The organism is Vibrio sp. OPT41, from assembly GCF_015163595.1.
Lineage (GTDB): Bacteria > Pseudomonadota > Gammaproteobacteria > Enterobacterales > Vibrionaceae > Vibrio > Vibrio alginolyticus.
Genome location: NZ_JADDYH010000074.1, coordinates 98,256 through 155,926, shown reverse-complemented (window position 1 = coordinate 155,926; position 57,671 = coordinate 98,256). Strand labels below are relative to the sequence as shown.

Genomic DNA, 57,671 nt, shown 5'->3' with positions numbered 1-57,671 from the left:
CTACAAAAAGCGCTAGGCACTTCTCGTGCGGAATCAATGTCAGCGGCAGCTAACATTTTCGTAGGTCAAACTGAGGCACCTCTAGTTGTTCGCCCATTCGTTCCAAAAATGACTCAATCAGAGCTATTCGCGGTAATGTGTGGTGGTCTAGCTTCTGTTGCTGGTGGTGTACTAGCTGGTTACGCATCTATGGGTGTTCCACTAGAGTACCTAGTTGCGGCATCATTCATGGCAGCACCAGGTGGTCTACTGTTCGCTAAAATCCTTCACCCAGAGACTGACCAGCCTCACGAAAGTATCGAAGAAGCGATGGACGGCGGTGACGACAAACCAGTTAACGTAATCGACGCAGCTGCGGGCGGTGCGGCTTCTGGTCTACAACTTGCGCTTAACGTAGGTGCAATGCTAATCGCATTCGTTGGTCTAATCGCGCTAATCAACGGTATGCTAGGTGGCATCGGTGGTTGGTTCGGCATGCCAGAACTAACACTAGAGCTAATCCTAGGTTACGCGTTCTCTCCACTAGCATTCCTAATCGGTGTTCCATGGGCAGAAGCTGTAACAGCTGGTTCATTCATCGGTCAGAAAATCGTAGTGAACGAATTCGTTGCTTACTTGAACTTCACACCATATCTAGGTGAAAACGCTCAAGTAATCGCGGCAACTGGTGAAGTAATGTCTGAGAAGACAACAGCTATCATCTCATTCGCACTATGTGGTTTCGCGAACCTTTCTTCTATCGCGATTCTACTTGGTGGTCTAGGTAGCCTTGCACCAAACCGTCGTAGTGACATCGCTCGCATGGGTGTTAAAGCAGTTCTTGCAGGTACGTTGTCTAACCTTATGGCAGCGACAATTGCAGGCTTCTGCTTAAGCCTTGCAGCACTATAATTAGAATCGGTTCTTAATATATAGACGCCGTTTTACATCATGCCCTGTAGCAAGAGATTGCTGCGGGGCATTTTTCGTTTTTCGGGCTCCAAAATTTCATCGGGTGTTTGCCTTAGTCGAGGTATTACGCAGTCAATGGAATAGGGGCTAGGAAATTTTGAGATACAAACCGTTTGCGCTCTATTTGGTGCTACAGTTTTGCGGTGAAACTCTATAATGTATTAATCACAGGATAGTGGTTAAGCTTGATTCTTAATCACGTAATGAATATTACATAATCGATGGGCAAATGAATTGCCCTGCAATATCAGATCTAATAGGCGTTTTGCTTTGTGATGTGATATTAAAGACACCGCAATCATAGATTGTTGTGCCATAGGCCAAACTGGTACTGTGCGGTGACAAGGATAGCAATTGGCATATGATAAATTTTCGCTGTATATGCCGAGTCTTCAGGGAACCAAGTCCGTTCATTAATAGACTGTTTAGCCATTTACTCACATTGTCTCGACTTGTTGATTATAGTTAAAGACGTGATGTAAGGCTGAGTAGTGAATTTTTTGAATATTGATCGGAGATAGAAATGAGCGATTTAAAAGCAGCAGCGCTACGTGCACTTAAACTTATGGACCTAACTACGTTGAATGACGATGACACTGATGCAAAAGTGATCTCACTATGTCATGACGCGAAAACAGCAGTAGGCAACACAGCTGCAATTTGTATTTACCCTCGCTTTATTCCTATTGCTAAGAAGACACTTCGTGAGCAAGGTACGCCAGAGGTTCGTATTGCAACAGTAACGAACTTCCCACATGGTAACGACGACATTGAAATCGCAGTTGCTGAAACAAAAGCGGCGGTTGCTTACGGTGCAGACGAAGTTGACGTAGTTTTTCCTTACCGCGCGCTAATGGCGGGTGATGAGAAAGTAGGCTTCGAACTAGTTAAGCAATGTAAAGAAGCTTGTGGTGACATTCTTCTTAAAGTGATCATCGAAACAGGTGAACTAAAAGAAGAAGCACTAATCAAGAAAGCATCTCAAATCTGTATTGAAGCAGGTGCTGACTTCATTAAAACTTCAACTGGTAAAGTGCCAGTAAACGCAACACCAGAATACGCTCGCATGATGCTTGAAGTTATTCGCGACATGGGTGTTGCAGAAACTGTTGGTTTCAAACCAGCAGGTGGTGTGCGCACTGCTGAAGACGCAGCAGCATACCTAGCAATGGCTGACGAAATCCTAGGTGACAACTGGGTTGATGCTCGTCACTACCGTTTTGGTGCGTCTAGCCTGCTAACCAACCTACTAAATACATTAGAAGTATCGGACGACGTCGCTGATCCAACAGCGTACTAATTCCAATAATACGTCTGAACGGTAGCACCTAAACGGGTGCTACCAAACCTCTTCTATCCTACTACAACCATGGCTCAAAAGAGCTTGGGAGGCACTAATGTATTTACCACAAGAAATCATTCGTAAAAAACGTGACGGCGAAGTCCTAACCGCCGATGAAATCAACTTCTTTATTCAAGGCGTAGCGAACAACACGGTATCTGAAGGTCAGATTGCGGCGTTTGCTATGACGATTTTCTTTAATGAAATGACCATGGATGAGCGCATCGCCTTAACGTGTGCAATGCGTGATTCGGGCATGGTTATCGACTGGAGCCACATGAATTTCGGTGGTCCAATTGTCGACAAACACTCAACCGGTGGTGTGGGTGACGTAACTTCTTTAATGCTTGGCCCAATGGTGGCAGCGTGTGGCGGTTTCGTACCTATGATCTCTGGCCGCGGTCTTGGTCATACAGGCGGTACGCTGGATAAACTTGAATCTATTCCTGGTTACAACATTACGCCGAGCAACGATGTTTTTGGTCAAGTAACCAAAGACGCTGGTGTGGCGATCATCGGTCAAACTGGTGACCTTGCTCCTGCGGATAAGCGTGTTTACGCGACTCGTGATATTACCGCAACGGTAGACAATATCTCCCTGATTACGGCGTCGATCCTTTCTAAGAAACTGGCGGCGGGTCTGGAATCGCTAGTGATGGACGTAAAAGTGGGTTCAGGTGCATTTATGCCAACTTACGAAGCGTCTGAAGAGCTAGCAAAATCAATCGTTGCGGTAGCAAACGGTGCTGGCACTAAGACTACGGCAATTCTTACGGACATGAATCAAGTATTGGCGTCTTCAGCGGGTAACGCGGTAGAAGTTCGTGAAGCGGTTCGTTTCTTAACAGGTGAATACCGTAACCCTCGTCTACTTGAAGTGACCATGTCTTCATGTGCTGAAATGTTAGTACTTGGCAAGCTTGCTGAGAACACAGAAGACGCACGCGCAAAACTGATGGAAGTGCTGGATAACGGCAAAGCAGCTGAGTGCTTCGGCAAGATGGTTGCTGGCTTAGGCGGCCCTGCGGACTTCGTAGAAAACTACGACAACTACTTAGAAAAAGCAGAAATCATCAAGCCAGTTTACGCAACAGAAACGGGCATTGTCTCTGCAATGGATACACGTGCTATCGGCATGGCTGTGGTTGCTATGGGTGGTGGTCGTCGAGTCGCTACTGATGAAATCGACTACGCAGTTGGTTTCGACGAGTTCATCCGCCTAGGTGAGGTCGCAGACAGTGATAAACCTCTTGCGGTCATCCACGCTCGCACTGAAGAGCAATGGGAAGAAGCGGCAAAAGCACTGCGCAGTGCAATCAAAGTAGGTGGTGAATACACACCAACTCCAGAGGTTTACCGCCAAATTCGTGCAGAAGATATCTAATAGAACAAGTAATTACACAAGGCCTACTCAACCATAATAAAAAGCCGAGTGGGCCTAAGGAACGAGCAATGAAAAGAGCATTTATTTTAGTACTAGACTCATTCGGTATCGGTGCAACTGCCGACGCTAAAGAATTTGGTGATGTAGGTTCAGACACACTAGGTCACATCGCTGACCAATGTGAAAAAGGCTTAGCAGATAACGACAATCGCCAAGGTGCACTTCGCCTTCCAAATCTATCGAAACTTGGTTTGGCAATGGCGCATAAAGAATCGACAGGTCGCTTCGCACCTGGACTAGACACAGACGCTGAAATCATTGGTGCATACGGTCATGCAGCAGAGCTTTCTTCAGGTAAAGACACGCCGTCTGGTCACTGGGAAATCGCAGGTGTTCCTGTTCTGTTTGACTGGGGTTACTTCACTGACAAAGCAAACAGCTTCCCGAAAGAATTGACTGACCGCATTCTTGAGCGTGCGGGGCTTGACGGTTTCCTAGGTAACTGTCACGCGTCTGGTACTCAAGTTCTTGACGATCTTGGTGAAGAGCACATGAAGACTGGCAAACCAATCTTCTACACGTCTGCTGACTCTGTATTCCAAATCGCATGTCACGAAGAGACTTTCGGTCTAGACCGTCTACTAGAGCTTTGCCAAATCGCACGTGAAGAGCTAGAAGATTACAACATTGGTCGTGTTATCGCGCGCCCATTCGTTGGTGCTGGTAAAGGTCAATTTGAGCGTACAGGTAATCGTCGTGATCTTTCTGTAGAGCCACCATCAGCAACGGTTCTTCAGAAGCTCGTTGATGAGAAGCAAGGCAACGTGGTTTCTATTGGTAAGATTGCTGATATCTACGCAAACTGCGGCATCACTAAGAAAGTGAAAGCGACAGGTATCCCTGCATTGTTCGAAGCAACGCTAGAGCAAATCAAAGAAGCGGGCGACAACACGATCGTATTCACTAACTTTGTAGACTTCGACTCAGCTTACGGTCACCGTCGTGACGTAGCGGGTTACGCAGCGGCACTTGAGTACTTCGATGGTCGTATCAACGAAGTGCTAGAGATTATGGAAGAAGACGATGTGCTTATCCTAACGGCAGACCACGGCTGTGACCCAACATGGCCAGGCACTGACCATACTCGTGAGCACATCCCAGTATTGGTTTATGGTCAAAAAGTACCAGCTGGTTCTCTTGGCCGCCGCGAAACATTCGCAGATATCGGTCAAACATTGGCAAGTTACTTCGGTACTTCTCCAATGGATTACGGTAAGAACTTCCTATAATTAGTTAGGTTTTTGAAAACTAGGAGCTTGATTGCTCCTAGTTTTATGTTTGCAGTATGTAAATGCTGCTTGTCGGAAATGAGAATACTCTGGCTTATATCGCCTTAAGCGCGGAGCGCTAGAGAAAGGTTAAGGAAAAGAAAATGGCAACTCCACATATCAATGCTGAAATGGGTGCATTTGCAGACGTCGTACTGATGCCTGGTGATCCACTACGTGCAAAATACATCGCAGAGACTTTCCTTGAAGATGTCGTTCAAGTGTGTGACGTTCGTAATATGTTTGGTTACACAGGTACATACAAAGGCCGTAAGATCTCGGTAATGGGCCACGGTATGGGTATCCCATCATGCTCGATTTACGCGACTGAACTAATCAAAGACTTCGGCGTGAAGAAAATCATCCGTGTTGGCAGCTGTGGCGCAGTGAATGAAGACATCAAAGTGCGTGATGTTGTGATCGGCATGGGTGCATGTACTGACTCTAAAGTGAACCGTATCCGCTTTAAAGGTCATGACTTCGCGGCAATCGCAGACTACAACATGGTTCGTGCGGCAGAAGACGCTGCAAAAGCTCGCGGTATTGACGTTAAAGTTGGTAACCTATTCTCAGCAGAGCTTTTCTACACGCCAGATCCAGAAATGTTCGATGTAATGGACAAGTACGGCATTGTTGGTGTTGAAATGGAAGCGGCTGGTATTTACGGTGTTGCGGCAGAATACGGTGCAAAAGCTCTGACAATCTGTACGGTTTCTGATCATATCAAGACTGGCGAACAGACTACATCTGACGAGCGTCAAACGACATTCAACGACATGATGCTAATCGCACTAGATTCAGTATTGCTTGGTGACGAAGAGTAAGCGACGAAGAGTCATTCTATTTTTCGCTCTCAAGAGCTAAAAAAACAGCCCGCACATTACGGGCTGTTTTTATATGAGTTGTTAGCGCTACCTAGTTACTTGGTTAGCAGCAGGTTTGGCGCTTTTTTACGACGTATCGGTTGTCGACGTAAAATCAAGATGAACAACATACCACAGACAAAGCTCATTAAGACCATCATGTACATATAACGATCGCTCTTGCGATAGTGGTGGTCAGAAATAGCCGTCACCCGGCCCGTCTCAAAGGTCACGCGAACAAAACCGATAAGCGCACCATCTGCAAAAACTGGTTCAACCAACTGCTGGCGACCAATGGAAGCTGTTGCCAAAGGCGTATCCAGGCCAAGAACTTCGCGTACCGATAATGCCTCTTCACTAGACGCTAAACGTACACCCTGTGCATCGTAGATTGTTGCATCAAACACTAAACGGTCTTGTGCTAGCTGGTTTGTTAGCTGAAGTAATCGTTCTTGATCTTTAGTTAAAATCATCTCACTGGCAGAAAGAGACGCCTGTGAAATCAAAACTTTGGTGAGTGTTTCAAGCTGTTGTGCTTGAATTTTCTCATTACCCTTACTGATCACAACACTGTTTTTTATTGTGATAAACAACATCACACACAGTAGGATTAGTGCCAGAATTCTTAGGGCATTCCTTACTGAGAACAAAGATTCACTCATGCTCTTTACTCATCCATTTAAAATAAAACAAAGACTTGCCTTTTTAGTTTGTTGAGGTAACGTTTTAGCAAAGTCATAAGGGATTATATACATGGACGCGTCAAAAAGCTTGCCTATCAGAAAACATACGACACTTTTAAAACGATTACCCGAGACTCGATTTGCCTCCCAATTAGATAAAGCAAAAGCAAACTGGATCGTATTTGCTGAGTACCTTTCGCCAAGTCACTTCGAAGACATTGATTTCTTCACCGGCTTTTACAACCCGATACTAGAAACGTGGAAAGTTGGCCAATATGAAGTAGCCCTGATGGCCGGAGAGTTGACTCCTCAACATGAAACGATCTTACAAAGTCTCAACCTAGATTACGCCTCGCTTAATGAAGTGCCCGATCTATCAACCCAAGGGTTGATTGTATTTGATATGGATTCAACGGCGATCCAGATAGAGTGTATTGATGAAATCGCGAAACTGGCAGGAGTAGGGGATGAGGTCGCTGAAGTCACTGAACGTGCCATGCAAGGTGAGCTGGATTTTGAGCAAAGTTTACGTCAGCGAGTTGGTAAGCTCAAAGGTGCCGATGAATCAATTCTTGAACAAGTTCGTTCCCAGTTACCATTCATGCCGGACTTTGAAGCGCTAATTGCGACGTTGAAAGCCTTGGGCTGGAAAACAGCGATTGCTTCCGGTGGTTTTACTTACTTCTCTGATTACATCAAAGATAAAGTCGACTTAGATTTTGCTCGCTCCAATCAATTAGAAATTATTGACGGCAAACTCACGGGTAACGTACTTGGTGATGTGGTAACGGCGCAGATGAAGTCTGACATTCTAGTGGAACTGGCGGATGAATATGAAATTGAGCAGCACAACACGGTTGCTGTCGGTGATGGCGCTAATGATCTTGTGATGATGTCGGTGGCAGGATTAGGGATTGCGTATCACGCAAAACCAAAAGTGGAAGCTCAAGCGCAATCTGCGATTCGCTTTGCTGGGTTGGGCGGTGTGCTCTGTATTTTATCTGGCGCATTGGTGAAGCAGCAAAAGGTTAGCTGGAAAGCTAAACCTTAACCATCCATTCAAAAACACCGCCAGAAAGGCGGTGTTTTTTTTCAATTTGGTATGACTTTGAATTTACTCGGTTAACTCCAATCTAATTACAACCTCTTCAGTAATGTCTTCAAATTCACTGTAACCAACGAGCGCCGTCAACTCTTTTTCTAACTTGCTCGCTTGATGTACACCAAATTGGGTTAAGTCACTTAAATCTTGTTGCAGTAATGATGTCATCGGATCGAAAATTGGTGCAGTAGAAAGGCGAAGCACGTAAAAGTCACCCATCATTCGCGCTTTCTTTATAAATTGAATCCGCTCTTTTACGCTGTTGAACTCTTGATGAAGCTTTGACTCAATGCCTGTAATTTTATTGCCTACTTTTGCGGCGCTTATGTAGATATCCTGATGTCTGGCTTGAGCACCTTCTACACGTTTTATTGGCTCTGCGATTAATGTGCTTGTCCGGCCTTTAAAGATAGGTTCAAGTGACAACAGTTGGTCATGCCCAAGACGGGCAAAAAGCTCAATGTGTTTAGGTAGCGGCAAGTTCACCCCGATAACGGGGGTTTTGATTGAAGATGACGTACTCTTACTGATAAAAATGGGCGTGCTCAGCGTACGCGAGAGCAACATGCAGTGTAGCCTTTCAAGTAGAGCATTACTTGGTAGCGTCTCTTTTTGCGGGATTAGCTTGTCTTGATTGTGCTCGATAATGCTGTTGAAAAAAGCGATTACCTTCATGGTTTGGCTGCTTTCATCAATAACTAGCTGCACGCTACAACCGTCTGGGCTTACACGAATTACTCGGTATGGCACCGACATTAACGGCAATTTTTTATCGTAGAGTTGTAATTCTCGAAAGTTGATTCTTACCTCTTGCCCAGAACGTAACATCGTGGGCTCACTTAGCCTAATTCCGAGTCCTCGTTTGGAAAGGTCAACAGTACTGCCGCCTGTTTTAGTTTGTCCTGAGTACAACTCTAAAGGTGTTTTAAAACGATAACGAGGCTCTTTTCGACGAGACTTTGCATCAAAATAAATGCCCTTTGGATTGCCGATAACTCTTCTCGGATGGCGAAACGCGTTTAATGTATTAGCGGGTAAGCGCGGCTTTTCAGTTAGCAGGTAATCCTGCCCTGACTTTTCGTCAGCAATTTCTTGCAAAATACCAATATGAGTCAGTGATTGAGACGTTTCTGCCAACTCTGGAGAGAATGCTGCTAGGTCTTCCTGTTCTTGCTCTGATAGTTCAAAGATTGAAATTCTAAAGGCGCGCCAACTCTCTCGTTTGCCACCTAAATGCCAAAATAGCTGGCGCTGTTCGCGAGTTGCTTCTGGGCGAAACATCGAATAGAAATAGGTTCGATTCTCGTGCTCGTGAGTAAATGAATAAAGGACATTGGTTGTTCCTTTAACACCAGGCTTAATGAGTGACGCGATGCGTTGCTCGTTGAATAAGGAACCAAACATTTGCTGGTTTCTCTCATCGTGCCAGTATTGCCAAAGCTTTTGATTGTTTGGCGTTAACATTGCTAATTTTAGGTCACTACCATCAAAGAATAGAGGCAAGCTGCTAGTGTGCTTTAGTGCGATGTGCTCATAACCGCGAGTTCGAGCTCGAATAATCTTGTCTTGATTGTCGTGACGAGCCCTTTTAGCAGCACTGTTGAGCGCTTCATCTATCACTCTGGTGACGACATTGGTGTCAGTTAAGCGTATGGTTCTGAGGTATCGAACTGAGTCATTTTCGTAACAGTCATCAACCGCGAGTATGCGGTATGCAAGCGGTTTCTCTATACCTGCAACGTTAGATTTGCTGGCAAATTCAGTAAACGTGACCTGAATAATTTCCCCAAGGTTATATTTAAATGCGCTCGGGACTTTGAACTTTGCGCCAGAGCTAGATAAATCAATGCTTAATCCATGAAGAAGCTGTCCTTTAGAACGGCAAATTTCAACTTGAGATTGGACTTTCAAGCGTTTTTCTTGGCGCTTTAAATCGTAGCCTAGGTGAACGGGTTCTGCTAAGAACGGGCTTTTAGGATCCGTTAACGATTGCGTTTTTTGCTGAGTAAGGCGCTTGCTCATTACGCGAAAGTTATTTCGCGTGTTGACCAATGCTTCCCACATTCCTTCCGTGTAGCAGCCAAACTTTTTGATGTTTTTATGGTAAGCGTTGAAAGCAACATCATCCAACCAATGTGGAATACCATCCAAAATATACTCGCGACATTCGCCTTGAACGCGACCTCGCAAATCAATGCTTTTTTTGCATGGAGCCATTAAGCGGTTAAGTTCCATTTTAACCAAAATTTTGGCCGAAGGCGGCTCTTCCTCGGTCAGTTGGCCAAGGACAAAGTCAAAGTCATTCGTACCGTAAACGGGAATGAGTCGTTCTGCGAGCGAGAGAATTTCAGATTGCTGCATTATTTCTGTTAGAGTATGTAGTTACTTTAAATTGTATCGGCTAAGCGAAGTAATACTTAAGTATATCAATAGTTCATTTCAGTTCAGGTCTGACTTGGCTGTGCTTAGTCACATTTGTAGAAAAAATTGAGGCATCATGGCGAAAGCAAAACGAGCGTATGTTTGTAATGATTGTGGCGCGGACTTTCCCCGTTGGCAGGGGCAGTGTAACGCATGTGGTGCATGGAATACGATAACAGAAGTACGTATCGCAGCATCGCCAACCGTTGCTCGCAATGAACGCTTAAGCGGCTACGCTGGTTCCGCAACAGAAGCTACGGTTCAAACGCTATCCGAAATTGATCTGCAAGAAGTACCTCGCTTCACCAGTGGGTTTAAAGAGCTTGACCGCGTGTTGGGTGGTGGTGTTGTGCCAGGTGCCGCAATTTTGATTGGTGGTAACCCTGGTGCAGGTAAATCAACCCTTCTGTTGCAAACCATGTGTAGTTTATCTGCGCAAATGCCAACGCTTTACGTAACCGGTGAAGAGTCATTACAGCAGGTGGCAATGCGTGCTTCCCGATTGGGCTTGCCGAAAGATCATTTAAAAATGCTATCGGAAACGAACGTCGACAAAATTTGCCAAATCGCCGAAAAAGAGCAGCCTCGTATAATGGTAATAGACTCGATTCAGGTGATGCACGTTTCTGATGTTCAATCGTCGCCTGGCAGTGTTGCTCAGGTACGTGAATCTGCGACGGCTCTGACACGATACGCAAAACAGAATAATGTTGCGGTATTTATTGTTGGTCACGTAACAAAAGATGGTACCCTTGCGGGCCCCAAAGTTCTTGAACACATTATCGACTGTTCGGTACTACTCGATGGTGGAACGGATAGCCGATTCCGCACTTTGCGTAGTCATAAAAACCGTTTTGGCGCTGTGAATGAGCTTGGTGTCTTTGCAATGACAGGCCAAGGATTGAAAGAAGTGAGTAACCCATCAGCGATCTTCCTTTCTCGTGGTGAAGAAGAAACATCAGGCTCTTCCGTCATGGTGGTTTGGGAAGGCACGCGCCCTCTGCTAGTAGAGATTCAAGCGCTGGTGGATTACTCGCAGTTAGCCAACCCTCGTCGTGTTGCGGTCGGCTTGGAGCAGAACCGCCTATCACTTTTGCTCGCTGTGTTGCATAAGCATGGTGGCTTACAAATGGCAGACCAAGATGTCTTTGTTAATGTGGTTGGCGGTGTTAAGGTGACGGAGACGAGCGCTGATCTTGCTTTAGTTATGGCGCTTTTATCGAGTTTTCGTGACCGTCCACTCCCTAAAGATGTAGTGATTTTTGGTGAGGTAGGGCTTGCGGGCGAAATCCGTCCAGTGCCAAGTGGGCAAGAGCGTTTGAATGAAGCGTTCAAACATGGTTTCAAGAAAGCCATCGTGCCAGCAGCCAACATGCCGAAAGGTGGCATCCCTGGCATGCAAATTCACGGCGTTAAGAAATTGTCGGAAGCTATAGAGGCTTTTGACGAGCTGTAATGCTCATAAGAATGGTATTTGTGCAATCACAAACTGTTCTATTCGTCCTCAATAAAATGCGAATAAAGTACATAAATTGCTGTGTTTGACTATGCTTTGGGGACGGAAATTTCACGTTAAAATTTTTTTTCTTCCATCCGCACGCAAGGGTATCAGTATTGACAGAATGTGATATACTCTGCGCGCACTTTATACCTTATTAACAGAGTAAGACAATGACTGATTTATCAAAATACAGAAACATTGGTATTTTTGCTCACGTAGACGCGGGTAAAACTACCTCTACAGAGCGTATCCTAAAGCTAACTGGTAAGATCCATAAGATCGGTGACACTCACGACGGTTCAACTACTACTGACTTCATGGAGCAGGAAGCTGAGCGTGGTATCACAATCCAGTCTGCAGCAACAACTTGTTTCTGGAACGATCACCGTCTAAACATCATCGATACTCCTGGACACGTTGACTTCACTATCGAAGTTTACCGTTCTCTAAAAGTACTTGACGGTGGTATCGGTGTATTCTGTGGTTCTGGTGGTGTTGAGCCTCAGTCAGAAACTAACTGGCGTTACGCTGACGAATCACACGTATCACGTCTGATCTTCGTTAACAAACTAGACCGTATGGGCGCAGATTTCTACAAAGTTGTAGATCAAGTACAGAACGTACTAGGTGCTACACCTCTAGTTATGACTCTACCTATCGGTATCGAAGAAGATTTCGTAGGTGTTGTAGACGTACTAAGCCAACAAGCTTACGTATGGGATGAGTCTGGCCAACCAGAGAACTACGAAGTTCAAGATATTCCAGCAGACATGGTAGAAAAAGCTGCTGAATACCGTGAAATGCTAATCGAAACTGCTCTAGAGCAAGACGAAGATCTAATGATGGCTTACCTAGAAGAAGGCGAAGAGCCATCTCTAGAAGACATCAAACGTTGTATCCGTAAAGGTACTCGTGATCTAGCATTCTTCCCAACTTACTGTGGTTCAGCGTACAAGAACAAAGGTATCCAACTTATTCTTGACGCGGTAATTGATTACCTACCATCTCCAACAGAAGTTGATCCACAGCCTCTAACTGATTCAGAGACTGGTGAGCCAACTGGTGAAGTTGCGACTGTATCTGCAGACGAGCCACTACGTGCTCTTGCATTTAAGATTATGGATGACCGCTTCGGTGCTCTAACCTTTATCCGCATCTACTCTGGTAAGATGAAGAAAGGTGACACAATCCTTAACTCTGCAACTGGTAAAACAGAGCGTATCGGCCGTATGGTTGAGATGCACGCGGACGAGCGTAACGAGATCGATTCAGCACAAGCTGGTGACATCATCGCTGTAGTTGGTATGAAGAACGTTCAAACTGGTCACACTCTATGTGATCCTAAGCACGAATGTACTCTTGAGCCAATGATCTTCCCAGATCCAGTAATCTCTATCGCAGTTAAGCCTAAAGATAAAGGCGGTTCTGAGAAGATGGGTATCGCGATCGGTAAAATGGTTGCAGAAGATCCATCATTCCAAGTTGAGACTGATGAAGATTCAGGCGAAACTATCCTGAAAGGTATGGGTGAACTTCACCTAGACATCAAGGTAGATATCCTTAAGCGTACTTACGGCGTTGAGCTAGAAGTTGGTGCTCCACAGGTTGCTTACCGTGAAACTATCACTCAAGCAATCGAAGATAGCTACACGCACAAGAAACAGTCTGGTGGTTCTGGTCAGTTCGGTAAGATCGATTACCGCATCAAACCAGGTGAGCCAAACTCTGGCTTCACGTTCAAATCAACAGTTGTTGGTGGTAACGTACCTAAAGAATTCTGGCCTGCAGTTGAGAAAGGCTTTGCGTCAATGATGGAGCACGGTGTTCTAGCTGGCTTCCCTACTCTAGACGTTGAAGTTGAACTATTCGACGGTGGTTTCCACGCAGTTGACTCTTCAGCTATCGCTTACGAAATCGCAGCGAAAGGTGCATTCCGTCAGTCTATGCCTAAAGCTGGCGCGCAACTTCTTGAGCCAATCATGAAAGTTGACGTGTTCACTCCAGAAGATCACGTTGGTGACGTAATCGGTGACCTTAACCGTCGTCGTGGTATGATCAAAGACCAACAAGCAGCGTCTACTGGCGTACGTATCAAGGGTGATGTACCTCTATCAGAAATGTTTGGTTACATCGGTACTCTACGTACTATGACTTCTGGTCGTGGTCAGTTCTCTATGGAGTTCTCACACTACGCACCATGTCCAACAAACGTTGCAGAGCAAGTAATTGCTGACGTTAAAGAGCGTAACGCTAAGAAGTAATTCTTAAGTTAACTCTATAACTTGAAAGCCCCGCTTAGTGCGGGGCTTTTTGTATTTAGCAGTCTTATACGCAGAGCGTGTTTGTTTTATTCCTATTTAGCGTTTGTTATGATGCCGTTCTAGTACTGTTGCCTTTTAGGTCAATGGTCTTAAAGTCTGGTACCACTGACTTTTCAAATATTTCTATTTCTTCCTTCAACCATTGCGCAAACAATTGAGCTTTAGGTCTTTTTAAGTAGCCTTTTGGCGCACACAAGTAATACGCAAAGTTGGGCTTGATAGCGATATCTCCAATTCGGACCAATTTGCCAGAACGAAAATATTGATGAGCTAAACTGTGTTTTACTAATGCCACGCCTTGAAGTGATAGTGCAGCCTCAAGCACGAGATGTGATCCACTGTATTTTAAGGTAGGCTTTGCTGCGCAGTGACCCAAGGTTGCTAACCACATATTCCAATCAAGATCAGGCCAAACATCTTCAATCAGCTCAGCTTTGCTTAAATCCTCGATGTTATAGATCCCGTGCTCTTTCTGGTACACCGGATGACAAGCTGGATAAAAAGCTTCGTCCATTAGCCATTGTGATTCTAAATTGGGGTACTTTCCTAAACCGTAACGAACACATAAATCTATCTGGCTATCTTGAAAAGACACCAAATCATTGGTTGGTTCTAATAGCAAGGCGATATCAGGGTGACGCTGACGAAAAGCCGTAATTTTCGGGACTAACCAATGATGAGCGAAAGAGGGGAGTGTTGATATCGAAAGGTGGTTCGGGTTTGGATCTTGATTGACTAATCTTACCCCTTGCTGCAAATGAGCAAACCCTCTTTCTGCCTGACTAAACAGTAGCTCTCCCTCTGGTGTGAGCACGATTTTTCTGTGCTGACGAACAAATAGGTCCGTGCCTAAGAACTCTTCTAAATGACGAATTTGCTGACTAATGGCCGCTGGCGTAACAAACAGTTCTTTTGCTGCCGTTTTAAAGCTTCCTTCCTTTGCTGCAACGAAAAAGTAATACAAGCTTTGTAAGGGAGGCATTCGATCTTTCACATTAGTTTTCCTTAACTCTATGGCAGATTCTATCGTTTGAGGTTATCAGCGTAGTCGCTGATTATTAAGTGGTCAACATTGTATAGGGATCTTTGAAATGGAAAACATGACACACACTTGTGAGCGTACTATACCTACTGCCCATCAGAGCGGGTTACAGTTAATTTATTCTAAACTGGCGGCTTGGAGAAGGAACTATAAGACACGTCGTCACTTGAGAGAGTTACCAAAGCACCTTTGGGACGATATTGGATTAGGTGAAAGGGAGATTAGTTGTGAAGTGAGTAAGCCATTCTGGAGAGAGTAGTCTATGAGTTTGATTCAAGCTCAAAGTTAAGTTGCACTCCCCAATGGTGTTGAGGAGTGCAAGCAAAATTACAAGTCTTCTTCCCACACGACCAATTCATCTTTTGGCCAATTGTGGCCTATCTCATGATACTTTTGTTCGAGCACATGACGTTTAATTTTAAGCGTTGGCGTCAGTACGCCATTTTCTATACTCCAAGGTTCTTTAATCATTAACACACCTTTGATTTGCTCATGAGAGGCGAGTTCTTGATTCATCCTGGCAATAACTTTACGTGTGGTACGTGCGTATCGCTCTCGATCAAAGTTAGGGAAGTCATGTGGCACAACCAAAAGAATCGGAGCGGGTAGCCCTAAACCGATGAGACACATCATCTCTACGCGACTGTACTCGAAAAGCTTTTTCTCGATAGGAACCGGAGAGACAAATTTACCTTTGGCGGTTTTGAAGTTATCTTTTTTACGGCCTTGAATCGTTAGATAACCATCTGAGTCGATAGCGCCGATATCGCCTGTGTGTAGCCAGCCCTCTGAATCAAAAGACTCTTGGGTGGCAATATCATTTTTGTAGTAGCCAGAAAATAGCCCTTTGCCACGCACCATGATTTCATCATCGGCTGCGATTTTTAACTCAATGCCTGGCCCTGCATTACCGACACTACCAATTTTGTCAGCTCTAAATGGGTAGTTGAGCGTGCTGTAGGCAAATGATTCCGTCATCCCCCAAGCCTCTGTGATATCAAGGCCCACTGAGTGGTACCATTCCAACAGCGCTGGCGAGACAGGTGCAGAGCCACAGCCTAATACTCGAGCCTGATCTAAACCTAGACCATCTGCTAGCTTTTTCTTGATCAAAGAATTGACGAATGGGATTTTCAACAGAATATTGAGCTTCTTCTGTGGAAGTTTGTCTTGAATACGTTGCTGGAATAGCGTCCATAATCGTGGGACGGAGATAAACAGAGTTGGTCGGTGCATCTTCACATCTTCGATAAAAGTGTCCAGTGACTCTGGAAATGCTGTTGGCACGCCACCCATAATCGATGAACCGAAGATATAAACACGCTCTGTAATATGAGCGAGCGGTAAATAAGAGAACAATCGGTCGTTTTCTTGGATACCAATATGATTGATCAGTTGCTGAACAGACCAACTGAATGCGCCGTAAGTTAGCATCGCGCCTTTCGGTAACCCTGATGTGCCTGAGGTATACACCAACGACATTAGCTTGTCATCGTAATGCCGCGGACGCTCTTCACTTGGCATTGCATCTGCAATGAGCGCTTGGTATTCGTGCTTACACTTTGGTGCCGTGTCATAAGGTAGAGCGATGCTAATGAGTTCAGGCATAGCATCAATGACCTGCTGAGTTGCTTTGGGATCATCGAGTTTTCCGCCAATGATCGCTTTACTTTCACTATGAGTCACACAGTATTCGATGGTGTCTGCACCGGCGGTAGGAAAGATTGGCACACTGACATAGTCACCAAGCATCATAGCAAGATCGCAAATAAACCATTCTGCACAGTTTTTAGATACTAACGCAACTTTGTCGCCAGGCTTTACACCAAGCGAGCGTAGTGCGCTGACAAGTTTTAAGGCTTGATCTGCAACATCAGAGAATGTGTACTCAACAAACTGTCGGTTAATAATTTGTTTTAGGTAGACCTCATTTGGACGCTCTTGAGCCCATTTGAGGATCATTTCATTTGGTGGTGGGAGAGCGCAACCAGCAGCGCTATTTAGATTCGGCTGATTCATTTTAAGTGACTCCATGTCTTCTCATTGTATTTATAATTGTTAACGCATTGTTAACTTTAGCATGTTAAATCGCGACACGGGAATGCATTTTGATGAAATATGTGGGGAAGATAGCGTTAGTTATGGTTGAAGTCGGAGCGACTCGATCTAAAAAGCAATGTGATTGATGCTACGCAAAAGAGAACAGGCTTTTCAGCTGTTATGTCATACCGACTTCATACTAAGAGCACAGGTAAGCAATTTATTTTATTAATAATATTGCGAAAACATAGAATCTATCCTAATTATTTATTAACTAGTGGCTTAGTGTTGAAGATAAGTATAAATGTCTCCTAATTTCTTCAAAGCGCCAAACTTAAAGGTATGTCGTGGTTTTGAAGTAGCTATACTAATCTTACTTTGGAAAGTTAGGAGCTTCACCTCAAGCTATTGCCTGAGATTACTTGGGTACGATCATCAGCAAAAGGAAAGATGTGATGTTACGGAAGACTTTACTGGGTACCTATCTTTGTAGTTTATTCATTGCGGGGAATGCATATGGTGCTGAAGGAGATGATATTCCTCAGCGTGCCCAAACGGTTGGTGATGTTATTGAGCGCCCAGGCGTTCTCACACCTAAAGGTAAATGGTCATTTGATTCGTCTTTAAGCTATACACAAAACTCTTCAAACAAAGTATCTGTTGTTGGGTATACAGTCTTACCAACTCTGATTGTTGGGCGAATTGAAGTGAGTGATTCGGATAGGACTACAGTAACCGTTGGATTAACTGCTCGGTACGGTTTAACAAACGCCACAGAGTTAGAAGTTAGAGTGCCGTATGTGTATCGTAATGACCAAGTTTCTACGCGCCCCATTCAAGATGGTTCAAACAGTGAAGTAGTAAACACAACGGTGGATGGCGGAGGGCTTGGTGATGTAGAGTTCGCATTGAGGCACCAGTTTAACTTTGAGTCTGCGCCATACTGGGTAGGTGGCCTTAGAGTAAAGTCGGATACAGGACGATCGCCTTATGATGTTTCTATTGAAGATGGAAGCAACTCATTTAGTGATGTCCCTACAGGTTCGGGTTTTTGGAGTTTTGAGCCTAATTTATCTCTTATTCACCCTGTTGATCCTGCGGTCTTGTTCGCTAGTCTAAGTTATATTTATAACTTAGAGGATACTGTTACAGTTGGCGACACAAAAGCTGATGTTGAACTTGGAGACACTATTTCTCTTTCAGGAGGAATGGGGTTTGCGGTGAATCCTGATCTTTCATTCTCTTTAGGACTTAGCCATAAAACTATTTTAAAAAGCAAAGTAAATGGCAGATCGGCAGATGATGCTAAGTTGCTTCAATTAGATGCATTAACTTTTGGTATAAACTATGCCTTTAGTGAACGCTCATCTATCAATGTTAGTGCTCAAGCTGGTCTTACAGAAGATACTCCCGACTTTCAATTAACAGTACGAGTACCTTTTAATTTGTAAAATGGATATTAGGCCCTTGAGTCTTGGGCCTAATTTATCGTTAGCGCCTAGTGTTCGCATTATAAATTGATTGGATTATATTGGATAAAGTAGGTATATATTCTTAAAATGATGGTGGCCTATTGATATATCTACCTTTCTTTTGGTATGTAATCATAGATATCAGTCGTTTCTAATATCAAAGAAGCTTAACGTGACAATTTTTCAGATAAAAATGGAAATGCTCATTGAAGGTGGTTCAATAAGGCGTCTTCTAATTGTTGGTTTGCTTTGATTTCCCGTATTACCCCATTTACTTGAGCATCAATGTCTACGAGCGTGCTAAGTCCAATAATACTGTTATCTTTCGTGTTTTGAATAATATTGATAATACTTGAATTTATAAAGTCTGAACTTATTATATTAGGATTTTGAGACGAAGGCATTTTGGGTGAATCTATAGAATCATCTCCAATAATATTTCCTTCACCAAATTGTATGATGTTAACAATACCCTGGTTGAAAATATCTCCACTTTGATTTTCACTATTTGCGCTAATGTTTTTTAAATTACCATTTTCAATTACTAAGTTGGCAATGTTTGTGTTCAAAATATCATCGCCATTTATAGTCGTAGTAATGCTTAATCCAATATTAATAATATACTCGTCCGTAATTTGGAAGCCACCTCGATATTCTTCTAAAGATAAATTTGAAAGAGGAGTAAGTTCTTGCAGGCCAACATCTTTAGCATTCACATTAAAATGAGGTATTAGCATACAAAGCACTAACAAAAATTTATTGTAGTTCATAATGTAGGCCTTTCAGGTTGTTAAGTTCTTAAAGTTATTTAAAACAATGTTATATTAATTTTCACCGGAAACTGGGAGAGTAATGCTAAATACCCCTAAGGAATCTCTAGACACTCCTGTTTTTAATGGTGATCTTTGATATACGGTGAAATTATCATTGGTTATAAAGCTAGACCGTCCCATTTCCGCTTCGTTACGGACCAGTAACACAATTCCTTGGTAATATTTTTCAAACTCATCCAGTTTCATTATCATGGTTCCTCTAGAGGGGTCTCCTAGAATAACTGAGTGATTGTTTATACCTCTGATGACAACAAAATGCATATACCCGTCGAAATTAACGAGAGTAATCCCAGGGACGCCGACTTCTTTAATTTTCTCCAGTCCTACTTGAAAGCCGTCAGAACGTAACCCTATGGAATCCAAGTAAAACTTCATATCCAACAAAGAAAAACCTTTCTCTTTGATTTTTTCTTTATCACCTTTTTCAAACATGCTTTTGAAGATATCTTGTTCAGATGACTCTGTTGCATAATGAAAAGTGAGAAGAGAAGCCAGGGCGGCAGAGCCACAGCTGAAGTCATACTGTTGGCGAAAAACATCACCGAACACTATTTCTTTGTAGCTTTTAACAGGAACAGAGTAATGTGCTCGGTAAGGTAGCAGTTCTAATGAAATGGCTGATGCTGAATAAACGAGCATCAGCCAAATTAAGTTATTTAATACTTTCATATTGTTTACTTGAGTGTCAGGTTAACGACGGTAGAGTTCTGGATTAAAACGTTGTTTCCGCTGTTCTGAATTACGTTGGATATACCCGAACTGTCTGCGAACGCTCCACTTGATAGTATATTGTTACCACTCACGGTGTTTGACGCGACATTATCTGACGAAATACCATTGATATCTGATTCTGCATAAACCAAGTCGAGTTCAACATTTTGTCCACCTCTTGATTCATTCATGATATCCAAGCTAACTTCTCCGCCAGATAATGCAATGTCATCAGCGAGTGCAGTGCAGGCAACTATCATACTCAAAGTACAGATTGCCAAACGCATCGCTTTCTCCTACTAGTCGGTTACTCACCCCCAGTAAACACACTTGCATTAGTTGTAACAGATTGTTGTACAAGTGAATTTGAACCAGCATTCTGACCAACGGTAGTAATACCAGCTGCACCACCAAGACCACCAAGGGTGTTCATGTTTTCAACTCGAACTCGAGTATCATCCGCGTTAGTTGCATAAATAACTGATGCACCTGTAACACCACCCATTAGGCTTGAGCTCGCAACAACCATATCTGTATCCATATGGACTTGATTGAAGCTATCAACATTTGTTGAGCTCGAGTCACTTTGATAGTTACTATTGTCGTTAAAGCTGTTCGAGTTTGTTGTGCTTGAATCAGCGTAGCTACGGTTATCACTCTGGTTACGGTTGTCGCTTTGATTACGATTATCGCTGTTATCGTTAAAGCTACTGTTGATACTAGAGTCACTGTTGTCGTTGTTGCTACGTCTTACAGTAGTACTAGAGTCACTGTTGTCGTTGTGGCTTCTATTTGTGTTAGTACTTGAATCACTACTATCACTATTTAGGCTCACATCAAGATCAGCACTGGTACTGTTGTCGTTAGCGTTAGACGTACTATTGTCGTTGTGGCTTTGAGCTGTGTTAGTGCTCGAGTTTGAGTTGTCGCTGTTGTTATTAAAGCTGTCATCAACACCAAGAGTTGCACTGTTGTCAGTGTCGCTGTTGTCGTTGAAGCTATGACCAATACCTAGTGACGCACTATTATCGCTGTTGTCGTTGAAGCTATCACCAACACCGAGAGATGCGCTATTGTCACTGTTATCATTGAAGCTGCCAGATAAACCGATATCGGTATTAGCGCTGTCAGTCCATTGCATGTTGTCGTCTCCATCATCGATCTCATTCGCGATTAGAGAGCCACTAAATAAAATTGCTGACATTGCTAAAGCAAGCCCTGTTTTGTTTAGAGTCATAACGATTACTCCATTTCCTGTTATTCCTGATTAAAAATGACTGCACTTAACTTCTTGCTGCTTCCTTCAAATGTTGTGGGAAGCGATGAAATTATAAGAAAGGATCAGTGAAAGCTGTTCTCATTATTGAGAATGATTCAGGCTGGAAGGGAGTATTTAGGTGCGTCTCTTTAAGGTGTTAAAGAAAAAAATAACATAATCATAATGTTATTTTTTGTATTTACTTTAAGTACTCATCAAGTATGAAATGAAGCCAATATAAAGAAGTAATTCGTTCTATTGCACTGAGCGGAGCAGTCATCCATTTTTTATAAATGGTATTTTATCCAATTATTATCTTTATTATTTAATATTATAAATCATATCCTTATGCTAACACAGGTTGAAAAGTATGGATAAAAATATAACAGGTTCATACTTTTTAAGTCTTTTTCGGTGCTGAAAAGCAATGCGATATCATTCTGAAGTGCTATATTTTCTACTTAAAATGAAGATAAATTCTCTTTGCTATCCCCAATTAATTTTCTAACGGGGGTTGGTGAAACAGGTAAGTTAATGTGGTGGGACTATGGAAAAGAAGCACTTGATACTGCTAGCTGAGAGTAATTTACAAAGTAACTTAATAAAAAAACAGCTGTCTTCCATTCATGATGTCGATGTAAAGATAATGCAACCAGATGAAGTGGTGTTCAGAAGTCACTCACTCAGTATCGATTTGATGTTTATTGATTACGATTTTATGCGTCAGCTTGAAGTACAAGGAAAGTTACCAGATTTTGATCTATTTGGGTGGTCCTTTATGCTTCACAACGTCCCTTGTGAAAAAGTACAAACGGACTTACTGCATTGGAAGTTGTTGAAAGGAATTTTGCTCCGAAGTGCATCAGTGACACATATATGTGATGGCGCGGAATACGTACTGAAAGGTGGGTTGTGGCTACCAAGAATGTACCTAGAGAAGTTAGTCCTCAATTATCGGCATGCAAATTTGTCCGAAGAACAGCAGCATGATGAGTTAACATGCAGAGAAAAACAGATTCTAGAGCTACTTGTGTACGGCATTTCAAATCAACAAATTGCTTCAAGACTTTTTTTATCTGAAAGTACAGTGAAAAGCCATATATACAAGTTGTACAAAAAACTCGATGTCCATTCTCGTCATGATGCAGTTAAGTTGGTAAGAATGAACAATGGCTTAACCGAGAGAAGTTAAGTCATAATTTGTGATGCTCTTTTTATCGGGGTCTGTTCCGTTTTCACTATCTAATCTAAGCAAGGGCACTCGTATTTGAGTGCCCGTGGTTTATCTAGATTCAATAGTTGGCGTATCAGCAGGCTACATCATGCCCGTGACAAGGCCTGCTGCCACAAAAAACACGATCATCCATAGTACCGAAAGGTTGAGCTTTTTGTGTAGATAGAAACCCGCAATCACTAACGCCATGTCGATGGGAGCAACAACTGCGCTGCTAAATACTGGCTGGTAAAGTGCCGCGAGTAGTAACCCTACTACCGAGGCATTTACACCGTTGATGGTGCCGGAGACCAGCGGTTTGCCTGCCAGTGCTTGCCAGTTTTTAAGAACGCCAAGCAGTAGAAGAAACCCTGGGAGGAATACGCCAAGCGTTGCGATCAGCGCGCCTAAAATTGGCGTATCCGAAAGCTCATAACCGATAAAAGTCGCAAAGGTGAACATTGGCCCCGGTACAGCTTGTGCAGCGGCGTAGCCTGTTAAAAATGCATCTTGGCTGAGCTGGTCGCCAACAATGTTTTGCAGAAGCGGCAGAACCACATGACCGCCACCAAACACTAAGCTACCAGCTTGGAAAAAATCACTAAACAGCCCAAGCAAAGGTAAAGTATGAGCCACTAACGGTAAGCCGAGTAAAAGCACCGCAAATAGAGCCAATGGCGCGATAGACGGTTTAAACGGCTCGGCTGATGGCGCGGAGTCTTTCTTCAGATATCGCATTCCGACAAAACTTGCTGCTATCAACACGAACATTTGCGTCATGATGCTTGGTGCTACCAGCAACGCAATCGCAGTCGCGACGCACAAACCCGCGGTCAGTTTACTTTGGCAGAAATTTTTGTACATGCCCCAGGTTGCATCCGCCACGACGACGACTGCGAGCAGTTTTAGGCCGTGAACGATGTTTTGGAACACTGCGGTGTCGGTGATTTGGCTGCTCACCATCGCTAGCGCCAACATGATGATCACTGAAGGAAGAGTGAATCCGACAAATGCTGCGCATGCGCCACCTAAACCGCCGCGTTTATAGCCTAAAGCAAAGCCGACTTGGCTTGAGCCCGGTCCCGGCAAAAACTGACTGAGTGCGACGATTTGCGCGTACTCGCTGTCATCAAGCCATTTCAGTTTCTCAACAAAGGTTTGGCGAAAATAACCAATATGAGCCGCAGGGCCGCCGAAGCTGAACCAACCCAGCCAGAAAAAAGTTTTGAAGATGGTGAACATGTCGAGCCTGTTTATCTAAAAAGCATTGTTGCTAATTTATCGAATGCTATAAAATGACTCAAATTGATAATTTTAATTTCATCTATGAATGAGATGGGATAAGGATATTGGAGTGAAAGAGGACATTCAGTGGCGCAACATTGACTTGAACTTATTGGTGACGTTTTCCTACTTGTATCGCTATCGAAGCGTTAGCGTCGCGTCAGAGAAAAGTTACGTTAGCCAGTCGGCGATGAGTCATAGTTTGTCTCGTTTAAGGTTGTTGTTTGACGACCCGCTTTTTGAGCGAAAAGGGCACAAGATGGAGCCCACCGAGCACGCTCACCACATCGCGCCAACTGTGCATCACTTGTTGGATTCTATCGCCAAAGACTTGCTCACTAAGTCTGCCTTCCAACCTGAAAATTACGCGGGTGTATGTCGCATCGGGTTAACGGATTATGCCGAGTTTATTTTTGCTCCTCGGCTTTATGACGAAATACGCCAGCGCGCCCCAGAGGCGCAGATCAGTTTTATTAACGTCAATCGTAGCAACTACGTGGCACTAACTGAGCATGAAAAGCTCGATGTCATTATTGGCAGCATGCCGGTGTTGGATGACAACTTTGAGAGCTTGTACTTGTACACCGAAAAACACGTGTGCATGTGTGATAAACAGGTATTGCAAGGGGAAACACAGCTGTCTCTGGAAGCGTTCGCGAACATCGAGCAAGCTCTGGTAAGTCCCGATGGGAGCTTAAAGACACAAGTAGACCAAAAGCTCGCAGAACATGGCTTGAGCCGCAAAGTCACCGTGGCGTCGCGCAACTTTCTCACTATTCGGCATCTATTGAAAAAGCGCGATCTCATTGCCATCGTGCCAGAAAAAATGGCGTTGGCGGAGGGCTTTTCGGACGATCTCATTACTGTTAAGCCGCCGATCGCCGTTGCGGATTTTGACATTGCCATGCTGTGGCATTCCAGCCGAAACAATGAAGACAAAGGCATTTGGCTACGCGAGTTGGTTTCTTCGACTATCACCTCTAAATGATAAACATTTGGGGCACTCATGGTGCTTAGAGTGATTTGTTGTTGAACTTCTTACTACCCGCTGAGTTATCGGCGTTACACCGAAACAGTACTGATTGTGCAAAATGAATGTCTTGGGTTAGGGGGGGATGTTCCAGGTTTAATTCATAAAAGAGATTAATGGAAAAGGTATCATTGAGTTGTACCACGTAGTTTAAGCTCTGTTTGCACGTATACATGAAGAGGGAATAAGCGTCCATCTCGGTATTTTTCCACCAGTAAGTTCACTCCCTGAGTTCCCATCAACTCAGAGTGAATACGAATTGTAGACAACGGCGGAAAGGTAAAGCGAGCAGTAGGAATATCATTCATACTAATCAACGTAATATCCTCTGGTATCTTTAAGCCAAATTCATGGATTGCACGTACTATGCCAATCGCGATGGAGTCTGAATCAATGAATACTGCTTTCGGGAAGTCACCTTTGGCTAGCATCTCTTTCGCTAAGTTATAACCGGACAAACTAGAGCAGGCACAATAGTGTATATCATGTTCTGCGACCACGCCTTTTAGATAGCCATAGTCCAAAAACACATTTTCACGAGTGTCAGCTGCGTCGTGCTTGTCTTGACCGCCAATATAACCGATGCGGCGGTGGCCTCGTTGTACAAAGAAATCAACTACTTGCCTACTGATTCGAATAAGGTCGACATCAACGCAATCATAAGGGCAGGTTGGATCTGAAAAGTTTATGTAGCAAATGCTATCGGCTAGACGTTTAGGTAATTTATCTACTACCTTTTGGTCGACATTTCCGACTAAAAGGACACCTGTTATCTTTTTCGTTTCAACATCAATTTCACTGTTATAGCAATTGGTTAGCGTAATACCTAATTTGTCGCATTGCGTTTCAATCCCATGACGAATTGATAAGTAGTAAGGGTCATTCACCTCTGTTTCTTGTTTGTAGTTATATAAGGCTAAAAAGTGATGTTTTTGCTTAGCTTCTTTGATGCCTTTCTTCGAGCTACTGGTGCGGTACTCCAGTTTTTCTGCAATTTCCAAAATGCGGTATTTGGTTTCTTCTTTAACGCTCAACGTTGGGTCGTTGTTCAAAACCCGCGATACTGTTGCAAGTGAGACGCCTGCTTCAATGGCGATATCTTTTAGCTTTGCCATGTAAATTTCCCGTTGGCACTGCCCAAGTGTGAGCTCAATAATCTGACTATTTTAAACAGCTACTTAGATATGCACAAACCTTTAGTAAGACAGTCCTAAACACTTTAAATCATCATATCAAGCCAAATTGTTTTCATGAAATAGACTCTATTGAGTAATAAATAAAGCCGTAAACGTAAGGATTATATTGCTGTAAAAATACTGAAAAACGCGACTGGTTTGGAAACTTGCTACTTGTGGTAACTCTAGTACTTAATAGGACTCGAGCTGTTTAGAGTTTAATCAAGCAAACGTTTTATTGTTCATGTTTATGTTTTGTGTCTCATTTTATAAACAAATCAATAGGAAAGTATTCAACTCTATTTATAATCTCCGCGCTTTTAAAAGCTGTCTAACAGTATGAAAAATTAGGAAATTATAATGAAAAAAGTATTGCCATTATTGGCTTTAGGTGCAGTGGTTGCTTCAGCATCAGTTCAAGCAAAAGGTAACTGGTATGTTGGTGCTGATTTGGTAAATTCAGATCTTAAAGTTAAAAGCTTGTCAAAAGATCTTTCTGCGACAGGTCTTAGCCTTGCTGTAGGTAAAGAGCTTCAATATTCAGAAAACTTCAAACTAGCTTTTGAAGGTGAGTACATATACTTTGGCGACTTTGAAGAAACATTTTCTTACATGGGGTGGCCGGTTAAATTTAGTGTTGATGCTTCTGCGTTCAATTTCAATGCGAAGCCTAAATACCAATTTGCAGGTACAGGCTTCTATGTTGGTGCGATAGCTGGCCTTGGTGTAATGAGTGTTTCTTATGAAGTGAAATCATCTAGCACTGTTACCGATGATGGTCGTGATGTAGGCTTTAACTACGGTGTTGAGGCTGGTTATGAGTTCGCTTCAGGTTTGGTTGTATCTGGTGGCTACCGTGCTTCTTCGGTAAGTATTGATGCCGAAAACGGTGGCAGCGAAGATTTTGATTTTGACAGCCTGTACGTTGGTGTTGATTACAAGTTTTAAGCTCGCGTAAGCAAACATAGATACTAAAAAGGAGCCGTTAGGCTCCTTTTTTTATTAGATTATCAATCAACTCATAATGGTGATCTTGTACGCCTGCAAGGTTGCCATATTTGGGTTGGTGGCGGTCATTTTCTTTCGCGTGTTGCCAGCCAATGGTGTGACGCACAAAATGCTCTGCAAACGCGTGGGAAACTTCCAAGCAACCTGCCAGTACGGTATCAACATAACTTTGCATGATTGGGCTCTTTTCGCATGGTGGTAGTGGCTCGTCTTTTACGTAAACCCAAATGTCATGTTCTTGGTTAAAACTCGCATCTGTTTCGATTTGATCTGGCTGAAGTTGAATACGATGATAACCTCGCTCACGGCGGTCGAATTCTGCGAGCGCTTCTTCATTTACTTCGAGTAAAACGCCATTAACCTGTCCATCGCCTTGGTTCACCACTAATGGAGAGAGGCTGTAGCTGTCGTCAATCTTCCCCCAGTAGCGAACCAACCCATGTGCTATGACGGGAATGGCTTCTCCCGTTTGTCCGGTTAACTTACGCGACGCAGAATTAATCAAACTGCCATAGCCAAATATGTACATTGTCGTTGCATCCCTTAACTGATAGTTGTGCCTCTCATGTTTATACCTAACCCGCATCTGAAGCACAACTTTACCTCTTAAGTATAATCTTAATTATAAACATGTATTTTTTATACATGTTTATGGTAGCATCAATATGTAGTTGAGTTAACCAGCATCGAGAGACGCTTGAGGGCAAGATAATGCTGAATATCACCGATAAAAAAGTAGAAGAAAAAATCCCCGCATGGCTGCGATTAGGCTTTCGGCCGTTTTTTCTGTTTGGGTCGATTTACGCCATTGTTGCGATTGCGTTGTGGGTGTGGATGTTCCAAGGCGGACAGCCAAACGCATTAGCCGTGCCTGCATTGTGGTGGCACGTACATGAAATGTTGTTCGGTTTTTCGATGGCCATTGTAGTTGGCTTTGTACTGACCGCGGTACAAAACTGGACTGGCATTAATGGTACCAAGCATTACATGCTTCTGGCTTTATTTGGCTTGTGGTTAGTGCCCCGCATATTGCTTTGGACACCAGCACCGTTATGGTTAACCAGCAGTATCGAAGCGGTATTTTTACTGTTTGTCGCCTATGAGGTGGGCATTCGTGTGTATCGAGCCAAAGGTTGGCGTAATTTGTTTTTCGTTCCACTGTTTCTTTTAGCCATCTTTGCGAACTTTGCAAGCTACGCAACGATAAAAGGTATGCCGCCCTTTAGCTCTTCAGCGGTGTGGCAAGCAATGCTGTGGTGGTTTACCTTGCTGTTGTCAGTGATGGGCGGACGTGTGATTCCATTTTTTACTGCGCGTCGATTTAATTTCGAAAAAGCGCAACCATTGGCTTGGTTAGAGTGGTTCGCGAACTTGCCATTGGTAATGCTATTTGTGCTGAGCTTTTTCCCTGTGACGTTTGCAGAACTAGGTAGTCCTTTGATGCTATTTACAGGTGTTGCTCAGTTGGTGCGTTTTGTTCGCTGGAAACCTTGGTTAACCCTGAGCGAGCCTTTAGTGTGGTCGCTGCATGCTGCGTATTTGTGTTTACCACTAAGCTTAATTTTGCGAGGCGTCTGGGGAGATGCATTTGCCAGCCATAGCCTCATTCACCTGTTTGCGATAGGTGCGTTAGGCGGTTTGATTTTAGCGATGATTACACGGGTGACGATGGGACATACTGGTCGCATGATCTACAAAGGGCCAAACATGAGCCTTGCGTTTGCAGCAATTACCGCGGCAGCTTTGGTTCGCAGTTTCGCCGTGATCTTTGATCCAGCGAACATGATACTGTGGATTGATATCAGCGGCGGATTATGGATTGTTGCGTTTGGGCTATTTGTGTGGCGCTTTGGTGTGATGCTTGTGACCCCTCGTGTGGATGGTCACCCCGGATAAGATTCTAATGTGAGTAGAGAAAAGAGGAGCCGCGTGCTCCTCTTTTGGTTTTTGTTCTTTATAGGTTTAGTGTTTATTCGTCTTCGTCGTCCGCTTTATTCGTGAGCCCCAAGCGTTTAAATAGCCACCACTCTAGACCAAAAATGACAATTAAGGCGATGCAGAACCAGGTGAATGCCATGGTGGATTCCACGCCTGGCATTCCACCAACATTGATACCGAGTAAACCTGTTAAGAAGCTGGTTGGTAGAAAAATCGTTGCTACCAAAGTAAACAGGTAACTGTTTTTATTGGTTTTCTCATCACGATGATGTTTGATCTCTTCTTGGAAAAGCGCCACTTCTCCAAGATAAAACTCAAGTGTTTCATTTATGCGCGTAATATTATTGTGTGCGAAGCGATATTGATGAGGTCTCAAAGCAATCAATTCTGATTCTGACTCCACAAGATCACGGATAGCGTACTGCTGAGGGCGAATAAAACGCTTGATAGAAATCAGTGCTTTTTGAGTCGCCATATGTTTGTACGTCGACTCATCATTCACGTCGAACTGGTTTAGTGTTTCTTCAATCGTATCAAGGTAAATGTCTATTTTACTGTTTAATCCTTCAATGATCTGATGAAGTAAACTGGCAAGACTTTTTGGGCCTTTGTGTTCCGCTAATGCTTGGCGAATCTCCATGATCGCGCGTGATGGAATTTTACGAGTTGAAATGAGTGCGCCTTGAAAGTAGAGAATTCGAATACTAAGCATATCTTCTGGTGATGCATTGCCGTTCATATTGACGCCTCGTAAAATCAACATGAAGTTCTCGTCATCCAAAGGATGGAAAGATGGTCGACTTTCGTCGGCTAATAGATGATCAACCGTAGCTCGAGGTACTTGGTTTTGCTCCAGCCAACCACGAATATCAGGATGCAGCCGTTCGCAATGGTACCAATGCTTAGCTTGAATTTGCTCTGCCGTGGTGGATTGTTGAGTTGCTTCTGGGGTTGAGAAGTCCCAATGTTCAATCATAAAACCCATTTTCTTTTCCTTGTTTGAGCCGATACCAAAATAACCTCAAGATACTTCTTTCGCGAGAATTGCATTGCCATACAGAGGCAATACTCTGAGTACGGTACTCTGAAGTCATTGATGCATTATTTTTCAAATGAGTATGATTGTATTTAACGCCAAATGTCTATGAATAGTTGTTCTTATTTGCAATCGAGTGGAGCGCACCAAGGTGTTGTGCTTAAACAACAAAACAAAAAGCCTGCAACTAAGCAGGCTTTATTGTGGGGGAGGGAGGGGAGCTGTTAGCCAACTTGAGAAAGATTAACCACTTTCTGTTGTAGCTTTTTCTTTAAATAGTCCGTTAAGGCCTGTTTTTCTTCCTCGTTCATGTAAAGACCAAGCTTAGTACGGCGCCATAAAATGTCTTCATCGGTCATTGCCATTTCATGGTTCATTAAGTAATCGATCTCACGTTGGTAAACACCACCTGCTTGTGCCGAGAACGTTTGTCCTAAGTCAGCTTCACTTGTTGTGCCTTCCATTAAGTTCCAGGTTTGGGTACCAAACTGTGTGACATAACGAAGAATCAATGCTTCTGGCGCCCAAGTGTATTTAGCATGAATTTGTTTCGCTAATTGTTCACGACTACAGCTGAAGTTACCACCAGGAAGGGTTTGGTTGGCCGTCCAGTCTTTACCCATTTCAGGTAGGAACGGAGCAAGTTTCTTCATTGCTGCTTCACCTAACTTACGGTAGGTCGTTAACTTACCACCAAAAACAGAAAGCAGAGGTGCATGGTCGTATTCCGCATCGAGCTCTAGCGTGTAGTCTCGTGTGATTGCTTGCGGAGAGTCAGATTCATCGTCACATAAAGGACGAACACCGCTGTATGTCCAAACTACATCTTCGCGAGTCAACTGGTGGACAAAGTGTTGGTTTACGATATCAATGAGGTAATCGACTTCGTCATCTGAGATCGACACTTCACGTGGGTCACCTTTGTATTCCACATCTGTTGTACCAATGATTGAGAACTTATCTAAGTAAGGAATCATAAATACGATGCGATTGTCTTTGTTTTGAAGGATGTAGGCTTGCGGTTCGTTGTGGATACGAGGAACAACGATGTGCGAGCCTTTGATTAAGCGAATGTTACGAGGAGAGGCTTGCTCTAATCCATCATCAAAGAACTGTTTTACCCAAGGCCCCGCAGCATTGACTAACGCTTTCGCTTTACGTTCGAAACGTTGGTCTGTCATCACATCGTGAATAGTAACATGCCAGATACCACCTTCACGGTGTGCTTTTTCCACACGGCAGTAGTTACGCACTTCAGCATGGTTTTCGCGAGCCGCAAGAACGTTCAGTAATACTAAACGTGCATCATCAACCCAACAGTCAGAGTATTCGAAACCCGTTTTCATTTCTGGTTTTAGCAAGCCAGATTTCGCAAGGTTGACGGTTTTACTGCCTTGCAGCGTCGTACGTTTACCCAAGTTATCGTAAAGGAAAAGGCCACAACGAATCATCCAAGCTGGGCGTAGGAATGGGCGATGCGGTAAACGGAAACGCATTGGTAGTGCGACGTGTGGTGCTTTACGAAGAATAACCTCACGCTCTGCGAGCGCTTCCGAAACTAAACGAAACTCGTAGTGTTCAAGGTAGCGTAAACCGCCGTGTATCAGTTTAGAACTTGCTGAAGAAGTCGCAGATGCGAAGTCATTTGCTTCATATAAGCCAACACTCAAACCTCGGCCTGCTGCGTCTGCCGCAATACCAGCTCCGTTAATGCCGCCACCGATTACGATCAAGTCTAAGGTAGTGGATGAGCTAGTAGTGGAAGCATTATTTTGTATACTCATAAATTTGACCTCTTGGTGAGCGAACGAGCATTTTAGAACATAATGTAATCCTAGCTCAGGTTTCGTTTGTGATCATCTATTATTTTCGTTTGTGAGCGTTTTGTGTGATTTAGACACAAAAAAACCTCTGTCTAATTAAGACAGAGGTCATTTGAGGGGGAATTATACGATTGACGTTACTCGTTTTCGGAGTTTGATTCGTTAGCTTCAACCACTTCAAGTGGGATAGAAGCTTCCTTCAAAATTGACAAGATTTCTTCTGGTGGCTGCTTATTGGTAAAGATCATGTTGAGCTGTGCAATATTGCCTAGTTTCACCATAGCATTGCGCCCGAACTTGGTGTGGTCTACGGCAAGAAATACACTACGGCTATTGTCAATGATCGCTTGTTTTACCCGGACTTCGTGGTAATCAAAGTCTAATAGCGAGCCATCGAAGTCGATACCGCTAATGCCGAGAATACCAAAGTCGAGACGGAACTGTTTAACGAAATCGAGGGTAGCCTCGCCAACAATACCGCCGTCTCTGCTGCGGACTTCTCCACCCGCTAAGATGACTTTGATTTCAGGGTTAGGGAAAAGAATGGTCGCAACATTGATGTTGTTGGTGACAACACGCAACTGTTTATGGTTTTTATTGAGCGCTCGCGCAACTGCTTCTGGTGTAGTGCCAATATCGATGAATAGTGTGGCACCATCTGGAATGTGTTTGACTACCTCGTCTGCAATGACATCTTTTTCATTGAAGTTGAGCGCTTTACGCGTGTTGTAAGATGTGTTTTCAGAACTGAGAGGAATAGTGGCTCCACCGTGATAACGACGAATTTTGTTGTCATCGGCGAGTTCATTGAGATCGCGTCGGATGGTTTGTGGGCTGACATTGAATCTTTCTACCAACTCATCCGTGCTGACATAGCCTTGTTTTTTCACCAGCTCAACAATCTGCTGGTGTCGAGGTATTTGCTTCACTTACCACTCCCTTGTGCATTGGTAACGGCCAATGCTTCAAATTCGAAGCTCTATTGTGCTCGAATTTGCTCGTTGTGAGAAGTAAGCGAGTTCAGGAATCGGGGATAAAGCGCAAAAAGAGCGCACAAATGGCGCTCTTTTTTTCTTATGGAGATGAGATTAATCTTCTTCGTCGTGAAGTTCAGACCAGGTTTGTGCACATTTCACTGCACGTTTCCAGCCCTTGTAACGACGATTGCGTTTTTCTTCATCATCGTGTGGCTCAAAGGTGCGATCAAGTACCGCTTTATTCTGCAACTCATCAATGCTATCCCAGTAACCAACGGCAAGGCCGGCAAGGTAGGCTGCACCAAGAGCGGTAACCTCAGTTACTTGAGGGCGGTGTACTTCTGTGTTCAATACATCGGATTGGAATTGCATGAGGAAGTTGTTCGCTACTGCACCACCATCGACGCGAAGGTTCGCAAGCTTAATGCCTGAGTCAGCTTGCATCGCATCCAGTACGTCACGAGTTTGATAAGCGATGCCTTCCAATGTTGCACGGATGATATGGTTTGAATTCACGCCGCGAGTAAGGCCGACAATCGTGCCACGTGCGTAGGCATCCCAGTATGGAGCGCCTAAACCAGTAAATGCAGGCACGACATAAACGCCGTTTGATGTATCCACTTTTGTCGCGAAGTATTCAGAGTCTTCTGCACCGTTTAGGATTTTCAATTCATCGCGTAGCCATTGGATAGAAGCTCCACCCATGAATACGGCGCCTTCAAGTGCATAAGCTGGTTCGCCTGCAGGACCACAAGCCAAAGTTGTTAGAAGACCATGTGTCGAAGTGACTTTTTCTTGGCCCGTATTCATTAGCAAGAAACAACCCGTACCGTAAGTGTTTTTCGCTTGACCCGCTTCAACACACATTTGGCCGTAAAGCGCCGCTTGTTGGTCACCTGCTATTCCAGAAATAGGAATACGAGTACCGCCTTTACCACCGATGTTGGTTTTACCGTAAATTTCCGATGAGCGCTTCACTTCTGGCATCATAGATGCTGGGATGCCAAGCTCATCTAACATTTTTTGATCCCAACATAGATCGTTGATGTTAAACAGCATGGTACGCGATGCGTTAGTGTAGTCGGTTACGTGAACGCGACCTTGAGTCATCTTCCAAACTAACCAAGTATCGACAGTACCAAACAAAAGCTTGCCTGCTTCTGCGTCTTCTCGTGCACCTTCAACATTGTCCAGAATCCATTTAACTTTGGTACCTGAGAAGTAAGGGTCAAGCACCAAACCAGTGTTGTCACGTACATAGTTTTCGAGACCGCGTGCTTTTAAATCTTCACAGATATCAGCAGTACGGCGACATTGCCATACGATCGCATTGTAAACGGGTTTACCTGTTTCTTTATTCCAGACGATGGTCGTTTCACGCTGGTTAGTAATACCGATAGCCGCTAATTGGTCGCTACGGATGCCAGACTTAGCTAGAGCTTCTACTAAGGTAGAGCTTTGTGTTGCCCAGATCTCCATTGGATCATGTTCAACCCAACCAGCTTCTGGATAAATCTGAGTAAATTCGCGTTGCGCGACGCTTACGATGTTCGCATCATGATCAAGAATCACTGCGCGAGAGCTTGTTGTACCTTGGTCTAGGGCAACAATGTATTTTTGCTCAGTCATGGTAAGAATCCTTTTGTTTCGTTATTTATATTTTAGTAAATGTTCGAGTTACGTCAGTTTTAAGCTCTAGCTTCTTCTGTTTCTTCTTCCGTCTCACATTGGTTTGGAATCGTGCAACCGTGACCTTGTTGTGGAAGGTAAGCGGCAATCGCTTTTGGATACAACCAACCTCCAAAACATGCACCTGCAATCGGAGCAAGTAAAGGCACGATAAAGTAAGGAATGTCTTTAGCACCTGTCAGAGCGTAATCCCAACCTGCGAAGTAAGCGAACAGCTTCGGTCCAAAGTCACGAGCTGGGTTCATCGCAAAGCCTGTTAGTGGGCCAAGTGAACCACCGATGACGGCAATCAAAATACCGATCAATAGAGGGTTCATTGCGCCACGTGCTGCGCCGTTATTTTCATCGCCCAGAGCCAGAATCGCAAACATCAGCACAGCAGTGATAACGAATTCCACAGCAAAAGCACCAAAGAAAGAGAGGGAGGCATGCGGATAGGTTGAGAAGATACCAGCAGTTGCTAGTGCATCTTGGCTGCTGCGAACGAAGTTATGAGCGATTTCGTAGTCGGTGAAAAGGTTGCTGTATAAGCTGTATACCAATGCAGCAGAACAGAATGCCCCAAGCATTTGAGCGATAATGTATGGCACCACTTTCGCCTTATCAAAACCATGGAACATAGCAAGTGCGATGGTAACGGCAGGGTTGATGTGTGCACCAGAGACGCCAGCCGTACAGTAAATAGCGATGGCGACACCGAAGCCCCATACAATACTGATTTCCCATTGTCCAAATGATGCGCCTGTTAGAACTAAGGCTGCAACACAGCCTACGCCGAAGAAAATAAGTAGTCCTGTACCGATAAACTCGGCCAAACATTCTCCAAGCAGAGAGGGGTGTTTGTTCGTTGTCATGTTAAAAGTCCTTTGATCATTTTTGCCTGTCTAGCACGATACTATTGTGCATATATAAACGTTTGCGAAAACAAACGAGCGTTAAAAATGAGCGTTTGAGCATAAATTTGTTAATCAAAGTCTTCGTTTTTGTTAAATGGCGCATCTTTTAACCGGAAAAGAACACAACGAAAATAATTTATTTGTCACGAGGCCAGTGTTGAGAGCGCTCAAATTACCGATGTGAAAAAGAATGCACAACTGGTAAGAGGAGTTTTGTGAAGCTGCTACGTGCTTGGAGATTTATTACACAGAACTTGTGTAGCAATTAACCCTAAAGGAGTAGCGGAATGTCAAATGTATCAAGGGATAGCAGTGATATAAAAAATACGCTGTCATGTTTGGACTTTTAGAAAAAATCGTCATCCCATTGGTACCAATAGGATGAGTTGATAAGAGAATAAACGCTGTTAATGTCTTGTGTTTGTGAATCATTGCTTCGGCTTGTATTCAAATAAAAAATTGTTTTTTTTATTTCGTTTGATGCTAAACGTGATCGTTTTTCAGCTTTTTAGTTATTAGTTGGTTCGGAGCGAGTAGGGCAGGCGTAAATCGCCCTTTTTACGGTTAGTTTATGTTCTAATTCGAGCCTTTGTTTCAAAGGTTTCGAATTGGAATGCTCAAGTGAGAGGTTTGAACATCAGTTTCATATTAACGAATCTTGAGTAAAGTTGAACGATGATCTAATTAATGCTCATATAATTTACTGTATTTACTTATATTTAATCCATGTGCAACATTTGTCACAGAAATAAAATCCTAACTCCATACAATTCATGAACTTTCGAACGAATATTTATTTTGTTTCGTTCGCTCCTTTTGTGTTTTACCATCGCATACAAAATAATGAGGTTCCTATGTTTGGAATATTCAAACCTAAGGCGCACATTGATCGTCTGTCCCCTGGCAGCATCGATAGCACCTACTCTCGCCTCCGTTGGCAACTCTTTATCGGTATCTTTGTTGGCTACGCCGGTTACTATCTAGTTCGTAAAAACTTCAGTTTGGCGATGCCTTATCTTATCGAGCAAGGCTTTAGCCGCGGAGACTTAGGTGTCGCCTTGGCAGCTGTTTCCATTGCATATGGTCTCTCTAAGTTTCTAATGGGCAGCGTTTCAGACCGCTCCAACCCTCGCTATTTCCTTAGTGGCGGCCTATTGATGTCTGCATTAGTGATGTTTTGCTTTGGCTTTATGCCATGGGCGACTGGTAGCGTCACTGCGATGTTCATTTTGCTTTTCTTAAACGGTTGGTTCCAAGGGATGGGGTGGCCTGCTTGTGGCCGAACCATGGTGCACTGGTGGTCACGTAAAGAGCGTGGTGAGATCGTTTCGGTTTGGAACGTGGCGCACAACGTGGGTGGTGGCTTGATTGGTCCACTATTTATTCTTGGCCTGTGGGCATTTAACGATGATTGGCGCACTGCATTTTATGTTCCTGCATTTTTCGCCACGTTGGTTGCTGTGTTTGTTTGGATGACGGTTCGCGATACCCCTCAGTCTTGTGGTCTGCCTCCTATTGAAGAATACAAAGACGATTACCCAGATGACTATGACAAGTCCCATGAACAAGAAATGACAGCGAAGGAAATCTTCTTCAAATACGTCTTCAACAACAAACTTCTTTGGTCGATTGCAATTGCAAACGCATTTGTTTACCTAATTCGTTACGGCGTACTGGACTGGGCACCTGTTTACCTAAAAGAAGCGAAGGATTTCTCGGTAGATAAATCGTCATGGGCTTATTTCTTGTACGAATGGGCTGGCATTCCAGGAACACTATTGTGTGGTTGGATCTCTGACAAATTGTTCAAAGGTCGTCGTGCACCTGCTGGTATCTTATTTATGGTGCTAGTGACAGTTGCAGTGATGGTTTATTGGTTTAACCCTGCGGGCAACCCAACAGTAGATATGATGGCGCTTATTGCAATTGGCTTCCTAATCTATGGTCCGGTTATGCTGATCGGTTTGTACGCACTTGAACTCGCTCCGAAGAAAGCCGCAGGTACTGCCGCTGGTCTTACTGGTTTGTTTGGATACCTGGGTGGGGCAGTTGCCGCAAACGCGATTTTGGGCTACACCGTAGACCACTTTGGCTGGGATGGTGGCTTTATCATCTTAGTGGGTTCTTGTATTACTTCTATCGTGTGTTTGATGTACGCCTTCTTAGGTGAACGTGCGCACCACGAGCAAAAAGAGCGCGAGAAGGAAGCGCTAGCGTAATATTTATTTAAAGAGGCAGTGGAATACTGCCTCTTCGCTTTATCAAGGAAATAACAATGAAAACAAAGTCAGTATGTCTTACTTTTTTAGCACTTAGCCTCTCTGCTGGTGCGATTGCGAAGCCGCTTGTCATTGCGCACCGTGGCGCATCGGGCTACTTGCCTGAGCACACGCTAGAAGCCAAAGCACTTGCTTACGCAATGAAACCTGACTACATAGAGCAAGATGTGGTAATGACGAAAGACGACCAGTTGGTCGTGTTGCATGACCATTATCTCGATCGCGTAACGGATGTTGCGGAGCGTTTTCCTGATCGTGCACGTAAAGATGGTCGTTATTACGCGATTGATTTCACTCTGGCGGAAATCAAATCCTTGCGAGTTACCGAAGGGTTCAACATCGATGAGAAAGGCAACAAAGTAGCGGGCTATCCAACCCGATTCCCTATGTGGAAATCTGATTTCACCGTGCCGACGTTTGCTGAAGAGATTGAGCTGATCCAAGGCTTAAACAAAACGCTGGGTTATGACATCGGTATTTACCCAGAAATTAAAGCGCCTTGGTTCCATCGTCATGAAGGTAAGGACATTTCTAAAGCAGTACTTAAAGTCTTGAAGCAGTACGGTTACGGCTCTCAAGACGACAAAGTCTACCTTCAGTGTTTTGATGCGAATGAACTTCAACGCATCAACAGTGAACTTATGCCTGCAATGGACATGGACTTAAAGCTCGTTCAGCTTATGGCTTACACGGACTGGAACGAAACTATGGTGTACAAAGGCGACAAGGCAACACCATACAGTTATGACTGGATGTTCGAAGCCGACGGAATGAAGAAAGTAGCGAGTTACGCGGAAGGAATTGGACCTTGGAAGCCGATGCTGGTGGATGATAAGTCAACTAAAGACAATATCATCATCAAGCCGTTGATGAAGGCTGCAAAAGACGCTGGCTTGCAAGTGCATCCATACACGTTCCGCGCCGATCCAGGACGCATTCCCGCGTACACTGACAGCTTTGAAGGCATGATGGATGTGTACTATAACCAAGTAAAAGTGGATGGTTTGTTTACTGATTTCCCAGATAAAGCGGTCAGCTTTTTAAATCAGTAATCAGCACTCACTCACGCATTTTGCTTTAAGCTAAAAAATCCCCCAACAGTTTCCTGCTGGGGGATTTTTCGTAGGGCTAATTCACGAATGAATTAGTTGTTTTTATGCAGTTCGCTGTTCAGTTCAACCGCGCTCTTGTTAGCAAGACATTCGATTTGACCTGTTACAGAGTTACGACGGAACAGTAGGTCAGAAACACCAGCAAGATCGCGGGCTTTCACCACTTCGACTTCTTGACCAGCAGAATCTAGCATGCGCACTTTAGAACCAGCAGTTACGTACAGACCTGATTCGATAGTACAACGGTCACCCATTGGGAAACCAAGACCTGCGTTCGCGCCTAGTAGAGAGTTTTCACCGATAGAAACCACAACTTTACCGCCGCCAGATAGCGTACCCATGATAGATGCGCCGCCGCCGATGTCAGAGCCGTTACCAACCACTACGCCAGCAGAGATACGACCTTCAACCATGCTTACGCCTGTTGTACCCGCGTTGAAGTTGATGAAGCCTTCGTGCATTACTGTTGTGCCTTCGCCAACGTGTGCGCCAAGACGTACGCGAGAAGTATCAGCGATACGAACGCCAGTTGGTACCACGTAGTCCACCATTTTAGGGAACTTGTCTACGCAATCTACGCTTAGTGCACGACCCGCTAGGCGAGCTTCAATTTGACGCTCTGCTAGTTCAGGTAGATCGATTGGACCTTCGTTAGTCCATGCGATGTTGTGCAGTAGACCGAAGATGCCGTCTAGTACCGTGCCGTGTGGTTGAACTAGGCGGTTAGAGATAAGTTGAAGCTTTAGGAAGCCTTCAGCAACGCTTTGTGGTTGTTCGTCAGTTGCAAGGATAACCAGTACAAGTGGTTGTGCTGATTCTGCTGCTTTTGCTGCGAAAGATGCGTTTGCCGCATCGCCGTTTGCTTCAAATGCTGCTGCCAGTTCTGCGCTTTGTGCTGCAGAGATCTCGATAGCTTGGTTGCCTTGCTCGTAACCTGCTACTGCTGCTAGTGCGTTAACAAGCGCTTCGCTTGGGTTAAGAACTGGGTTTGGGAAAAACGCTTCGATGATTTTGCCGTCGCGGTTTTTAGTTGCCGTACCAAAGGCTAGAGAGAAGAAAGCCATAGTTGATCTCCATGTGTTGAGTCTTGTGTCTCGTCTGTTCACTGACAAGAAATAATTAAGTTGTCAGTCATCATAAAGAGAGTATTAGGGAGTTTAAAGAGGGGAAATAGATAAAGTCTGTAGATGGATACTTTTTGTCTTTTTAGAGATATGTTTGTCTGATGAGAAATGTGTCGCAAAAGCCTTCTCAGACCGGTTTGGGGTAAAGACACAGTGAAGTTGGAGAAGGGGGTATAGCAAAAATAAGGGGAGGACCGAAGTCACTCCCCCTACACTGGGTTTGTTGGATTTACTGGCTTTGGATAGTAAAGCGATAAATCGACTTAGAGGCTTAGCTCGCCGACCTCTACTGCAAGTGCAACCGTTGCCCCTACCATTGGATTATTGCCCATACCGATGAAGCCCATCATTGCTACGTGTGCAGGTACTGAAGAGCTACCCGCGAATTGCGCATCGGCGTGCATGCGACCCATGGTATCGGTCATACCGTAGGATGCAGGACCTGCCGCCACATTATCCGGGTGTAGAGTACGACCAGTACCACCACCTGATGCCACAGAGAAGTAAGGCATGCCTTCACGGTTACGTTCCGCTTTGTAGATACCTGCTACAGGGTGTTGGAAGCGAGTCGGGTTGGTTGAGTTACCTGTGATGCTCACATCCACTTGTTCTTTATGCATGATAGCCACGCCTTCACGCACATCGTCTGCACCGTAGCAAAGGATCTCACCACGTGGACCTTGGGAGAAACGGCGACGTTCTACTTCCACTAACTCACCAGTTTGGTAGTTGTATTGAGTACGTACGTAAGTGAAACCATTGATGCGTGAGATTAGGTAAGCGGCGTCTTTACCCAAACCGTTCAGGATCACTTTCAACGGATTTTTGCGTGATTTGTTGACGTTCAATGCGATTTTGATTGCGCCTTCTGCCGCTGCGAATGACTCATGACCGGTAAGGAAAGCGAAACAGCCACTTTCTTCATTCAGTAGACGAGCCGCCAATGCACCGTGACCGATACCCACTTGGCGTTGCTCTGCGACGCTGCCAGGTTTTGTGCAGGCTTGAAGGCCTTCACCGATGATGTTTGCAGCTTCTTCTGCTGTTTTTGCACCGCGGAAAATCGCCAAAGCAGTACCCAGTGTGTAGGCATCGGCAGCGCTTTCAAACGCGATAGGTTGAGTGTCCATCACCAGCGCTTTAGGGTCGATACCACGATCCATACAGTATTGGTAAGCCTCTTCCAGAGAAGAAAGTTGCATTTCGTCTAATGTGCGACGTACAGATTCAGTAATTGGAGTGTTCATAATCTCTTTCCTCTTGGTGGCAATTATTGTTGGCGTGGGTTGATGGTAGATACGGCTTCGTCAAAACGACCGTAAGTCCCCGTTGCTTTGTCTGCGGCTTCTGCTGCAGATACGCCTTCGTTGATGGCTTTCATCATCTTGCCTAGGTTGAGATATTGGTAACCAATCACTTCTTTGTTTTCGTCTAGTGCGAGTTTTGTTACGTAACCTTCAGCCAATTCCATGTAACGCACGCCTTTTGCTTTGGTTGAGTAGCTAGTACCCACTTGGCTGCGTTGAGTTTGACCGAGGTCTTCCAGTGCCGCACCAATTTCCAAGCCGCCTTCAGAGAAAGCAGATTGAGTACGACCGTAAACAAATTGAAGGAAGATTTCGCGCATCGCGACGTTGATAGCATCACATACCAAATCGGTATTCAGTGCTTCAAGAATGGTTTTGCCTGTTAGGATTTCTGCGGCCATCGCGGCTGATTGAGTCATGCCTGAACAGCCGATCGTTTCGATCAAAGCTTCTTCGATGATGCCGTTTTTGACGTTAAGGGTCAGTTTTGCTGCGCCTTGTTGAGGAGCACAAGCGCCAACTCCGTGGCTAAGACCAGAAATCGCGATAACGTCTTTTGGATTGATCATTGCGCCTTCAACAGGGATCGGTGCAGATGCATGAAGCTCGCCGCGTTGAATCGGGCACATTGATTGGATTTCGTGTGAATATTGCATAATGTTTTCCCAGTGTACGATATCCAGCCTATTTGTCAGTCCCAACGGCGTTGACTGCTCTTATTCGCTCCATCAAATAGAAAACTATGTTCAGGAGGTTCATGCGTTTGTCGCCTTGTTGAGTTAACAACTATTTTGGATATCTTTTTAATTTTTGAGAAAACAGGTGCGGGGTTGGAGAAGAGTTGAATTGCTCACTACAGAACTCTCGCTTTCACAACATAAGCGAAAGCACTTCCAACAGGGCTGACCTGTTTTCGTTTCTGTAGGAGTCATTAGCTTTAACAGCGGTTCGAATCTTTCGATTCCGGTGGCACCCCATCACCGGACCCATTTAGACTAGATCTAAGTCACACTAATCCGCAACATGAAATTTAGAGCAATTTGGGATATTAAATCGGTTCTTTATATTCTCAGAGATATATGGAGATAAACGGAAGGAATAAAAAAACGCCGCATAATGCGACGTTTTTTCTAAACAAATAAGAGGCTTATGCAGCGTCTTCTTGCTCGCTATCTTCTTCAACAGCTTCAAGCTTCTTTGCTTTTTTTGGTGCAGGTTTACGTTTTGCACCAAGAGCGTAAAGCACTTCTTCTTTGTTTTGCGCAAGGAACATTGCAAGATCTTCTTGCTTACCTTCGTCTTCTAGAAGTTCACTTTTACCCAGCAGTGAGAATAACTCGTCTGCCATATCCAGCATTTTGTCGTATGCGTCAGCTTCCGCTTTAGAGGTAAAAGTCATTTTCTCTTCTCCATTGCGTTCTACCACGTACTTGACGATTACAGCCATGGTTGGTCCCCTAATTTGGTGTATTGATACTGGCTTTTTATACAGTTTTTGACCAATCAAGTCTAGCGACAAGCCTCAGAATGAGAGACACGTACAACTAACTGACTAGCATTTAAACTATCTTGGTTTCACTTTGCGGATTTGTCCGCCAAAGGAAGGTTTGTTGGTCGCTCCCAATCTTGGCAAAATTCGATAAACGTTTTGAGCAATGGGCTTTGATATTTCTCTTTATGAACCAGTAACCAGAAGCGACGTTTCATATCTAAAGGCATGTCGAGCAGTTTTACGCGGCCGTCACGAATAGCAGGTTCTGCAGACAAACGTGACAAACAGCCCAAGCCTAACCCTGCCGATACTGAGTTGATCAACGCTTCGGTGGTATTGAGCTGAAAAGCTTCATGCCAATGTTCCAAGCGCGGCGCGACAACGCGCATAAAAAATTCGCGTGAACCAGAGCCTGCCTCTCGCAATATCCATTCACTGTTTTCTAGCTCGGTTAAGTTTACTGGCCCTTCGTGCGCGGCTGGGGAATTGGGCGCGCAAATCACGCACATTTCATCTTCGCTAAACTGGGTAGACTGCAATTCAGGGTGAAGTGTTTTGCCTTCAATGAGGGCTATGTCTAACTCGTAATCGGTCAGCATGTCGCAGATTTGTGCGGAGTTAGAAATGAACAGACTTTGAGAACGATGGTTCGTTTGCTGACGAAATTCGCTAAGCAAATAGGGCGCGACTTGGTTGCCAATGGTGTCGCTGGCACCAATGCGAAGTTGGCCCGATAGCGCTTGGTCACCATCGAAAATGCTCTCGATGTCCTTGGCTCGGTTGAGTAATTCATCCGCCAGTGGCAGTAGTTTTTGACCTTCTTGGTTCAAAATCAGTCGGTTATTAACACGATCAAATAAGTGATGGCCGATCTGCTTTTCTAATTCTGAGAGTGCCATGCTCACTGCGGCTTTCGATAAAAAGAGACTATCAGAAGCCGCTGTGAGCGTTTTGTGCTGCGTGATCGTCGTAAACACTTTCAGTTGTTTAAGAGAAATGTGACTTGCCATACCCCGCCGTTAAGTAATTCTGAACGTTTGTTTTAAATAATTAGATATATCGGAACGAAGTGCAAGCGTATTATACGTCTCATCAAGAGTGAGTCTGGTTGAGGTCATCATGATTCAAAGAACAAAAGCAAAAGTAATGGGAGCGCCAACTCCAATGGCGGGTTTGGCTCTTGGTATTGCAAGCTTGGGCTGGAGTTGGGAAAACTTCGCCGAATTACATGGCTACGGACAGTGGATTAGTGCGGGTATCGCGAGCATATTGTTGGCTATATTGGCAACCAAGTTTTTGCTACATAATCATCTATTGAGACAAGATCTTGCTCATCCGGTTGTGGGCAGCGTGGTTCCGACATTTGCGATGGGCACTATGGTGGTATCGAACTCTCTCGGCCATTTTTACCCATTAGCTGGCGATGCGCTTTGGCTGATTGCGGTGGTTTTGCACATCGTATTCTTGGTGAGCTTTGTTTACCATCGCGCCAAAGATTTTGAATTGCACCACATGGTTCCTAGTTGGTTTGTACCGCCTGTGGGTATCATCGTTGCGGATGTGTCTTTCTCTGGCAACCCTATGTTAGCACCAGTGGCACAAGGTGCATTGATGTTTGGTATGGTGGCGTACGCGATCATGTTGCCGATGATGATTTACCGTTTCATGTTTACCCATGAAATTCCGGATGCAGCAAAACCAACCATGGCAATTATGGCGGCGCCAGCAAGTCTATCATTGGCAGGGTACTTAACGGTCACTGCGACACCATCACCAGTGATCATCGCTATGCTATTTGGTATCGCGGTATTGATGACAGCCATCATATATCTCGCGTTCTTTAAATTGCTTAGACTGCCATTTAGCCCAGGCTATGCAGCGTTTACCTTCCCGATGGTGATCGGTGCGACGGCGCTGTTTAAAATGGCGAATTGGATGGAGTTGCAAGGATTGGCTGCGCACTATGTTCAACAAGTGCGAGGCTTAGCTGGTCTTGAGTTGATTGTGGCAACATTTGTTGTCTCTTATGTGGCTTTACAATACATCAACAACTTATTGATTCAGCCACGCTTGATGCACGCTCATCACGCTTAAATAGCAGATAGGAAAAAGCCTCTTGGTCTTACAACCAAGAGGCTTTTTTATTTCAATCGGCGTCGATGTTGGACACTAGCCTTTTTTGTAAAATCGCGACATCTCATCCAGAGAATGACGAATGATATCGACAGGAATTTTCTGTTCTTTCTCGACTTTTAACTGGCGATTCAGTTGCTGAGAGTGCCCGCCAGGGTTGACCACAAGCATCAGTTCTTTGCCGACCAATGCATAGTTGTAGTAGCTGCCTGCAATATACCAATCGCGAGAGGCAGAGCTATCAAACAAGTTATGACCAACGCTGTATGAACTCGTTGTGCCTTGAACGTCAAACAGCGTATTCATCATGGTTGGCACGACGTCAAAATGGGTCGTGCGGTAATCAACTTGCTCTGGCTGACGATTTGGCATGTACACGTAAAGAGGCACATGTACTTGAACGTCACTGTAGTTACCCGTGTGGCCCCAATAGTTCATCTTATGGTCGTTAAACTCTTCACCATGATCTGATGAAATCACCACAATGGTGTTGTCTAAGTCGACATTTTTCAGCACATCACCAATCAAGCTGTCGATGTAGTACAACGAGTTCTTGTATCGATTGTGGTAAAGCGAAGCGTCAAAATCGTTGTTGAGCAAAATGTGGTCAACGCGTTCCCAGTATGGTTTGAATTTCGCAAATTCAGGTTCAGGAAACACCGTGCCGTGGGCGGCATCGTAGAACAGAAAACCAAAGTACGGCTTGTCGCTGTCCTGCTTTTGGAACTCGATGAACTTGTCTGTTATCTGCTGATCGCGCTCGACAGTTGTTTCTCCAGTTTGTTTCAGGGTCAAGTCCGACACTTTTTTGAATACCGTGCGAGAAAGTGGCGGGCTGGTGAGCGGTGCTGAGCCAAAAATGCCCATGCGGTAGCCTTCTGCTTGCAGCGTATCCATAAACACAGGAGAGCGTTGACTTGCGTAAAAGCTTTCCCAGTAGGTCGCTGGCAAGCTGTAAAACAGGCTGAAAATACCCGCTTGAGTTGAGTTGCCGCCGCTCATATGTTGTGTGAAATTCACCGTTTTTTCGGCGAACTTGCTGACATTTGGCATGACTTCCGGCGTCGCATCACTGTAGCGCCACGCGTCAACCAAGATAAACAAAACATTGGGCTGTTTCTCTTTGCTTTGCACTTGAATCGGCGCAAGCGGGTAGTTGAGTGAGCTACGTTCAATGTTGGTTAACTCTACGCGGTTCTTCGATGCAATGTTCTCATCCACTAGGTCGTGTTTGTAAATAAATTTACGAGCCGTCAGCGGGTAGTAAAGTGGCCAGTTATTCGAAAACTGACTGACTTCATCGTCGTAAAGTGCGTTTTTGTACGCATGAATCATCTGCGTGCTAAGCAATACAGCAAACCAGACGCTGATCAAAACGAACTTAGCTCGGCTTTGTGCCAGTTGATTACTTACCCAAACGGTACAAGCGAGCCCGATCACCAGAACGGCAATTTCACTGATGAAGATTAGCCAACTCATCCACGAAATATCGAAGACATCATCACCACCTTCGAAAAACATACGGATTAATAGAGCGTTGATGTGAAGTTTGTATTGCTGAAAAACGAGAATATCGACTTTAAACATAATCAATAGACAGATCGCGATAGCGATCACGATGCCTTTGAATACTCGAGTCGGTAGAAAAGAGAGCAATAAACTCAACAACATAAATGGAAGAGCGATCAAGCCCAGCCAGCCATATTGAGTCGAAACCAAATAGTAACCTTGCAACAAGGTTAGCGGTTCATTCTGATTGTTAGACAACACAAAAGGATAACAAGCGATCGACAGGTACACTGCAAAGCAAGCAAAAAAAGCAATCAGCCAAGCGCTGTTGGAAGACAGTTTGCGAAACATACTTTTTGTTTGTTTATAAATTATGGGTAGAGGGAGTATAAAACAGTGTTTTTTATTATGGAATAGTTGCGACGAATGTCACATTTTGTATGGAAGTGTCAGACTTGATTGACATGTGAAAATTCAGAAGATTCATACTCTATTTGAGTGATATATAACCTTTTGTTTTTTCCGAACGCGAGATCACTGCGGGTTTAAATGGGGCTGTGCTAAGCTAGCTAACAGTTTCAATCGGCGCTCGGTATTCCCAATTTGTTTACTGTTTATCACTCCAACCAAGTTGACGTTCTTAAATCACTCCTTGTCGAACTGATTCGAATCAGTCCGCTGGAAAACCCGTTCGAAAAAGAACAAATTCTGGTTCAAAGTCCGGGCATGTCCCAGTGGCTAAAAATGGAATTGGCCAAAGAGTTTGGTGTTGCCGCGAACATTGATTTTCCGCTTCCTGCTACCTTCATTTGGGAAATGTTTACGCAGGTGTTGCCAGACGTGCCAAAACGCAGTGCGTTTAACAAAGAAGCGATGACTTGGAAGTTGATGCATCTGCTGCCGGGGCTTCTCAACCAAGACGTGTTTTCGCCGTTAGCGCAGTACCTCAAAGATGACAGTGATCACTCTAAGCTGTATCAACTGGCTGAGAAAATTGCCGATATTTTCGATGGTTACTTGGTGTATCGTCCGGAGTGGATCGCAAGTTGGGAAGCAGGGCAGAGTGTGCCAGAGCTGGAAGATGAGCATCCGTGGCAGCCGATCTTATGGCAAGCGTTGTATGATCACACTGTGTCATTAGGACAGTCTCCATATCACCGTGCCAACCTTTATGAGCACTTTATCGACACGTTAGAGAGTTTTAACGGCAATTTTGACCATTTACCCAAGCGTTTGTTTGTTTTTGGCATTTCTTCGTTGCCGCCTCGCTATATGGATGCGCTAAAAGCAATTGGTGAACACATCGACGTGCATCTGATGTTCACCAACCCGTGTCGTTATTACTGGGGTGAAGTTCGAGATCGCAAATATCTGGCTCGTTTGGCGGCGAAACATCGTCAGCACGTTGTGTGGCAGGACGATCACTCGGAAGTGCAAGGTGAAACTGAGCAACTGAAAGGATCACTGGAAGATAATGTGATCGATGAGCTGCACACCGATGTGGTCGGAAACAGTCTGTTGGCATCCATGGGTAAACTCGGGCGCGACAATATGTATTTGTTGTCTCAGCTGGAGTCTCATGAAATTGAAGCGTTTGTTGATGTTGAGCGCGACAGTCTACTCCATCAATTGCAAGCGGATATTCTCAATCTTGAAGAACATCAAGATGACCAACAGATTGAAAACAGTCATCACAAACAAGTGGTTCGCTTGGGTGATAAATCACTCAGCCTGCACGCTTGCCACAGCCCGATGCGTGAAGTGGAAGTGCTGCATGATCAACTATTGGCGATGTTCGATGCTGACCCAACGTTAAAACCGCGCGATATTATCGTGATGGTCGCGGACATCAACGCTTACAGCCCTGCGATTCAGGCGGTCTTTGGTAACGCACCGGGTGAGCGTTTTATTCCCTATTCGATTTCTGACCGAACCGCCGATCAAGAGAGCCCAATTCTGGCCGCATTTATGCAGTTGGTGAACTTACCCAATACGCGCTGTTTGGCATCAGAACTACTCGAACTTCTGGAAACTCCGGCGATATTAAAGCGTTTTGAACTCAGCGAAGATGATTTCTTACAAGCCAAACAATGGGTTGAAGAATCGGGAATTCGCTGGGGGTTGGATGCCAATACCGGACGCGAATTTGAACTGCCGGAAACCCGTCAAAACACATGGCAATTTGGTATTCAACGCATGTTGCTTGGCTACGCGATGCCAGAATCCGCAGGTTTGTTTGAAACCGAGCAAGGCAGTTTATCTCCGTACAACGAAGTGCAAGGCATGGGTGCAGAGCTTGCGGGCAAGTTGGCACACTTTATCCAACAAATTAGCACTTATCGCAGCAAACTTTCTCATGTTCAGACTATTGATGGTTGGCGAGAGACTTTAGTTTTACTGCTGGATGACTTCTTCTCAGTTGAGTTAGAGGGCGAAATGGCGCTCAAATCCATTCGCGATACGCTCAGCCAACTCAAAGAGCAATTAGCTGATGCCGCATTTGATGATGCGTTATCGCCGTCGATCATCAGCCAATATCTTCAAAACAAATTATCTGGCACACGAGTCAGTCAGCGCTTCCTGGCTGGTCAAGTGAACTTTTGTACCCTGATGCCGATGCGCTCTATTCCGTTTAGAACCGTATGTCTACTGGGGATGAATGACGGCGTGTACCCGCGTTCTATGCCGCCAGAAGGTTTTGACTTGATGACGGGAAGAACCAAGCCGGGCGACCGTTCGCGCCGAGATGATGACCGTTACCTATTCCTCGAAGCGATGTTGTCTGCACAGCAAACGCTCTACATCAGTTATGTTGGCCGTTCAATCCAAGACAACACCGAGCGAGTACCTTCGGTTCTGGTTTCTGAGCTGATGGAATACTGCCACCAAAACTATTGTTTAAGTGGTGATGAAGCGTTGCCCGTTGATGAGTCTGGCGACAACTTATTAAATGCGTTGGTGAATGCCCACGCTATGGTGCCGTTTAGCCCAAGTGCGTTCCAAGGCATGCACGCCAGCTACGCGAAAGAGTGGATTCCAGCGGCATTGACTCAAAGTAGTCAATCGCAAGGCTATGTTCGTCGTGATTTTAATCGGGCATTAGACGACTATATGTTAGGAGCGACGTTCCCACTTGAGCTCGACTTAGTCGAGTTGCAACGTTTCTGGCGCTTACCTGTGCAGTATTTTTTCAATCGTCGTTTAAAAGTAATCTTTGAACCGCCACTACCGGTGATGGAAGACGACGAACCCTTTGTTTTAGGTGGTTTGGAAAGCTATCAAATGCGTGATGAGCTGTTAGAAACCTTACTTGAAACGACATTGACGCAGCCAGAGAAAAAAGCAGAGGTGCTTAAACACTTTATGAGTCAACAGCGCGCGCAAGGCAAACTGCCGGTGGGGGCGTTTGGTGATATCGAGTTTGAAACCAACCGAGTTCAGGCGGAAGAGCTGGTGGACAAACTGGCGTTTTTATCTGGTGCGCCTCAAGACGATTTGGAAATCGACCTGACGTTTGACTCTTTGTTTGAGCGAAATGAAGGCGAAGAGAAAAACGTTCGCCTGATTGGTTGGCTGACTCAATGCTACCAATCCGGTTTGATTCGCTACCGAAGCGGTAAGATTCGAGCGCAAGATTACCTGGCTGCGTGGATCGATCACCTTGCCATGTCGGCGTCGGGTTATGCCAAGAAAACTCATCTGATTGGCTACGATCGTAAAGAAGGCGCGCTGCATTTGATCTACCCAGACATTGCCGATGCGCAGTATGCCAAACAGCTACTGACTGAATTAGTTCGCTTGTTCTTCGAAGGCATGACTAAGCCTTTGCCTTATTTCCCTAAAACGGCGTTGGCTTGTGTTGAAGCGGGCTTTAGCCGTGGTCAGTGGGTCGATGACGAAGAGAAATCTTTGAAGAAAATGGCTGACGCATTCAATGATGGTTTCATGAGCCCGGGCGAAGGCAATAATGCGTACATCTTTCGAATTTGGCCTGCTTGGAATGATGGGTTGGCCTCAGAAGTTCGTTTGCTGACAGCATTAGTTTTGCAAGGTGCGCGCTTAGCGGTTCAAGACGCTGATGACGTAAAAGCGTAATAAAGACAGTTGGATAAAGAGAAGGAAGAGTAGGGTGGCCGCCAGAAAATCATTATTTTTTGTAGGGCGTTCGCTGTACGGCCACAAGGTCAGAGGGACCATGATACTTTTGTTTAATTCATTTGAGTTGTGCCGCCAAAAAGGTTTGGCTTATCTCGTGGGGCGCATACTAACGGTACGTCTTATGGATAACCGTGAGAAAGATCTCACAAAGCTCTAAATTATCCAACTTGTTAAACATATTAATAGAATTTTTAACTATAGATCACATTTATTAGGTGATACGTCCTAGTAAATAATCCGGAGAGATTCAGCGTTATGGATCAAATGTCAGGTGCAGAGTGCCCTCTACATACGTTAGACCGCACAGAGCAGCCTCAACCAACGCCACTAGAACCGATGACGTTTCCTCTGCACGGTGCGAGGTTAATCGAGGCATCAGCAGGTACAGGTAAAACCTTCACTATTGCAGGTTTATATCTGCGTCTTTTGCTTGGTCACGGCAGCGCGGAAACTCGACATCGCGTACCGCTTACGGTCGACCAAATTCTGGTCGTAACCTTTACCGAAGCGGCAACTGCGGAATTACGCGATCGTATCAGGGCAAGAATCCATGATGCGCGAATCGCGTTTGCGCGTGGACAGAGTTCCGATCCGGTGATCCAACCTTTGCTTAATGAGTTTGACGATCACAAGCAAGCCGCAGAAATTTTATTGCAGGCAGAGCGTCAGATGGACGAGGCGGCGGTCTACACCATTCACGGTTTTTGCCAACGTATGCTAACGCAAAATGCGTTTGAATCTGGCAGCCGATTTAACAACGAGTTTGTGACCGATGAAAGTCACCTAAAAGCGCAAGTTGTAGCCGATTACTGGCGCCGCAATTTCTACCCGTTGCCATTTACCTTGGCTGGGGAAATTCGCCAGCTATGGAGCTCTCCATCTGCGTTGTTGTCTGACATCAGCAATTACTTAACTGGTGCGCCGTTAAGCCTTTCTGTTCCTGCAATGAAAGGCAGTTTGGCTGATCTTCATACTGAAAATTTGAAAAAAATTGATGAATTAAAAGCACAGTGGCGAGAAAGCCAAGATGACTTCTTAACGCTGATTTCAGATTCAGATATTAACAAACGTAGCTACACCAAAAAGTCTCTGCCGACGTGGTTGGAGGCGGTAAACGCTTGGGCTGCAACGGAAACTACAGGTTACGATTATCCAGACAAGCTGGAGAAATTCGCGCAAAACGTCTTGTTGGAAAAAACACCGAAAGGCAGTGCGCCGCAGCATGCGGTATTTGAAGCCATTGAAACATTTCTTGCCAATCCAATCAGCTTAAAAGCGCCACTGCTTGCTCATGCGATTGAGCATTGTCGTGCAATGCTGGCCAACGCGAAAAATCAAAAACAGTGGCTCTCTTTCGATGATTTGCTGACGCAACTTTCTGCTTCTATCGATACGGACGAAAGCGAGCTTTTAGCGGCGCGTATTCGTACTTTATATCCCGTCGCAATGATTGACGAGTTCCAAGATACCGACCCGCTTCAATACAGTATTTTCAGCCGTATTTATCTGAACAACCCGGAATGTGGTTTGTTTATGATCGGTGACCCCAAGCAGGCGATTTATGGCTTTCGTGGCGCAGACATTTTCACTTATATCAAAGCGCGTAACCAAGTAAGTGCCCACTATACGTTAGGAACCAACTGGCGTTCTAGCGCAGATATGGTGCAGGCGGTAAACCAAGTATTTGCTTTGCCAGACAGTCCATTTATCTATGATTCAGATATTCCGTTCTTACCCGTTAAGTACAGTCCCAATGCCGAAAAACGCATTTGGACTATGGGTGGCCAAAAGCAACCGGCGCTGACTTATTGGTTGCAAGAAGCGGATGATAAACCGCTACCAAAAGGCGAGTATTTGACTCGAATGGCAGAGGCGACCGCAAGCCAAATCCAAACTATTTTGACGCAGGCTCAACAGGGGCAAGCGTGTCTGGTGAATGGCGAAAAACAGAAAGCGGTTCAAGCGGGCGATATCGCAGTGTTGGTTCGAACAGGTAGCGAAGGTCGAATGATCAAACAAGCGCTAGCAGACCAAGGTATTGCCAGCGTGTACCTGTCTAACCGAGACAGTGTGTTTACCAGTTCAGTGGCGCAGGATTTACAGCGTTTGCTGCAAGCGGTGCTGACTCCAGAAAATGACCGTGCGCTGCGTGCAAGTCTTGCTTCTGAGCTGTTTGCCCTCGACGCAGCAAGTTTGGATGCACTTAATAACGATGAAGTGGTGTGGGAAAACGCCGTAAACGAATTCAAAGAATATCGCAAACTTTGGATTCAACGTGGTGTGCTACCGATGTTGCGCGCGGTGATCAGCAAACGCCATATTGCCGAGCGATTACTAGAAGAAGGCGCGAGTTCACAGGGTGAGAATGGTGAGCGAGTACTTACCGATTTAATGCACATCGGTGAACTGCTTCAACAAGCCAGTAATGAACTGGATAGCGACCACGGTCTGCTGCGTTGGCTCGCTCAGTCTATCAGTGATGCGGAAAACGGTTTGGGTGGCAGTGATGACCAAATCCAACGTTTAGAATCGGAACGTAACTTAGTGCAGATCGTAACTATTCACAAATCAAAAGGCTTGGAGTATGACCTTGTATTTCTGCCGTTTGTGTTCAGCTATCGAGAAGCCAGCGAAGCAAAATATTACGATGCAGCCAATGACCGTACGGTACTGGATATCACTGGCAACGATGCGTCCATGAAGCAAGCGGATAAAGAGCGTTTGGCGGAAGACTTACGCTTGATATACGTGGCACTAACGCGAGCTGTGTATGCGTGTTTTATTGGAGCCTCACCTTTGCGCAATGGTCGTTCGACCAAAGAGCCAACCGGCGTACACCGAAGTGCAATTGGCTATTTGATTCAAAATGGTCAAGAAGGTGGCATTAACGATTTGCACCAAAGGTTAACAAAGCAACAAGACGAGCTTGATTGTGTCGTTGTAGCCGATCCGCCGCAGCAACTCGAAGAGAAATACGTAGCGCCACAAGAAGAAATACACGATCTTAGCGCGAAAGAACTGCAAAACCCTATCGACAGAAACTGGCGCATCACCAGTTATTCTGGCTTGGTCAAGCAAGGCTCTCATCACGCCGAGCATGATGCCACGATTGAGATTACAGGTTTTGATATCGACTCATCTGAAGAGCAAGACGAAGCGGATTTGGTGGAGCCAGAGCGTTCTATTTTTACCTTCCCTCGTGGTGCGCGTCCGGGTACGTTCCTGCACAGCCTGTTTGAGGAAATTGAATTTACTCAGCCAGCCGCGACGGAAGAGAATACACAAATCATCCTTGGTTTGATGGAAAGCGAACAGCTCGATGAAGAGTGGTTACCCATTTTACAGCAATTGATTGATACCGTACTCGCAACGCCGTTGGATGGTAAGTCTTTGCTGCTGAATCAAAAAGCACCGTCGCAACGTTTGGTGGAGATGGAATTTTTGCTGCCGATTGAAGTGTTGTCTGCACCGGCGTTAAACCGAGTCATTCAACGTCACGATCCGTTGTCGGCGAAAGCGGGGGATTTAGGTTTCCAAACCGTGCAAGGCATGCTCAAAGGTTTTATCGACTTGGTGTTTGAACATCAAGGTAAATACTACGTGCTTGACTGGAAATCGAATCATCTTGGCGACGATGTGACGCACTACCATGGTGAGGCTCTGAAATCGGCGATGGCAGATCACCGCTACGATTTGCAGTACCAGATTTATGCGTTAGCCCTGCATCGTTTCCTACGCAGCCGATTGGCGAATTATCAATATGATCATCACTTCGGTGGCGTGTATTACTTGTTCTTGCGCGGTATGGATGGGCAGAGTGACCACGGCATTTTCGCCGCAAAACCAACTTTCGAGTTCTTACAAGAGATGGATCGTTTGATTGATGGTCAAGCACTTGAAGCGCGCTCAACTCAAGCCGGGCAGATGGAGCTACTTTAATGACGACAAATCACAATCTTCATTCTGGCCAAGATAGTCTATTGGTAGTGCTGGAACGCTTGGCGCACAAAGGCGCTATTCGTCAGCTCGACTACCAATTCGCCTGTTTTATTGATTCTCAAACGCATGATGAATCGTCGGACAGCCAAGCATTGGCGTTTATCGCGGGTGTTGTCAGTAGTGAGCTCGGCAAAGGACATATCTGTCTGCCTCTGTTCGATGCACAAGGGCAATCTACGGATTTAGCCAGTAAGCTAGGGCTGTTTGGTGAGTCGGCATTGGCGCTCAACACACAGTTGCAAGGCATAGACTGGATTCAAGTATTAAAAAATTCCACCGTGGTCGGCGCGCAAGGAGAAGCCTTACCGCTGATGTTCGATGGCGAGCGTCTGTATCTGCACCGCTATTGGCATTATGAAGTGACACTGGCGGAAAAGCTTAATCAGTTGGGTGCTGTAGTGAACTTGCAGCCGCAAGAGTTAGCGCGATTATCCGAGTTGCTCAACCATCTATTTGCGCGCCAATACCATTTTCTGTTTAACGCGTTAGGCAAAGCAGTAGAAGTGGGAAGCAGCAACCAAGTGTTGCGCCAGCAATTGGTGTGTGACCACCTTGACGTGGTCGCAAGCGAATCGCTGGATTGGCCCGCGATTGATGCCGTGCTTAGCAATGCGCGCAAGGTTCAAGATTTGCAAACACTGGATGAACTCGTGCCACTCTCAGCTTGTGTGAACTGGCAAAAAGTCGCGGCGGCGGTTGCGTTAACTCGTCGATTTGCTGTGATTTCTGGTGGCCCAGGTACGGGTAAAACGACGACAGTAACCAAATTGCTTGCTGCTTTGATTGAACAGGCGACGCACGAGAAAAATCTAACCATCAAGCTGGTGGCCCCGACGGGGAAAGCGGCGGCGCGATTAACCGAGTCCATTGGTAAAGCAGTGCAAGAACTGCCAGTTTCTCCGGAGCTAAAAGCTAAAATTCCGACTGAATCGAGTACCTTACATAGGTTGCTGGGCGCGATTCCTAATAGCGCAGAATTTCGTCACAACAAGCAAAACCCACTGCATTTGGATATTTTAGTTATCGACGAAGCGTCGATGGTTGATTTACCAATGATGTACAAAGTGGTCGATGCCTTACCGAAGCATGCGCGGCTGATTTTGTTAGGTGATAAAGACCAACTTGCCTCAGTTGAAGCAGGGGCTGTGTTGGGTGATATCTGTTCGTTCCATGCATTGGGTTATGGCAAAGAGCAGGCGTCAGCCATCGCAAAACTGACGGGTTTCGATACTTTAGCCCATACGGGGAACAGTGCCTCCAGCATTGCCGATAGCTTATGTATGCTGCAAAAGAGCTACCGATTTGACGCTCGCTCAGGCATTGGTCAGTTGGCAAAAGCGGTTAATTCCGGTTCTGCTGCGAGCGTAGATAATGTCTGGGCGCGTGACTTTTCCGATATCGAACATTTCGCCCTAAGTAGTCAGCATTACAACCAAATGATGCAGACGTTGGTGCAGGAATACGGTCGTTACCTCAAACGCATTGGACAACAAGAAATCGATCCTAAAACCGGAGAGCCAGAGTCGCTAACGCACAAAGCCAAAGCGGTGTTAGATACCTTCAACCAATGCCGACTGCTGTGCGCGATCCGTGAAGGTGACTTCGGTGTGGCTGGGCTAAACCAACGCATCGAGAAAGCGCTCGCGGCGCGCAAGTTCATTCAAGTTCAGGATGAAATTTGGTATCACGGCAGACCCGTCATGGTTACGCGTAATGATCACGGTTTAGGTTTGTATAACGGTGATATTGGTATTTGTATGCGAGATGACAGTGAAGAAGAACCGCGTTTGAAAGTCTTTTTCGAGTTACCTGACGGCAGTGTGAAATCGGTCTTGCCAAGCCGAGTACCTGAACATGAAACGGCTTACGCCATGACCATCCATAAATCGCAAGGCAGTGAATTTGATTACACCCTGATGATTTTGCCACCAGACTTTAGCCCGATATTAACCCGTGAGTTGATTTACACAGGCATTACCCGCGCGAAAAAGCGTTTAGCTCTTTACGCCGAACTCAATGTTCTGAAGCGAGGCATTAAGGTGAAAACTACTCGCGCGAGTGGATTAGTACATCGGCTTACTAACTAAAACAAGAAGACCGAGCTTATGGCTCGGTCTTCTTTTATGTACGTTGTGCAAAGGCATCGGTAAAAGACACGCTGCGTATTTTGTATTGCTGTTGATAAGTAAGGATAAAGTCTCGAATGGCGTCATTCACCGGAAAAACACAGTGAACATCTAGGCCTTCTAAAAACTGATTGTCAGCCATATCCCAGAAACTTTGAAGCGAATTACAAATGATTGTTCTCATAACAGTGCTCGTCTCGGCTTATTGAAAGTCAGATTAACAACTGTCCTTGGTGTGCAATACGGAGCTAACTAGTTTTTCAATTGCCCAGTATTTTAGGGTGAAGGCTACATTACATCACCTAGATCCATTCGTATTGGTTAAAAACCAATCACTAGCGAGCAGAGTATAGCCAACCAAATGTATATTTAAAAGATAAAATTGGAACAAAAATCAAGCAATGGTTTGCGCATTTCTAAGTTGGGTTTACATGATGACCCGCTAGTCCGGAGTAGGGTTTATGTGTGGCCTTACTCCTAAACAAACTCGTTCCTAAACAAGCTCGATGTGCAGGGTTGAGCGTTAATGAGCTGAATCCCGCACCTTGAGGTTTTGGTATAGCGGAACGTTAAGTTTCGCTCCCTGATTTAAGGTTAAGCTATAAATCTAACGCTAAGATTTTTGACTTACGCTGGAAGTTATATAACCCTTGTTTGGCTCCAGGCAAATAGTCGACACTGACTTCGTAAAAACCTTGCTCTCTAAACCAATGCAAACTATGTGTCGTGAGGACAAAAATCTGATCAATGGTTTCGGATTTAGAACGATGTTTCATGTAGTTGAGCAGTAACAAACCTCGGTTTCCATCACGATAGTCAGGGTGAATCGCTACGCAAGCCATCTCAGCTTTGCGCTCTTCTGGGTATGGATAAAGGGCAGCACAGCCAATAATCAAGCCGTCTTTTTCGATGATGGTAAATTTTCCAATCTCTTGCTCTAGCTGCTCTCGAGAGCGTCTAACGAGTACACCTTGTTCTTCTAAAGGACGAATGAGGTCTAAGATACCGCCAATATCGTCAATATTAGCTTGCCTCACTTGTTCAGCACTCGCCATAACAACTTGGGTTCCGATGCCATCGAAAGAGAACAACTCCTGAATTAAGGCGCCAT

At 44.9% G+C, this 57,671-nt stretch carries 45 protein-coding genes and 1 riboswitch (1 of these 46 only partly in view); of the genes, 20 read left to right on the top strand and 25 right to left on the bottom strand.

Annotation, left to right across the window (positions count from 1 at the left end; genetic code table 11):
* A protein-coding gene (locus IQP38_RS24580; protein WP_005380131.1) for a NupC/NupG family nucleoside CNT transporter crosses the window boundary here: on the top strand, positions 1-891 show its 3' portion. The gene continues 393 nt to the left of window position 1, outside the view; only the last 891 of its 1,284 coding nucleotides appear in the window; the start codon falls outside the window, past its left edge; the stop codon is at positions 889-891.
* Positions 892-1,249: 358 nt separating this feature from the next.
* Here the strand turns inward: IQP38_RS24580 and IQP38_RS26925 are convergent, their stop codons facing one another.
* The gene (locus tag IQP38_RS26925; RefSeq protein WP_005391675.1) at positions 1,250-1,384 is read right to left on the bottom strand and encodes a hypothetical protein; all 135 of its coding nucleotides are present in this window, start codon (positions 1,382-1,384) and stop codon (positions 1,250-1,252) included.
* Positions 1,385-1,474: 90 nt separating this feature from the next.
* Here IQP38_RS26925 and deoC point away from each other — a divergent pair, with 90 nt between their 5' ends.
* From deoC to deoD, 4 genes are all read left to right on the top strand, one after another.
* Positions 1,475-2,251, top strand: a complete 777-nt coding sequence (gene deoC / locus IQP38_RS24575) for a deoxyribose-phosphate aldolase (protein WP_005380133.1) — start codon at positions 1,475-1,477, stop codon at positions 2,249-2,251.
* A 97-nt stretch (positions 2,252-2,348) separates the two neighbouring features.
* A complete protein-coding gene (gene deoA, locus IQP38_RS24570; RefSeq protein ID WP_136976650.1) occupies positions 2,349-3,677 on the top strand; it encodes a thymidine phosphorylase in 1,329 nt (442 codons plus the stop codon).
* A gap of 68 nt (positions 3,678-3,745) precedes the next feature.
* Entirely contained in the window at positions 3,746-4,966 is a 1,221-nt protein-coding gene (locus IQP38_RS24565) for a phosphopentomutase (RefSeq protein WP_017635882.1), read from the top strand.
* A gap of 143 nt (positions 4,967-5,109) precedes the next feature.
* Complete coding sequence (deoD, locus tag IQP38_RS24560) at positions 5,110-5,829, top strand: purine-nucleoside phosphorylase (RefSeq protein ID WP_005380140.1); 720 nt, start codon at positions 5,110-5,112, stop codon at positions 5,827-5,829.
* 95 nt (positions 5,830-5,924) lie between these two features.
* Here deoD and IQP38_RS24555 read toward each other — a convergent pair whose 3' ends face one another.
* A complete protein-coding gene (locus IQP38_RS24555) occupies positions 5,925-6,530 on the bottom strand; it encodes a YtjB family periplasmic protein (protein WP_005391677.1) in 606 nt (201 codons plus the stop codon).
* Between the two features lie 91 nt (positions 6,531-6,621).
* On the opposite strand from IQP38_RS24555, the gene serB reads away from it, so the two are divergent.
* Positions 6,622-7,602, top strand: coding sequence for a phosphoserine phosphatase (gene serB / locus IQP38_RS24550; RefSeq protein ID WP_005386439.1), 981 nt, complete (start codon positions 6,622-6,624; stop codon positions 7,600-7,602).
* 63 nt (positions 7,603-7,665) lie between these two features.
* On the opposite strand, the gene IQP38_RS24545 is transcribed toward serB, so the two are convergent.
* Positions 7,666-10,014: a PilZ domain-containing protein gene (locus IQP38_RS24545; protein WP_017635880.1), complete on the bottom strand. Its 2,349-nt coding sequence runs from the start codon at positions 10,012-10,014 to the stop codon at positions 7,666-7,668.
* 136 nt (positions 10,015-10,150) lie between these two features.
* On the opposite strand from IQP38_RS24545, the gene radA reads away from it, so the two are divergent.
* Together radA and fusA are read left to right on the top strand one after the other, a co-directional pair.
* Complete coding sequence (gene radA / locus IQP38_RS24540) at positions 10,151-11,530, top strand: DNA repair protein RadA (protein ID WP_005386443.1); 1,380 nt, start codon at positions 10,151-10,153, stop codon at positions 11,528-11,530.
* A gap of 215 nt (positions 11,531-11,745) precedes the next feature.
* Entirely contained in the window at positions 11,746-13,836 is a 2,091-nt protein-coding gene (gene fusA, locus IQP38_RS24535; protein WP_005386444.1) for an elongation factor G, read from the top strand.
* A gap of 106 nt (positions 13,837-13,942) precedes the next feature.
* Here fusA and IQP38_RS24530 read toward each other — a convergent pair whose 3' ends face one another.
* A complete protein-coding gene (locus IQP38_RS24530) occupies positions 13,943-14,890 on the bottom strand; it encodes a LysR substrate-binding domain-containing protein (RefSeq protein ID WP_005380154.1) in 948 nt (315 codons plus the stop codon).
* 97 nt (positions 14,891-14,987) lie between these two features.
* Here IQP38_RS24530 and IQP38_RS24525 point away from each other — a divergent pair, with 97 nt between their 5' ends.
* Positions 14,988-15,197 (top strand): DUF1127 domain-containing protein, encoded by a 210-nt coding sequence (locus IQP38_RS24525; RefSeq protein ID WP_005380156.1) that lies wholly within the window; start codon positions 14,988-14,990, stop codon positions 15,195-15,197.
* A gap of 68 nt (positions 15,198-15,265) precedes the next feature.
* On the opposite strand, the gene IQP38_RS24520 is transcribed toward IQP38_RS24525, so the two are convergent.
* Positions 15,266-16,957, bottom strand: coding sequence for an AMP-binding protein (locus IQP38_RS24520; protein WP_054576343.1), 1,692 nt, complete (start codon positions 16,955-16,957; stop codon positions 15,266-15,268).
* Positions 16,958-17,433: 476 nt separating this feature from the next.
* On the opposite strand from IQP38_RS24520, the gene IQP38_RS24515 reads away from it, so the two are divergent.
* Positions 17,434-18,429 (top strand): transporter, encoded by a 996-nt coding sequence (locus IQP38_RS24515; protein WP_005380160.1) that lies wholly within the window; start codon positions 17,434-17,436, stop codon positions 18,427-18,429.
* A gap of 224 nt (positions 18,430-18,653) precedes the next feature.
* Here IQP38_RS24515 and IQP38_RS24510 read toward each other — a convergent pair whose 3' ends face one another.
* Genes IQP38_RS24510 through IQP38_RS24495 form a run of 4 tightly spaced genes read right to left on the bottom strand, consistent with a single transcriptional unit; the run spans position 18,654 to position 21,231 of the window.
* Positions 18,654-19,220, bottom strand: a complete 567-nt coding sequence (locus tag IQP38_RS24510) for a hypothetical protein (RefSeq protein WP_005380163.1) — start codon at positions 19,218-19,220, stop codon at positions 18,654-18,656.
* Positions 19,221-19,274: 54 nt separating this feature from the next.
* On the bottom strand, positions 19,275-19,952 hold the full coding sequence (locus IQP38_RS24505; protein WP_005380165.1) for a C39 family peptidase: 678 nt from the start codon (positions 19,950-19,952) through the stop codon (positions 19,275-19,277).
* Positions 19,953-19,957: 5 nt separating this feature from the next.
* Positions 19,958-20,281, bottom strand: coding sequence for a hypothetical protein (locus tag IQP38_RS24500; protein ID WP_005380167.1), 324 nt, complete (start codon positions 20,279-20,281; stop codon positions 19,958-19,960).
* Between the two features lie 20 nt (positions 20,282-20,301).
* Complete coding sequence (locus tag IQP38_RS24495; RefSeq protein ID WP_005391691.1) at positions 20,302-21,231, bottom strand: hypothetical protein; 930 nt, start codon at positions 21,229-21,231, stop codon at positions 20,302-20,304.
* Between the two features lie 568 nt (positions 21,232-21,799).
* On the opposite strand from IQP38_RS24495, the gene IQP38_RS24490 reads away from it, so the two are divergent.
* On the top strand, positions 21,800-22,444 hold the full coding sequence (locus tag IQP38_RS24490) for a helix-turn-helix transcriptional regulator (protein WP_005380169.1): 645 nt from the start codon (positions 21,800-21,802) through the stop codon (positions 22,442-22,444).
* 123 nt (positions 22,445-22,567) lie between these two features.
* Here IQP38_RS24490 and chrA read toward each other — a convergent pair whose 3' ends face one another.
* Entirely contained in the window at positions 22,568-23,707 is a 1,140-nt protein-coding gene (gene chrA / locus IQP38_RS24485; RefSeq protein ID WP_193838115.1) for a chromate efflux transporter, read from the bottom strand.
* Positions 23,708-23,819: 112 nt separating this feature from the next.
* Here chrA and IQP38_RS24480 point away from each other — a divergent pair, with 112 nt between their 5' ends.
* On the top strand, positions 23,820-24,737 hold the full coding sequence (locus tag IQP38_RS24480) for a LysR family transcriptional regulator (protein WP_416222595.1): 918 nt from the start codon (positions 23,820-23,822) through the stop codon (positions 24,735-24,737).
* Between the two features lie 170 nt (positions 24,738-24,907).
* On the opposite strand, the gene ebgR is transcribed toward IQP38_RS24480, so the two are convergent.
* On the bottom strand, positions 24,908-25,894 hold the full coding sequence (gene ebgR, locus IQP38_RS24475; RefSeq protein ID WP_186584698.1) for a transcriptional regulator EbgR: 987 nt from the start codon (positions 25,892-25,894) through the stop codon (positions 24,908-24,910).
* Positions 25,895-26,314: 420 nt separating this feature from the next.
* Between ebgR and IQP38_RS24470 the strand changes: the two genes are divergently transcribed.
* Positions 26,315-26,902 carry an outer membrane beta-barrel protein gene (locus IQP38_RS24470; protein WP_017820436.1) on the top strand — a complete coding sequence of 196 codons (588 nt, stop codon included), beginning with the start codon at positions 26,315-26,317 and terminating at the stop codon, positions 26,900-26,902.
* A gap of 37 nt (positions 26,903-26,939) precedes the next feature.
* On the opposite strand, the gene IQP38_RS24465 is transcribed toward IQP38_RS24470, so the two are convergent.
* Positions 26,940-27,491 (bottom strand): gamma-glutamylcyclotransferase family protein, encoded by a 552-nt coding sequence (locus tag IQP38_RS24465; RefSeq protein ID WP_025768214.1) that lies wholly within the window; start codon positions 27,489-27,491, stop codon positions 26,940-26,942.
* A gap of 182 nt (positions 27,492-27,673) precedes the next feature.
* On the opposite strand from IQP38_RS24465, the gene IQP38_RS24460 reads away from it, so the two are divergent.
* Complete coding sequence (locus IQP38_RS24460) at positions 27,674-28,858, top strand: NnrS family protein (RefSeq protein ID WP_017636003.1); 1,185 nt, start codon at positions 27,674-27,676, stop codon at positions 28,856-28,858.
* A 73-nt stretch (positions 28,859-28,931) separates the two neighbouring features.
* Here IQP38_RS24460 and IQP38_RS24455 read toward each other — a convergent pair whose 3' ends face one another.
* From IQP38_RS24455 to IQP38_RS24435, 5 genes are all read right to left on the bottom strand, one after another.
* Positions 28,932-29,885, bottom strand: coding sequence for a CorA family divalent cation transporter (locus IQP38_RS24455; RefSeq protein WP_005391702.1), 954 nt, complete (start codon positions 29,883-29,885; stop codon positions 28,932-28,934).
* Positions 29,886-30,160: 275 nt separating this feature from the next.
* Positions 30,161-31,720 (bottom strand): glycerol-3-phosphate dehydrogenase, encoded by a 1,560-nt coding sequence (gene glpD, locus IQP38_RS24450; protein ID WP_017636005.1) that lies wholly within the window; start codon positions 31,718-31,720, stop codon positions 30,161-30,163.
* A gap of 176 nt (positions 31,721-31,896) precedes the next feature.
* Positions 31,897-32,688, bottom strand: coding sequence for a DeoR/GlpR family transcriptional regulator (locus IQP38_RS24445; protein WP_005380192.1), 792 nt, complete (start codon positions 32,686-32,688; stop codon positions 31,897-31,899).
* 159 nt (positions 32,689-32,847) lie between these two features.
* On the bottom strand, positions 32,848-34,365 hold the full coding sequence (glpK, locus tag IQP38_RS24440; protein WP_005380193.1) for a glycerol kinase GlpK: 1,518 nt from the start codon (positions 34,363-34,365) through the stop codon (positions 32,848-32,850).
* Positions 34,366-34,424: 59 nt separating this feature from the next.
* On the bottom strand, positions 34,425-35,279 hold the full coding sequence (locus IQP38_RS24435) for an MIP/aquaporin family protein (protein ID WP_005380195.1): 855 nt from the start codon (positions 35,277-35,279) through the stop codon (positions 34,425-34,427).
* An 896-nt stretch (positions 35,280-36,175) separates the two neighbouring features.
* On the opposite strand from IQP38_RS24435, the gene glpT reads away from it, so the two are divergent.
* Together glpT and glpQ are read left to right on the top strand one after the other, a co-directional pair.
* Positions 36,176-37,540 (top strand): glycerol-3-phosphate transporter, encoded by a 1,365-nt coding sequence (glpT, locus tag IQP38_RS24430; protein ID WP_005380199.1) that lies wholly within the window; start codon positions 36,176-36,178, stop codon positions 37,538-37,540.
* Between the two features lie 56 nt (positions 37,541-37,596).
* Entirely contained in the window at positions 37,597-38,652 is a 1,056-nt protein-coding gene (gene glpQ / locus IQP38_RS24425) for a glycerophosphodiester phosphodiesterase (RefSeq protein ID WP_005380201.1), read from the top strand.
* A gap of 92 nt (positions 38,653-38,744) precedes the next feature.
* On the opposite strand, the gene dapD is transcribed toward glpQ, so the two are convergent.
* The 5 genes from dapD to IQP38_RS24400 all read right to left on the bottom strand — a co-directional run bounded on the left by dapD (position 38,745) and on the right by IQP38_RS24400 (position 43,645).
* Positions 38,745-39,776, bottom strand: a complete 1,032-nt coding sequence (gene dapD, locus IQP38_RS24420; RefSeq protein WP_005391708.1) for a 2,3,4,5-tetrahydropyridine-2,6-dicarboxylate N-succinyltransferase — start codon at positions 39,774-39,776, stop codon at positions 38,745-38,747.
* A gap of 323 nt (positions 39,777-40,099) precedes the next feature.
* The gene (locus tag IQP38_RS24415) at positions 40,100-41,083 is read right to left on the bottom strand and encodes a GGGtGRT protein (protein WP_193838113.1); all 984 of its coding nucleotides are present in this window, start codon (positions 41,081-41,083) and stop codon (positions 40,100-40,102) included.
* A gap of 23 nt (positions 41,084-41,106) precedes the next feature.
* On the bottom strand, positions 41,107-41,799 hold the full coding sequence (locus IQP38_RS24410; RefSeq protein WP_193838112.1) for an iron-sulfur cluster assembly scaffold protein: 693 nt from the start codon (positions 41,797-41,799) through the stop codon (positions 41,107-41,109).
* Between the two features lie 259 nt (positions 41,800-42,058).
* A riboswitch (Fluoride riboswitch) is annotated at positions 42,059-42,134 on the bottom strand.
* 156 nt (positions 42,135-42,290) lie between these two features.
* A complete protein-coding gene (locus IQP38_RS24405) occupies positions 42,291-42,590 on the bottom strand; it encodes a YebG family protein (protein WP_005380208.1) in 300 nt (99 codons plus the stop codon).
* 128 nt (positions 42,591-42,718) lie between these two features.
* Positions 42,719-43,645 carry a LysR substrate-binding domain-containing protein gene (locus IQP38_RS24400; RefSeq protein ID WP_017636009.1) on the bottom strand — a complete coding sequence of 309 codons (927 nt, stop codon included), beginning with the start codon at positions 43,643-43,645 and terminating at the stop codon, positions 42,719-42,721.
* Positions 43,646-43,754: 109 nt separating this feature from the next.
* Here IQP38_RS24400 and IQP38_RS24395 point away from each other — a divergent pair, with 109 nt between their 5' ends.
* Complete coding sequence (locus tag IQP38_RS24395; RefSeq protein WP_017636010.1) at positions 43,755-44,729, top strand: TDT family transporter; 975 nt, start codon at positions 43,755-43,757, stop codon at positions 44,727-44,729.
* A 75-nt stretch (positions 44,730-44,804) separates the two neighbouring features.
* On the opposite strand, the gene IQP38_RS24390 is transcribed toward IQP38_RS24395, so the two are convergent.
* The gene (locus IQP38_RS24390) at positions 44,805-46,628 is read right to left on the bottom strand and encodes a DUF3413 domain-containing protein (RefSeq protein WP_033905554.1); all 1,824 of its coding nucleotides are present in this window, start codon (positions 46,626-46,628) and stop codon (positions 44,805-44,807) included.
* Between the two features lie 252 nt (positions 46,629-46,880).
* Between IQP38_RS24390 and recC the strand changes: the two genes are divergently transcribed.
* The 3 genes from recC to recD all read left to right on the top strand — a co-directional run bounded on the left by recC (position 46,881) and on the right by recD (position 56,521).
* Positions 46,881-50,372, top strand: coding sequence for an exodeoxyribonuclease V subunit gamma (gene recC, locus IQP38_RS24385; protein WP_193838111.1), 3,492 nt, complete (start codon positions 46,881-46,883; stop codon positions 50,370-50,372).
* 327 nt (positions 50,373-50,699) lie between these two features.
* Positions 50,700-54,374: an exodeoxyribonuclease V subunit beta gene (recB, locus tag IQP38_RS24380; RefSeq protein ID WP_193838129.1), complete on the top strand. Its 3,675-nt coding sequence runs from the start codon at positions 50,700-50,702 to the stop codon at positions 54,372-54,374.
* Complete coding sequence (gene recD, locus IQP38_RS24375) at positions 54,374-56,521, top strand: exodeoxyribonuclease V subunit alpha (RefSeq protein ID WP_193838110.1); 2,148 nt, start codon at positions 54,374-54,376, stop codon at positions 56,519-56,521. The genes recB and recD overlap by 1 nt, the downstream gene beginning before the upstream one ends.
* Before the next feature lie 34 nt (positions 56,522-56,555).
* Here recD and IQP38_RS24370 read toward each other — a convergent pair whose 3' ends face one another.
* Entirely contained in the window at positions 56,556-56,744 is a 189-nt protein-coding gene (locus IQP38_RS24370) for a hypothetical protein (protein ID WP_011106047.1), read from the bottom strand.
* Between the two features lie 415 nt (positions 56,745-57,159).
* Positions 57,160-57,671, bottom strand: a 512-nt coding sequence (gene argA, locus IQP38_RS26820; protein WP_228010185.1) for an amino-acid N-acetyltransferase, incomplete at its 5' end; no start/stop codon positions are given.

Excerpts from the sequence above, each read along its gene's own strand:
- IQP38_RS26925 (WP_005391675.1), bottom strand. The coding sequence starts at position 1,384 with ATGGCTAAACAGTCTATTAATGAACGGACTTGGTTCCCTGAAGACTCG.
- deoC (WP_005380133.1), top strand. The coding sequence starts at position 1,475 with ATGAGCGATTTAAAAGCAGCAGCGCTACGTGCACTTAAACTTATGGAC.
- deoA (WP_136976650.1), top strand. The coding sequence starts at position 2,349 with ATGTATTTACCACAAGAAATCATTCGTAAAAAACGTGACGGCGAAGTC.
- IQP38_RS24565 (WP_017635882.1), top strand. The coding sequence starts at position 3,746 with ATGAAAAGAGCATTTATTTTAGTACTAGACTCATTCGGTATCGGTGCA.
- deoD (WP_005380140.1), top strand. The coding sequence starts at position 5,110 with ATGGCAACTCCACATATCAATGCTGAAATGGGTGCATTTGCAGACGTC.
- IQP38_RS24555 (WP_005391677.1), bottom strand. The coding sequence starts at position 6,530 with ATGAGTGAATCTTTGTTCTCAGTAAGGAATGCCCTAAGAATTCTGGCA.
- serB (WP_005386439.1), top strand. The coding sequence starts at position 6,622 with ATGGACGCGTCAAAAAGCTTGCCTATCAGAAAACATACGACACTTTTA.
- IQP38_RS24545 (WP_017635880.1), bottom strand. The coding sequence starts at position 10,014 with ATGCAGCAATCTGAAATTCTCTCGCTCGCAGAACGACTCATTCCCGTT.
- radA (WP_005386443.1), top strand. The coding sequence starts at position 10,151 with ATGGCGAAAGCAAAACGAGCGTATGTTTGTAATGATTGTGGCGCGGAC.
- fusA (WP_005386444.1), top strand. The coding sequence starts at position 11,746 with ATGACTGATTTATCAAAATACAGAAACATTGGTATTTTTGCTCACGTA.
- IQP38_RS24525 (WP_005380156.1), top strand. The coding sequence starts at position 14,988 with ATGGAAAACATGACACACACTTGTGAGCGTACTATACCTACTGCCCAT.
- IQP38_RS24520 (WP_054576343.1), bottom strand. The coding sequence starts at position 16,957 with ATGAATCAGCCGAATCTAAATAGCGCTGCTGGTTGCGCTCTCCCACCA.
- IQP38_RS24515 (WP_005380160.1), top strand. The coding sequence starts at position 17,434 with ATGTTACGGAAGACTTTACTGGGTACCTATCTTTGTAGTTTATTCATT.
- IQP38_RS24510 (WP_005380163.1), bottom strand. The coding sequence starts at position 19,220 with ATGAACTACAATAAATTTTTGTTAGTGCTTTGTATGCTAATACCTCAT.
- IQP38_RS24505 (WP_005380165.1), bottom strand. The coding sequence starts at position 19,952 with ATGAAAGTATTAAATAACTTAATTTGGCTGATGCTCGTTTATTCAGCA.
- IQP38_RS24500 (WP_005380167.1), bottom strand. The coding sequence starts at position 20,281 with ATGCGTTTGGCAATCTGTACTTTGAGTATGATAGTTGCCTGCACTGCA.
- IQP38_RS24495 (WP_005391691.1), bottom strand. The coding sequence starts at position 21,231 with ATGACTCTAAACAAAACAGGGCTTGCTTTAGCAATGTCAGCAATTTTA.
- IQP38_RS24490 (WP_005380169.1), top strand. The coding sequence starts at position 21,800 with ATGGAAAAGAAGCACTTGATACTGCTAGCTGAGAGTAATTTACAAAGT.
- chrA (WP_193838115.1), bottom strand. The coding sequence starts at position 23,707 with ATGTTCACCATCTTCAAAACTTTTTTCTGGCTGGGTTGGTTCAGCTTC.
- ebgR (WP_186584698.1), bottom strand. The coding sequence starts at position 25,894 with ATGGCAAAGCTAAAAGATATCGCCATTGAAGCAGGCGTCTCACTTGCA.
- IQP38_RS24470 (WP_017820436.1), top strand. The coding sequence starts at position 26,315 with ATGAAAAAAGTATTGCCATTATTGGCTTTAGGTGCAGTGGTTGCTTCA.
- IQP38_RS24465 (WP_025768214.1), bottom strand. The coding sequence starts at position 27,491 with ATGTACATATTTGGCTATGGCAGTTTGATTAATTCTGCGTCGCGTAAG.
- IQP38_RS24460 (WP_017636003.1), top strand. The coding sequence starts at position 27,674 with ATGCTGAATATCACCGATAAAAAAGTAGAAGAAAAAATCCCCGCATGG.
- IQP38_RS24455 (WP_005391702.1), bottom strand. The coding sequence starts at position 29,885 with ATGGGTTTTATGATTGAACATTGGGACTTCTCAACCCCAGAAGCAACT.
- glpD (WP_017636005.1), bottom strand. The coding sequence starts at position 31,720 with ATGAGTATACAAAATAATGCTTCCACTACTAGCTCATCCACTACCTTA.
- glpK (WP_005380193.1), bottom strand. The coding sequence starts at position 34,365 with ATGACTGAGCAAAAATACATTGTTGCCCTAGACCAAGGTACAACAAGC.
- IQP38_RS24435 (WP_005380195.1), bottom strand. The coding sequence starts at position 35,279 with ATGACAACGAACAAACACCCCTCTCTGCTTGGAGAATGTTTGGCCGAG.
- glpT (WP_005380199.1), top strand. The coding sequence starts at position 36,176 with ATGTTTGGAATATTCAAACCTAAGGCGCACATTGATCGTCTGTCCCCT.
- glpQ (WP_005380201.1), top strand. The coding sequence starts at position 37,597 with ATGAAAACAAAGTCAGTATGTCTTACTTTTTTAGCACTTAGCCTCTCT.
- dapD (WP_005391708.1), bottom strand. The coding sequence starts at position 39,776 with ATGGCTTTCTTCTCTCTAGCCTTTGGTACGGCAACTAAAAACCGCGAC.
- IQP38_RS24415 (WP_193838113.1), bottom strand. The coding sequence starts at position 41,083 with ATGAACACTCCAATTACTGAATCTGTACGTCGCACATTAGACGAAATG.
- IQP38_RS24410 (WP_193838112.1), bottom strand. The coding sequence starts at position 41,799 with ATGCAATATTCACACGAAATCCAATCAATGTGCCCGATTCAACGCGGC.
- IQP38_RS24405 (WP_005380208.1), bottom strand. The coding sequence starts at position 42,590 with ATGGCTGTAATCGTCAAGTACGTGGTAGAACGCAATGGAGAAGAGAAA.
- IQP38_RS24400 (WP_017636009.1), bottom strand. The coding sequence starts at position 43,645 with ATGGCAAGTCACATTTCTCTTAAACAACTGAAAGTGTTTACGACGATC.
- IQP38_RS24395 (WP_017636010.1), top strand. The coding sequence starts at position 43,755 with ATGATTCAAAGAACAAAAGCAAAAGTAATGGGAGCGCCAACTCCAATG.
- IQP38_RS24390 (WP_033905554.1), bottom strand. The coding sequence starts at position 46,628 with ATGTTTCGCAAACTGTCTTCCAACAGCGCTTGGCTGATTGCTTTTTTT.
- recB (WP_193838129.1), top strand. The coding sequence starts at position 50,700 with ATGTCAGGTGCAGAGTGCCCTCTACATACGTTAGACCGCACAGAGCAG.
- recD (WP_193838110.1), top strand. The coding sequence starts at position 54,374 with ATGACGACAAATCACAATCTTCATTCTGGCCAAGATAGTCTATTGGTA.
- IQP38_RS24370 (WP_011106047.1), bottom strand. The coding sequence starts at position 56,744 with ATGAGAACAATCATTTGTAATTCGCTTCAAAGTTTCTGGGATATGGCT.